Source organism: Leptolyngbya sp. PCC 6406, assembly GCF_000332095.2.
Lineage (GTDB): Bacteria > Cyanobacteriota > Cyanobacteriia > Phormidesmidales > Phormidesmidaceae > PCC-6406.
Genome location: NZ_KI913949.1, coordinates 4,499,328 through 4,556,998, shown reverse-complemented (window position 1 = coordinate 4,556,998; position 57,671 = coordinate 4,499,328). Strand labels below are relative to the sequence as shown.

51 protein-coding genes and 1 pseudogene are annotated in these 57,671 nt (G+C 55.7%); 26 read left to right on the top strand and 26 right to left on the bottom strand.

The features are described from left to right. Window positions 1-438: 438 nt before the first annotated feature. Window positions 439-1,086, bottom strand: coding sequence for a DUF3386 domain-containing protein (locus LEP6406_RS0220255; RefSeq protein ID WP_008308152.1), 648 nt, complete (start codon window positions 1,084-1,086; stop codon window positions 439-441). 229 nt (window positions 1,087-1,315) lie between these two features. Then, a complete protein-coding gene (locus tag LEP6406_RS0220250) occupies window positions 1,316-1,576 on the bottom strand; it encodes a hypothetical protein (RefSeq protein ID WP_008308154.1) in 261 nt (86 codons plus the stop codon). A 394-nt stretch (window positions 1,577-1,970) separates the two neighbouring features. Between LEP6406_RS0220250 and LEP6406_RS0220240 the strand changes: the two genes are divergently transcribed. The 6 genes from LEP6406_RS0220240 (at window position 1,971) to LEP6406_RS0220215 (ending at window position 9,321) form a co-directional block, all read left to right on the top strand. Next, window positions 1,971-3,008 carry a FecCD family ABC transporter permease gene (locus tag LEP6406_RS0220240; protein ID WP_008308156.1) on the top strand — a complete coding sequence of 346 codons (1,038 nt, stop codon included), beginning with the start codon at window positions 1,971-1,973 and terminating at the stop codon, window positions 3,006-3,008. 2 nt (window positions 3,009-3,010) lie between these two features. Next, window positions 3,011-3,823, top strand: a complete 813-nt coding sequence (locus LEP6406_RS0220235; protein ID WP_008308158.1) for an ABC transporter ATP-binding protein — start codon at window positions 3,011-3,013, stop codon at window positions 3,821-3,823. Between the two features lie 56 nt (window positions 3,824-3,879). Next, entirely contained in the window at window positions 3,880-6,606 is a 2,727-nt protein-coding gene (locus LEP6406_RS29035) for a TonB-dependent hemoglobin/transferrin/lactoferrin family receptor (RefSeq protein WP_051463801.1), read from the top strand. 193 nt (window positions 6,607-6,799) lie between these two features. Then, window positions 6,800-7,684, top strand: coding sequence for an ABC transporter substrate-binding protein (locus LEP6406_RS0220225; protein ID WP_225886587.1), 885 nt, complete (start codon window positions 6,800-6,802; stop codon window positions 7,682-7,684). Between the two features lie 83 nt (window positions 7,685-7,767). Further along, window positions 7,768-8,673 carry an ABC transporter substrate-binding protein gene (locus LEP6406_RS0220220; RefSeq protein WP_008308163.1) on the top strand — a complete coding sequence of 302 codons (906 nt, stop codon included), beginning with the start codon at window positions 7,768-7,770 and terminating at the stop codon, window positions 8,671-8,673. A gap of 3 nt (window positions 8,674-8,676) precedes the next feature. Continuing rightward, window positions 8,677-9,321 (top strand): TVP38/TMEM64 family protein, encoded by a 645-nt coding sequence (locus tag LEP6406_RS0220215; protein ID WP_008308164.1) that lies wholly within the window; start codon window positions 8,677-8,679, stop codon window positions 9,319-9,321. A 488-nt stretch (window positions 9,322-9,809) separates the two neighbouring features. Here LEP6406_RS0220215 and LEP6406_RS31510 read toward each other — a convergent pair whose 3' ends face one another. The 5 genes from LEP6406_RS31510 to LEP6406_RS0220190 all read right to left on the bottom strand — a co-directional run bounded on the left by LEP6406_RS31510 (window position 9,810) and on the right by LEP6406_RS0220190 (window position 12,755). Continuing rightward, complete coding sequence (locus LEP6406_RS31510; protein WP_027268884.1) at window positions 9,810-10,754, bottom strand: IS630 family transposase; 945 nt, start codon at window positions 10,752-10,754, stop codon at window positions 9,810-9,812. Window positions 10,755-10,779: 25 nt separating this feature from the next. After that, complete coding sequence (locus tag LEP6406_RS0220205) at window positions 10,780-11,118, bottom strand: DUF5615 family PIN-like protein (RefSeq protein ID WP_008311997.1); 339 nt, start codon at window positions 11,116-11,118, stop codon at window positions 10,780-10,782. Beyond that, window positions 11,115-11,603, bottom strand: a complete 489-nt coding sequence (locus tag LEP6406_RS35520; RefSeq protein WP_263971202.1) for a DUF433 domain-containing protein — start codon at window positions 11,601-11,603, stop codon at window positions 11,115-11,117. Before LEP6406_RS35520 ends, LEP6406_RS0220205 begins: the two co-directional genes overlap by 4 nt. 21 nt (window positions 11,604-11,624) lie before the next feature. Then, entirely contained in the window at window positions 11,625-12,401 is a 777-nt protein-coding gene (locus tag LEP6406_RS0220195) for a cysteine hydrolase family protein (RefSeq protein ID WP_008311994.1), read from the bottom strand. A 96-nt stretch (window positions 12,402-12,497) separates the two neighbouring features. Then, on the bottom strand, window positions 12,498-12,755 hold the full coding sequence (locus LEP6406_RS0220190; protein WP_027269299.1) for a DUF6439 family protein: 258 nt from the start codon (window positions 12,753-12,755) through the stop codon (window positions 12,498-12,500). Window positions 12,756-12,852: 97 nt separating this feature from the next. Between LEP6406_RS0220190 and LEP6406_RS0220185 the strand changes: the two genes are divergently transcribed. From LEP6406_RS0220185 to LEP6406_RS0220145, 9 genes are all read left to right on the top strand, one after another. Next, window positions 12,853-13,293 (top strand): sll0565 family protein, encoded by a 441-nt coding sequence (locus LEP6406_RS0220185; RefSeq protein ID WP_008311990.1) that lies wholly within the window; start codon window positions 12,853-12,855, stop codon window positions 13,291-13,293. Between the two features lie 216 nt (window positions 13,294-13,509). Further along, entirely contained in the window at window positions 13,510-14,898 is a 1,389-nt protein-coding gene (asnS, locus tag LEP6406_RS0220180) for an asparagine--tRNA ligase (RefSeq protein WP_008311987.1), read from the top strand. Window positions 14,899-14,902: 4 nt separating this feature from the next. Next, window positions 14,903-15,718, top strand: a complete 816-nt coding sequence (locus tag LEP6406_RS0220175; protein WP_008311984.1) for a creatininase family protein — start codon at window positions 14,903-14,905, stop codon at window positions 15,716-15,718. 679 nt (window positions 15,719-16,397) lie between these two features. Then, complete coding sequence (gene minC / locus LEP6406_RS0220170) at window positions 16,398-17,219, top strand: septum site-determining protein MinC (RefSeq protein WP_008311982.1); 822 nt, start codon at window positions 16,398-16,400, stop codon at window positions 17,217-17,219. Between the two features lie 195 nt (window positions 17,220-17,414). Next, on the top strand, window positions 17,415-18,215 hold the full coding sequence (gene minD, locus LEP6406_RS0220165; RefSeq protein ID WP_008311979.1) for a septum site-determining protein MinD: 801 nt from the start codon (window positions 17,415-17,417) through the stop codon (window positions 18,213-18,215). Window positions 18,216-18,221: 6 nt separating this feature from the next. Next, entirely contained in the window at window positions 18,222-18,560 is a 339-nt protein-coding gene (gene minE / locus LEP6406_RS0220160) for a cell division topological specificity factor MinE (protein ID WP_263971201.1), read from the top strand. A gap of 6 nt (window positions 18,561-18,566) precedes the next feature. Next, window positions 18,567-18,968, top strand: a complete 402-nt coding sequence (locus tag LEP6406_RS0220155) for a (2Fe-2S) ferredoxin domain-containing protein (protein WP_008311976.1) — start codon at window positions 18,567-18,569, stop codon at window positions 18,966-18,968. A 182-nt stretch (window positions 18,969-19,150) separates the two neighbouring features. Further along, on the top strand, window positions 19,151-19,378 hold the full coding sequence (locus LEP6406_RS0220150; protein ID WP_008311975.1) for a hypothetical protein: 228 nt from the start codon (window positions 19,151-19,153) through the stop codon (window positions 19,376-19,378). After that, window positions 19,378-21,450 carry an ATP-binding protein gene (locus LEP6406_RS0220145; RefSeq protein ID WP_008311973.1) on the top strand — a complete coding sequence of 691 codons (2,073 nt, stop codon included), beginning with the start codon at window positions 19,378-19,380 and terminating at the stop codon, window positions 21,448-21,450. The genes LEP6406_RS0220150 and LEP6406_RS0220145 overlap by 1 nt, the downstream gene beginning before the upstream one ends. 121 nt (window positions 21,451-21,571) lie before the next feature. On the opposite strand, the pseudogene LEP6406_RS34460 reads toward LEP6406_RS0220145, so the two are convergent. Next, window positions 21,572-21,900 (bottom strand): annotated as a pseudogene (locus LEP6406_RS34460) (hypothetical protein); the annotation flags it as partial. A gap of 377 nt (window positions 21,901-22,277) precedes the next feature. Between LEP6406_RS34460 and LEP6406_RS0220130 the strand changes: the two are divergent. Together LEP6406_RS0220130 and LEP6406_RS0220120 are read left to right on the top strand one after the other, a co-directional pair. Continuing rightward, window positions 22,278-22,475 (top strand): hypothetical protein, encoded by a 198-nt coding sequence (locus LEP6406_RS0220130; protein WP_008311967.1) that lies wholly within the window; start codon window positions 22,278-22,280, stop codon window positions 22,473-22,475. 100 nt (window positions 22,476-22,575) lie between these two features. After that, window positions 22,576-23,190, top strand: coding sequence for a Uma2 family endonuclease (locus LEP6406_RS0220120; protein ID WP_008311963.1), 615 nt, complete (start codon window positions 22,576-22,578; stop codon window positions 23,188-23,190). 142 nt (window positions 23,191-23,332) lie between these two features. Here the strand turns inward: LEP6406_RS0220120 and LEP6406_RS0220115 are convergent, their stop codons facing one another. Further along, a complete protein-coding gene (locus tag LEP6406_RS0220115; RefSeq protein ID WP_008311961.1) occupies window positions 23,333-24,169 on the bottom strand; it encodes a DUF6602 domain-containing protein in 837 nt (278 codons plus the stop codon). A 191-nt stretch (window positions 24,170-24,360) separates the two neighbouring features. After that, window positions 24,361-25,032: a DUF4145 domain-containing protein gene (locus LEP6406_RS0220110; RefSeq protein WP_008311958.1), complete on the bottom strand. Its 672-nt coding sequence runs from the start codon at window positions 25,030-25,032 to the stop codon at window positions 24,361-24,363. 428 nt (window positions 25,033-25,460) lie between these two features. On the opposite strand from LEP6406_RS0220110, the gene LEP6406_RS0220105 reads away from it, so the two are divergent. Continuing rightward, complete coding sequence (locus LEP6406_RS0220105) at window positions 25,461-25,805, top strand: nucleotidyltransferase family protein (protein ID WP_008311956.1); 345 nt, start codon at window positions 25,461-25,463, stop codon at window positions 25,803-25,805. A gap of 48 nt (window positions 25,806-25,853) precedes the next feature. Here the strand turns inward: LEP6406_RS0220105 and LEP6406_RS0220100 are convergent, their stop codons facing one another. Genes LEP6406_RS0220100 through LEP6406_RS0220090 form a run of 3 tightly spaced genes read right to left on the bottom strand, consistent with a single transcriptional unit; the run spans window position 25,854 to window position 29,321 of the window. After that, window positions 25,854-27,626 carry a vWA domain-containing protein gene (locus LEP6406_RS0220100; protein WP_225886586.1) on the bottom strand — a complete coding sequence of 591 codons (1,773 nt, stop codon included), beginning with the start codon at window positions 27,624-27,626 and terminating at the stop codon, window positions 25,854-25,856. Between the two features lie 4 nt (window positions 27,627-27,630). Continuing rightward, on the bottom strand, window positions 27,631-28,287 hold the full coding sequence (locus LEP6406_RS0220095) for a hypothetical protein (protein ID WP_008311953.1): 657 nt from the start codon (window positions 28,285-28,287) through the stop codon (window positions 27,631-27,633). A 44-nt stretch (window positions 28,288-28,331) separates the two neighbouring features. Next, complete coding sequence (locus tag LEP6406_RS0220090; protein WP_008311951.1) at window positions 28,332-29,321, bottom strand: sensor domain-containing diguanylate cyclase; 990 nt, start codon at window positions 29,319-29,321, stop codon at window positions 28,332-28,334. 248 nt (window positions 29,322-29,569) lie between these two features. Here LEP6406_RS0220090 and LEP6406_RS0220085 point away from each other — a divergent pair, with 248 nt between their 5' ends. Together LEP6406_RS0220085 and LEP6406_RS0220080 are read left to right on the top strand one after the other, a co-directional pair. Beyond that, window positions 29,570-30,490: an RluA family pseudouridine synthase gene (locus tag LEP6406_RS0220085; RefSeq protein WP_008311949.1), complete on the top strand. Its 921-nt coding sequence runs from the start codon at window positions 29,570-29,572 to the stop codon at window positions 30,488-30,490. Window positions 30,491-30,650: 160 nt separating this feature from the next. Beyond that, window positions 30,651-31,400, top strand: coding sequence for an amino acid ABC transporter ATP-binding protein (locus tag LEP6406_RS0220080; protein ID WP_036028626.1), 750 nt, complete (start codon window positions 30,651-30,653; stop codon window positions 31,398-31,400). Window positions 31,401-31,687: 287 nt separating this feature from the next. On the opposite strand, the gene LEP6406_RS0220075 is transcribed toward LEP6406_RS0220080, so the two are convergent. Then, window positions 31,688-32,074 (bottom strand): hypothetical protein, encoded by a 387-nt coding sequence (locus tag LEP6406_RS0220075; protein WP_008311945.1) that lies wholly within the window; start codon window positions 32,072-32,074, stop codon window positions 31,688-31,690. 175 nt (window positions 32,075-32,249) lie between these two features. On the opposite strand from LEP6406_RS0220075, the gene hslO reads away from it, so the two are divergent. Beyond that, on the top strand, window positions 32,250-33,161 hold the full coding sequence (hslO, locus tag LEP6406_RS0220070; RefSeq protein WP_008311942.1) for an Hsp33 family molecular chaperone HslO: 912 nt from the start codon (window positions 32,250-32,252) through the stop codon (window positions 33,159-33,161). Between the two features lie 165 nt (window positions 33,162-33,326). On the opposite strand, the gene LEP6406_RS0220065 is transcribed toward hslO, so the two are convergent. Beyond that, window positions 33,327-33,848, bottom strand: a complete 522-nt coding sequence (locus tag LEP6406_RS0220065; protein WP_008311939.1) for a HugZ family pyridoxamine 5'-phosphate oxidase — start codon at window positions 33,846-33,848, stop codon at window positions 33,327-33,329. Between the two features lie 50 nt (window positions 33,849-33,898). Here LEP6406_RS0220065 and LEP6406_RS30575 point away from each other — a divergent pair, with 50 nt between their 5' ends. Continuing rightward, window positions 33,899-34,480 (top strand): SRPBCC family protein, encoded by a 582-nt coding sequence (locus tag LEP6406_RS30575; protein WP_008311937.1) that lies wholly within the window; start codon window positions 33,899-33,901, stop codon window positions 34,478-34,480. 770 nt (window positions 34,481-35,250) lie between these two features. Here the strand turns inward: LEP6406_RS30575 and LEP6406_RS0220050 are convergent. Together LEP6406_RS0220050 and LEP6406_RS0220045 are read right to left on the bottom strand one after the other, a co-directional pair. Next, window positions 35,251-35,562, bottom strand: coding sequence for a sll1863 family stress response protein (locus tag LEP6406_RS0220050; protein WP_008315541.1), 312 nt, complete (start codon window positions 35,560-35,562; stop codon window positions 35,251-35,253). Between the two features lie 330 nt (window positions 35,563-35,892). Continuing rightward, window positions 35,893-36,387 carry a hypothetical protein gene (locus LEP6406_RS0220045; RefSeq protein ID WP_008315543.1) on the bottom strand — a complete coding sequence of 165 codons (495 nt, stop codon included), beginning with the start codon at window positions 36,385-36,387 and terminating at the stop codon, window positions 35,893-35,895. Window positions 36,388-38,004: 1,617 nt separating this feature from the next. On the opposite strand from LEP6406_RS0220045, the gene LEP6406_RS0220040 reads away from it, so the two are divergent. Further along, entirely contained in the window at window positions 38,005-38,754 is a 750-nt protein-coding gene (locus tag LEP6406_RS0220040) for a DUF4114 domain-containing protein (protein ID WP_008316879.1), read from the top strand. A 686-nt stretch (window positions 38,755-39,440) separates the two neighbouring features. Here the strand turns inward: LEP6406_RS0220040 and LEP6406_RS0220035 are convergent. From LEP6406_RS0220035 to LEP6406_RS0220025, 3 genes are read right to left on the bottom strand one after another with little or no spacing between them, the layout of a single operon-like run. Beyond that, complete coding sequence (locus tag LEP6406_RS0220035; RefSeq protein ID WP_008316881.1) at window positions 39,441-40,388, bottom strand: ABC transporter permease; 948 nt, start codon at window positions 40,386-40,388, stop codon at window positions 39,441-39,443. A gap of 12 nt (window positions 40,389-40,400) precedes the next feature. Then, the gene (locus tag LEP6406_RS0220030; protein ID WP_008316884.1) at window positions 40,401-41,489 is read right to left on the bottom strand and encodes an ABC transporter permease; all 1,089 of its coding nucleotides are present in this window, start codon (window positions 41,487-41,489) and stop codon (window positions 40,401-40,403) included. 35 nt (window positions 41,490-41,524) lie between these two features. After that, window positions 41,525-42,715 (bottom strand): BMP family ABC transporter substrate-binding protein, encoded by a 1,191-nt coding sequence (locus LEP6406_RS0220025; RefSeq protein ID WP_008316886.1) that lies wholly within the window; start codon window positions 42,713-42,715, stop codon window positions 41,525-41,527. Between the two features lie 876 nt (window positions 42,716-43,591). On the opposite strand from LEP6406_RS0220025, the gene LEP6406_RS0220015 reads away from it, so the two are divergent. Then, a complete protein-coding gene (locus tag LEP6406_RS0220015; protein WP_263971200.1) occupies window positions 43,592-44,467 on the top strand; it encodes an ABC transporter permease in 876 nt (291 codons plus the stop codon). Window positions 44,468-44,745: 278 nt separating this feature from the next. On the opposite strand, the gene LEP6406_RS0220010 is transcribed toward LEP6406_RS0220015, so the two are convergent. The 4 genes from LEP6406_RS0220010 to trpB all read right to left on the bottom strand — a co-directional run bounded on the left by LEP6406_RS0220010 (window position 44,746) and on the right by trpB (window position 49,213). Next, a complete protein-coding gene (locus LEP6406_RS0220010) occupies window positions 44,746-46,653 on the bottom strand; it encodes an SLC13 family permease (protein ID WP_008312310.1) in 1,908 nt (635 codons plus the stop codon). A 181-nt stretch (window positions 46,654-46,834) separates the two neighbouring features. Continuing rightward, complete coding sequence (locus LEP6406_RS0220005; RefSeq protein ID WP_008312311.1) at window positions 46,835-47,275, bottom strand: SRPBCC family protein; 441 nt, start codon at window positions 47,273-47,275, stop codon at window positions 46,835-46,837. A 13-nt stretch (window positions 47,276-47,288) separates the two neighbouring features. After that, complete coding sequence (locus tag LEP6406_RS0220000) at window positions 47,289-47,999, bottom strand: ribonuclease D (RefSeq protein ID WP_008312312.1); 711 nt, start codon at window positions 47,997-47,999, stop codon at window positions 47,289-47,291. Then, window positions 47,996-49,213 carry a tryptophan synthase subunit beta gene (gene trpB, locus LEP6406_RS0219995; RefSeq protein WP_081748164.1) on the bottom strand — a complete coding sequence of 406 codons (1,218 nt, stop codon included), beginning with the start codon at window positions 49,211-49,213 and terminating at the stop codon, window positions 47,996-47,998. Before trpB ends, LEP6406_RS0220000 begins: the two co-directional genes overlap by 4 nt. Window positions 49,214-49,371: 158 nt before the next feature. Between trpB and LEP6406_RS0219990 the strand changes: the two genes are divergently transcribed. Together LEP6406_RS0219990 and LEP6406_RS0219985 are read left to right on the top strand one after the other, a co-directional pair. Next, window positions 49,372-52,206, top strand: a complete 2,835-nt coding sequence (locus tag LEP6406_RS0219990) for a cation-translocating P-type ATPase (protein ID WP_008312314.1) — start codon at window positions 49,372-49,374, stop codon at window positions 52,204-52,206. Window positions 52,207-52,239: 33 nt separating this feature from the next. Then, complete coding sequence (locus LEP6406_RS0219985) at window positions 52,240-52,716, top strand: nucleoside deaminase (protein WP_008312315.1); 477 nt, start codon at window positions 52,240-52,242, stop codon at window positions 52,714-52,716. Window positions 52,717-52,973: 257 nt separating this feature from the next. Here LEP6406_RS0219985 and LEP6406_RS30570 read toward each other — a convergent pair whose 3' ends face one another. Next, entirely contained in the window at window positions 52,974-56,396 is a 3,423-nt protein-coding gene (locus LEP6406_RS30570) for a sensor domain-containing protein (protein ID WP_225886585.1), read from the bottom strand. Window positions 56,397-56,766: 370 nt separating this feature from the next. After that, a complete protein-coding gene (locus tag LEP6406_RS0219975; protein WP_225886705.1) occupies window positions 56,767-57,558 on the bottom strand; it encodes a phosphate ABC transporter ATP-binding protein in 792 nt (263 codons plus the stop codon). Window positions 57,559-57,671 lie beyond the last annotated feature (113 nt).

The following is a 57,671-nucleotide window of genomic DNA, read 5'->3' as shown; positions in this document are numbered from 1 at the left end:
CTAAACCCGCCCCTACGGGATTTACCCCCACACGGGTCACCGGGCAACAAGGGCAACCATCCTATGCCCTCTGGGCAGGCTCCGCCCTAGCGTTAGCCTTAGCGTAGCCATGCCGGAGGCTATTGCCCGAAGGGCTATACGGCTTCGTTGCTCCTCCGGAGCCGCTACGCGAACAGGACAGGCAAGGGATTGCCCCTACGGGAAATTGAATTCAAAATTCAAAATTCAAAATTCAAAATTCAAAATTCAAAATTCAAAATTCAAAATTCAAAATTCAAATCTACCACCTGTCACCTCCTGCATTGGGCGCGGAAACCGCGCCCCTACCTCCATGACCCTGACGGCGACGCAGCCAATAGCCCAGCCCCGCAACTCCTGGTAGGGGGCTGACTGGAATGCCGTCAGCCTATACCCCTACTTTGCCTGACCTGATGGTCTCTAGGGTCTTGGCAGTAAGCTCAGGTTAGAGAATAGCAGCGTCGTTATTTTGGGCTGACCCGCCTCCTCGGTGCGGATACAGCGGCGAGTCAGCAGATAGTATCCCCCCACCTGTTCAAAGGTATCTTCAAAGATGGTTTCTGCACCTTTTGTCAGGCCGGTTTCTGGATCTAGGTAAAGGGAACGGTAGCCCGTAGATAGGTAACCCGCCTCGGTTTCTAGGGTGTCGAAGGTGTGAATATTGACGATCACATCCCGAATGGCACGATGGACAAAACAGACGGTATTGTCTCGAACCTTATAGCGGTTGCCCATGGCGGCTCCTCCCACCAAGATTTCCACGGCTCCCGTGTCATCGGTCTTGCCAATTTCAAAGGTATTGTCACCATGGGTTTCTTCAAAGCTATGGCGAACCCGATGAATTGTAATTTCCCAGATCTGGCTTTTGATCATGCGCTGGGCTGTTGGATCTTCAACATTAAACACCTCAAACTTGAGGTCTGGAGCAACCTGAATTTGGCCCCTGTGGATACTGTGGTCATCCTCAAGTGTGACATCGGCCCGATAGCCAGGGAATTGAGCATCCCAGGTGTAGCGGTTTTCGTAGGCGGCGCGAAATAGATCCTGGGCGGTCAAGGTTTGAGGCATGGTGTTGCTCCAGTAGAGGTGAAAACAAGAGGGGATAGAAAGATCGGCTCAATAGGGAAATTGAGCTGGATAGGATCCGCCTCTGGACAAGATCACGGGACAAAAACGCGATCGCACTATGGCTGTCAAAGGTGGGTGCGATGGGATTGCCATAGTCCCCAGGCTGAAACAGCGATCGCACAGACAATGACCATCCAGTGATCCCAGCGAGACGGATCAAACGTTGAACTCATGGTGATTTCTGGAGATGGTTTCCGGAGAGAGACAGGCTTGCCAACGGCTCAGCGGCAGGATTTACCTCTGGGGAGAGCACCATGAGCTGAATGCGATCGCAACTGGTGACATCCGGCATCTGAGCTGAAGTCCAGCCCATGATTGGCATCAGGCCCAGGTGCAGTCCGGTCACGCCCAAAACGCCAAAAATGGCCCAACGCTGGGTGAGTACCTGTCCCCGAAGGTGCTGTTGTAGACAATCGCGAGAAAGCGCCATGGCAAAGCTCTTTCTAAATGAAGATGAATGCCATCTTTGATGACTTATTTTCTCATCAGACTCTAGATTGATTTCGCCAAAAGATCAAGCGTAAGGGTGCCAAGCCTGAGTGTTGACATGAGTTGTGTCCTAGGGAATTCTTCGAAGAATCCAGTTTTGCCCGAAAGCGACAACGAGATTGCAAGGGTTTTAGCCTGTGAAGAGAGATGAAAAATGTCCCGATTGAGACCCTTGTTAAGGATGCGTGGAATCGCCAAGGTACAGGACTTGGCCATGCTGTTCCCCTTGCCCTGAGAGCTGAAGCTAAATTTTGGCAAATCCTACAACCCTGTTAACTTGACATTGGTTTGCAATAAGCGTACCTTCAGCCATTATGGCTCCTTGAGTGACGACTATGACGACAATGATCGCCCCCTCACCGCAACCCTTGCGCCCCTCCCAATCCCGCCACCAGCGGGTGTTGTTGGCCGCCGTCCTGCTGCTGGGGAGCTTGGGGATCATTCTCTTTCTGTCCTTAACCCAGGGTTCCGTTGCCTTGACCTGGGGGGAGCTAGCAGCGGCGGCGCTGCGCCGGGGAGATACCCTGTCTCAAACCATTTTTTGGGACTTGCGCTTGCCCAGGGTACTAGCGGCCCTGTTAGTGGGGGCCGCGTTGGGGTTGGCGGGAGCCCTGTTGCAGGGGATGCTGCGGAATGGCTTGGCCAGCCCCTTTCTGTTGGGAATTTCCGCCGGAGCGGGCTTGATGGTGGTGCTCACGGTGGGGGTGGGATTGGTGCAGATCTGGGTGCCCCTAGGGGCGTGGCTAGGGGCCGTAGTGACCACCTTCTTGGTGTACCTCTTGGCCCGCACCGGAACCACCCTTTCCATCGAGCGCTTAATTCTGGGGGGAGTGGCCTTTAGCTCCTTTTTTGGGGCGATTCAGTCCCTTTTGCTACTGCTCTCCCCCGATGGTCAAATCCAGGCGGCTCTGAACTGGCTGATTGGCAGTCTCAATGGTCGGGGCTGGACGGAGGTGAGGCTGGTGGGGCCGCTGATAGTGGTGGCGCTGGTGGCGGGCTGCTTGCTGGCGCGCCAGGTGAACCTACTCAGTTTGGGGGATGACCTGGCGACCGGACTGGGGACTTCCCTGGGGCGATCGCGGATCTTAATTGGCACGGTGGCCACGCTGCTGGCGGCGGGGGCGGTGAGCGTGGCTGGGCTGGTGGGGTTCGTTGGGTTGATTGTGCCCCATGGCGTCAGGCTCTTGGTGGGCACAGATTATCGCCTCGTGTTGCCCTTCTCGGTGCTGGGGGGAGCGCTGGTGCTGGCGGGGGCGGATCTGATCGCCCGCACGGGGCCAGTGGAACTGCCCGTTGGCGTAGTGACCGCCATGCTGGGGGCTCCGGTGTTTATCTGGCTGCTGCATCAACGGCGTACCGCAGGAGGAGTCTAGCCATGCCCTTGGAATCACGCCAACTCTCGGGGGGCTACGGCGATCGCCCAATTGTAGACGGGGTCAACTTAACCCTGGAGACGGGGGAATGGCTGAGTCTGGTGGGGGCCAACGGCTCCGGCAAGTCCACCCTATTGCGGCTGATGAGTCGGATTTTGCAACCCCAGGGGGGCACCGTGTTCCTATCGGGACGGGACATTCACACCCTCTCCCCAACGGCCTTGGCCCGCCGTCTAGCGCTATTGCCCCAGCAACAGGTGCTCCCGCCAGGGTTGACGGTGTACCAACTGGTGAGCCTGGGGCGATCTCCCCATCAGCCTTGGTGGCAGTGGGAGTTAGATGCTGAGGGACGGCATCAGGTGGAACGGGCACTGGATTGGGCCGAGTTGGGGCATTATCGCGATCGCGCTGTCACTGAACTGTCCGGTGGTGAACGGCAGCGGGCCTTCCTGGCCCTGGCCCTCGCCCAAGATCCCCAGGTGTTGCTCCTAGATGAACCCACCACCTTCCTGGATATCCATTACCAGTTGCAACTGCTGGAATTGCTGAAGCGGCTCAATCGTCAGCAGGGGCTCTCCATTATCACGGTGCTCCATGACATTAATCTGGCCGCTCGCTACAGCGATCGCCTTGCCCTGCTGCGCCAGGGTCACCTCTGGGCCGTCGGCCCGGTACCCCAGGTACTCACCCCCGATCTACTGCGCCAGGTCTTCGAGGTGGATGTCGCCCTAGTGCAAACCCCCGTGGGTCTGCAAATTTGTCCCCTAGCGGCAACCAGTAGCCCCAATCCCACCCTGGTTCCAGCTCCTACGTAGGTGAGGTATGGGTGTGTGTTGGCGGAGCCTGCCCGGAGGGCTTGGGTGTGAGCACAATGCCTGGATTGGTGGGCGATGCCCACCCTACGGTGCTGTCTGTCACCCCATCACCCCATCACCCCCCCACCCCATCACCCCATCACCCCATCACCCCATCACCCCCCCACCCCATCACCCCATCACCCTTCCCCTGTCCCCTAAAACCCACCCACAAGTTGAGTCTTGCCATGAACCGTGCCTTCTTAATGCGATTAATTCTTGTCAGTAGCCTGCCTTTGATGATGACGACATGGGCGATCGCTGCCCAGGCAGAGCCCAGTATCCTCCTCGACTCCATTCCCTCTGAGCTAGAAAAGCTTGATGATGAGGAGTCTTTAGTCCAATTGCCTCTATCCCCTCTCGGGAGAGAGGTAAGCGGCTTCAGGCAAGAGTTAATTCCCGCTGCTGAAGCAAATGAGAGCAGTTCCCAACCAGATAGTGTCCTTGATTCCGGGGGCTACGTCACCACTGCCGAAGGGTTACTGGGGGGGAATGGGGACGCGATGGTCCCTAATATCGAGTCGCCCATAGCTCAGGCGAATCCTGACCCTGCGGCTGAGGAAGAAGTCCCCGCTAGCGAGGCTGACCCCGTTGATGTGCAATTCACGGGAGATACCCTGCGGTTGACGATCACTGGCACTCGGAACGCCCTGCCGGTGGATCGCCTACCGGCTACGGTGACCGTCTTTGAGTTAGAGGATTTTCAGTTCTATCAAGTCAACTCCCTGCAAGAGCTGCTGCGCTATGAACCCGGTGTTTCCGTGCGAGACAATAACCGCTACGGTGCTCAGGATGTAAACATTCGCGGCATTGAGGGTAACCGGATTCTGTTTCAGGTGGATGGTGTTCGCTTGCCAGAACGGTTCCTGTTTGGTCCCTTCAACATTGGTCGGGGGGAATATGTGGACTTTTCCGCTCTGCAAGCGATAGAAGTGCTGCGCGGCCCCGCCTCTACCCTCTACGGCAGCGATGCCCTGGGGGGGGTGATCACCTACCGCTCCCTGCGGCCTACGGATCTACTGGGGCCGGATGACACCTTTGCGGGCAATATCTCCACCACCTACCGCAGTGCCACGGGTGGATTGGATAACGTGGTGCGGGCAGCTCTGCGGGATGGCCCCATCGCTGGGGTGCTGGTGCTGAGTCGCCAAGACGGTCGAGAGCTGAGCAACTTTGGCCCTGCCCAATTTACCGACAGCATCGATCGCGGTAATACGAACCTCTATGGCAGCATCGTCTATGACCTAGACGACACCAGTCGTCTGACCTTTACGGCAGAGGATGTCAACCAGCGCACTAACTATGTCGTTGCCCCTGGGAATTTACTCACGGGTGCCCCGGCTACAGCGAACCTCCGACATACCGGGGAAAATCGGATTGACCGCACCCGTGTCAGTGTGGCCTATGAATTTGAGAATGCTGAAGGAGAGTCCTTCCTTCAGTTTGCTCGGGCCCAGCTTTTCTACCAGGTGTCAAACACCACAGAAATTGACCAACAGTTCCGCGCTTCTGGGGTGGGGGGTGGCTTTGCTGGATCTCCGGTGCGGCGAGACAGCAATAACCAGTTCATCGCCAATAGCTATGGCGGCGATCTCCAACTCCGCAGTGACTTTTCTACGGGCAATCTGGATCACCGCCTCACCTACGGGTTAGACATTTCCCGCACCTTTAATTCTCGGCTCCGCGATCGCACCCAAACCAACCTACTGACCGGAGCCGTGAGCAACACCTTTGGGCCAGGGGATACCTTTCCGATCAAAGACTTTGCCGATGGTAATACCCTGCGCCTGGGAGCTTACCTCCAGGACGAGATTGCCATCGGCCCCTTTAGTATCATTGCGGGCCTCCGGTTCGATCATTACGACCTGCAAACCACTGATGATGATGCCTTCAATGGACAGCCCGTGAGCCTGACGGCCTCAGCGGTTTCTCCCCGCATCGCAGTTCGCTATGAAGCCACACCGGAAATCTCCTTTTATGGCCAATACGCCCGAGGCTTTCGGGCTCCCCTCTACAGCGAGATCACCAGTGGGTTCACCAACCTGGCGGGAGCCTTCTTTAAATACGAAACCATTTCCTCCCCCAATTTGCAGCCAGAGAGCAGTGACAGCTTTGAAATTGGGGTGCGGGGCAATTTTCCCCAACTCGATTTCCGCCTGACCGGGTTTTACAACACCTACAACAACTTCATTGCCACTGCCCAACAGGTGGGCACCCGTTGCCTGATTGCGGCTCCCGTTTGCCCGCCTAATCAAGTGGTCAATCAGTTTCAAGCGATTAACATTGGCCGCGCCCGCATCTACGGCGTAGAGTTTGGCGGTGAATACCGCTTTAGCCCTGGGCCAGAGGGCTTTAGCCTCTTGGCCAGTCTGGCTTGGACTCAGGGAGACGACATTGAAACCAATCGTCCCCTGACAACCATTGATCCCTTTACGGCGGTGGCGGGTATCCGATACCGCGCTCCAGGAGATCAGTGGCGGGCCGAGTTGATTAGCACCTTTGCAGGGCGAGCACGGGTACCAGAAGGAACCACTACCTTTGTGCCCGATGCCTATGCCGTGGTGGATTTTATTGGTAGCTACAACCTGACTTCCAATCTGGGCCTGAGTTTGGGTGTGTACAACCTGTTGAACAGGCAGTACTACAACTACTCGGAGGTGCGCGGTCGCGAGAATGTCCCCGCCATTAGCCAGTTCAGCCAAGCGGGTACCAATGTGCGTTTAGGGGTGAACTTCACTTTCTAAATCGGGGGAATCCATCCCCCGATTCAGGGGGTGTTGATGGACATCCCCTGAAAGTGTTGCCCCAGAATTATTCCTCCAGTCGTTAGTAAACAGGATGGGAGTTATGCCATTTTTTGCCAGAATGCTTTTCGCTAAAAATAGCTACGGGCAATCAAGTTGGCCGTGGAACGCAATGGCTCTAAGGTGTCGGTCTTTGAGCATCGTATTTTTAGTGGGCGCGATCGCGGCCTGCTCCGGTTCCCCAGCGCCCAACCTCACCCAAGGAGAGACCCCTAGCACGGATGAAACCGCCGACACCCCCAGCCCAACTGCTGCAACAGCAGAGCGTGTCGTCACCCTCACCTCCCTCACCGCAGATCTGGTCCAAACCCTTGATGGTGAGACCCTTGTGGGCATTCCCGGCAGCCCCTTGACCCAGCAAGATCCGCGATTTTCGGATATAGACATTGTGAGTGAGGGCCGTGTCGAACCGGATCTAGAGAAAATCATCGCCCTTGAGCCCGATCTGGTCATCGGAGCAGCAGGCTTCCACGATAAGGTGCTGGATCGCCTGCAAGAACTGGGCATTGATGTTCTTGCCACAGAAGTAGACAGTTGGGATGCCCTGGAAACCCTCACCGAGGAACTAGCCCAGCGCCTTGATGCTAGTCCCGATGTTCTCTTGGCTCGCTACGATGCCTGTTTGGCCCAAGCCCCTGAGTCTGCTCCCTCAACCTTGGTGTTGGTCAGTCGTCAGCCCCTACTGTCCCCCAACAAAAGCAGTTGGGCCGGGGATTTTCTGAACCAGTTCAACCTGCCCAACCTGACTGCTGATATGCAAGAAGACAGTTCCTTTGGCGGCTACGTCACCCTTTCAGAAGAAAAGGTACTCCAAGCCAACCCCGAACAACTGTTGGTTGTCGATACCGGGGATAACCTACTGGATCAACTCAAAGGAGATGCCTTCTGGAGCCAACTCGCCGCCACCCAAAATGATGCTGTTTACACGTTTGACTATTTTGGTTTGATCAACCCCGGTAGCCTTGCCAGCATCGAAGCCACCTGCCAACAACTGGCCAATTTAGCCCCTGAGGATTAGCGGAATAGATTGCAGCAGGCCAACAGTTTAGTTTCTGGGGTGGATGTCCTCCCTGGCGATGATTTGCAATAGAGACGGGAGTCATGGGTATTTTGCTCACTGGGGGAAATCCCCCGCTGCATCCGTTATCCCCACCAGCTCAGCGCATCGTCTGTCTGAGTGCATCGGGTTTAGATGCATTGATGGAGTTGGGCCTAGAGCCGATCGCTGGGCTCCAAACTGGGGTGGCAGTACAACCAGAGTTCTATGGCGATCGTGTCAACACCTGGGTCAATGCGGGGTCTTGGCTGTGGCCTGACTTCAAAACTATTCGCCACCTTGCTCCCGACTTAATTCTGGGTTGGCGTTTTCCGCATCGCTTTTATCAACGTCCATTGAGAGCCATTGCTCCCCTGTATTTGATGGCAGGGAGTGGCTACGAAGCGGCCCTACTGCGGTTACGGTATATTGCCCAGTGGACCGATCGCGGCCCTGAAGCGGAAGCTGCGATCGCAGCTCTGGATGCTCAAATCCAGCGATACCAACAGCACATCTCGCCCCACCACTTCAAAACTGTGATTATGATGGGGGGCTCTAGGTTCAACATTCGCCTCAACCGCTACCCCGTTGAAGCTGATACGGGCACTCTGGGGAGCTTGCTGAGTCGATTTACTCATTTTCCCTGGACAAAGCCTGTGCAACATCAGGGAGAAGCTGGTTTGGTGTACCTGTCCCTGGAGCGAATTGCTGCGGTTAATCCAGAGATTATTTTTGTTCAGTCTTACGGAGCAACTTCTGGATCTTCCCCTCGATTGCTGTCCCAAGCCCTATCCCATCACCCCCTTTGGCAAGGTCTGCGTGCTGTTCAATCGGATCAAGTCTATGAGGTGGATCAATTTTGGCATTGGGGCAATGGTACCCGCTTGCTGAAGCTCATGCTGGGTCGCTTACTACCCCTGATATATCCCCACAGTTTCCCGGTATCGATGAATGCTCAATTTCCAACTTAAAAAATGACTCGCTTACGTTGGTGGAAAGGACTCAAGCTGCTGGCCTTGGGGGTGGGTCTGACGATCTCTGTGGGCTTAGTGAGTCACTATGGCATTGCTCCCATTCGCGATCGCGTTGCCGACTGGGGGCCATGGGTTCCTTTAGGTATTTTCTGCCTGCGCTTTACCAGCGTGGTAATCCCGGCATTGCCAGGGACAGCCTATTCCATCTTGGCGGGCAGTTTGTTGGGGTTTGGCCCAGGGTTAGCGGTCATCTGCGGAGCTGATGTGCTCTCATGCTCCCTCAGCTTTTTTCTGTCGCGGCGCTATGGCCGCAAGCTGGTAGAGCGCCTCGTGGGGGCTCGATTTATGCACCGCATCGACACCTTGAGTCAGCGCCACCTAGAGCGCAACTTTTTTCTCATGACCGGCTTTTTGATGACGGGGCTGTTTGACTTTGTTGCCTATGGGGTGGGGTTGACCCAAGCCCCTGCCCTTAAATTCTTCGCTGCCCTTGTGATCAGCATCGCCCTTTCCAACCCGCCCATTGTGGCTCTCGGTGCTGGCATTCTAGAGGGGGGCCGACTCCTATTGGGGGTGGCCTTGTTGGGTGCCTTTGGTCTGGCTATGGTGACAGGCTGGGTCAACCGCACCCGTCCCCTGCACTAACCGGGTATCCACTCAAAGCGGGACAAATTTCTTGGGGAGGAGTTAGGCATTAGGAGCCAGAATCTAGGAGAGTACTGGATTCTGACTCCTGACTCCTGAATTCCTCGAAACCAATATGGTCTCGGCTTACGTTGATGCCCTAGCCCTAAGGCCCTGGCTATCTGTCGGGCTTCTTTTTCGTCGAGCAAAATTTTGTCGGCAGACAGTTCGACAGCCAGGGCAATGGCTTCAGATTCGCCTTGATGCAGGTCTCGCCGGAGAAGACTCACGAATGCTGTGTTTTACACGGTTTGGGGAATTAGCCACCCCTCATTGAGAGCTGCTTGTAGGGCACGAGAGCCGGGGAGATCTTCGTTGGCTTTTAACTCTGTGACAACTGCTTAGGGAATGTAAATCTGCCCGAACTGTTGTTGGCTCATAGATCTGTTTGGGACTGTCGGATTAATGCTTCAATACGATCTAAATAAACATTATAGCGGATTTCATAATTATGCGGCACAATAGCAGCAATGGGTGAACCAGCTTTTAATGTCCGCTTCAGAGATGTCCTCAAAGGCTATTTCAAGGGCTTCTGATAGCGCTTGATAAGTCCGTGCCCCCAGTGCCCTGAGAATTGACTTTAGCTTTGACCAAAAGTTCTCAATCGGCGAGAAGTCCGGCGAATAGGGCGGCAGATATACCAGACGTGCCCCTGCGGCCTCAATCAACTCCCGAATCATGTCGTCCTTATGAATGGAACAGTTGTCCATCACGACACAGGCCCCTGGCCAAAGGTTGGGCACCAGGCGAGTGGCCACAAATGCCTCAAAACTCAAGCCGTCAAAGGCTCCTAAAATCACCGCCGAAGCCACTACCCCAGCCAAGCTTAACCCTGCCACCAGGGACACATTCTTCCCCCGCTTGGGCTGTTCTCCATAGGCTCGTCGGCCTTGCAGCGCCCAGGCAAACAACCGAATCAACCCCAGATTAATCCCCGACTCATCGATAAACACCAAGTCTTCAACTCGGATGTCTCGAATCTCATCCCAGTACTCCCCTCGCAACCGCTGTACCCGATCACTCACCTTGTCACTGGGGTGAAGGGCTTTTTTTTTACGGGTGAACTGAAGCCGCTTCATCACCCGACACATCGTGGATCGACTCACCGTCACCCCATACTGTTGAGCCACTTCGGCGCGAAGCTCATCTAAGGTCAGATCAGGGTTCGCTTCAACGAAGGCTTGAACCCCCTGCATCTGCGCCTCATCCAGTTCCCTCGGTCGCCCAGGACTGGTCTTGGGGGCAAGCTCACCCGTTTCCCGATACTGCTTCAGCAGTTTCACGATAAAACTTAGAGTCACTCGAAATCGCTGGGCTAACTGGCGCTGCGAAATGCGCTCGTTCTCATAGGTCTCAATAATCTTCTGTCGCAAATCGGTGCTGTAGGCCTTCATCGGCTCCTCGCGCTTTTTCTACCCGCTATTCGTACCACATCTTTGTGAAATCCGCTATAATGAGCTTATAATTAGCGATCAAAGCCTCAATTTGCGGCCAAACACTGGCTAAAAACTGATGAAACTCACGTTTCCGCATATTCCCAAAACGGAGATGAACCACGGTGGGTGGAGCCGGATCAAGCATCAATCGGTCTGAAAAGTCAGCGTCTTTTGTCACCAGGACTAAATTTCTGTCTTTTGCATATTGCCAAATTTCAGTATCCGTTGGGCTGATTCCTAAAACAGAAACGTGAGTAATGGGTGATGATGGTATGAATTGAATTCTTGCAGGTAAGTTCTCATCAAACAAGAAGCCATTCATGCAATTTTTCTGACTTCATAGTAATTAGCCATCAACCTTGCTGCAAACTGCATACAAGCATAAATATCTTCTCGTTTCAGAGAAGGATATTCTTCTAAAACTTCTTCAATGGAGTCCCCCGCCCCTAAAAACTCTATCACCGTTTTCACCAAAATACGAGTACCCGTAATTACAGGTCTTCCATTGCAAATATCTGGATTAATGCTGATTCGGTTATTCATGATTTTGTTGCCTCCATGAAATATTGTGCAAATATCTATATCAAACCTTTTCGCCAATCCAATAGACACTTCTGATTCGTTAATTCGTCTGTGGCAACTCCAGAATTTCTCTTTCCAGTTGTTTGATTCTTGCCTCAATCTCCTCCAACGGCTCCGGCGGTTCATACTTGTAAAAATAGCGACTAAAATTAATCGTGTAGTCCACAATGCCCGTTTGTTGATCCTGCTCATCCTTATAAGCCTCATAAATCCAGGCATCGCCATTAGGATTTTAGCTTCCTGGCCTTAGCCGATCGCCTGACAGGCCGCCATCAGGGTGGGAGAATCTGCCACGAACCCAAAACACTGGTTCACGTTGTAGACCGTAGCTTGCATACAGTATTCCGGTGATGTGGTGGCGGTGCAGTCCCGCAGCAAAATGCAGTCATAGCCCAGAAAATTCCCATCTTGCAATGTGCAGAGCACGCACTGATCCGCATTGACCCCAGCAAACAGCAGGGTGGTCTTGCCCAGATTCCGCAGGATGCTGTCGAGGGGGGTATCCCAGAAGCCACTCATCCGGTACTTGTCTACCCAGATATCCCCCGACTCCCCCGGCAACTCATCTACTACCGCTGCTGCCCAACTCCCTTTGGTCAACACCGGAGCCCCGTTGCTGGGCAGGGGATCCCCCAGCCCTACCCCTGTTCCGGTGGGATTGTAGACATGGCGTAGGGCGGGACTAATGTTGAGCAGATCCGGTCGATTGCCCCAGTTCACCCATAGAATCGGTACCCCCACCTGTCGCAGTACCGGCAGTAGACGTTGCAAGGGAGCAATGGGGGTACGGGCTGGGGTTACATCCACCCCGATGGAGGCTAGCCAGCCATCAGGGTGGCAGAAGTCATTCTGCATATCCACCACCAGACAGGCAGTTTTATTCAGGTCCAGACTAATGTCCTTGGTGTCGGTGGCTAGGGTGATGGCGCGCAGGGGGACGGGCGGGCGGGTCAGATCTGCCGTTTCCGCAGTTACAGACCAGCAATTGGGGGCTAGGCCCAGGGGATAAACGTCAGGTTTCATTACGGCGTCGTAAAGGAGTGCATTGCGGCGCGTTTCATTGTCGGGGGAGCGGTTGTTGGCATCGGTTTCCAGATTTGAAGATTTCTAGAGCCGGGATTATTGGCGCGACCCGTGGCTGGGACAGGGGGGCGCGGTTAGGGTTTTGTCGAGCCAGCCCACTGCTTGCTGGAGACGCACGAGGGCTTCTTCGGGCTCATCCTTGAGCAGGTAAACGAGGGCGGCAGCGGCTTGCTCTTGGGCGCGAACTTTGCGATCGCGATTGAGACGATGCCAGTCCTTGGGTGCGATCGCGAGTTGTGCCGCCAGGGTTTGGGCCAGCGTGAGGGAATCGGTGCCAGTAGGGGAATTAACCATTGGGGGAACCATGGGCAAGAGCCAGTAGAAAAGGATTCGGTATGATGGGCGCTGTTGGGTTTTGTTCCATCCCCATTGTGGGCATAAATTGTCGGATATGAACCGCCGCCCTTTGCGATCGCGCCATTCCCCCACCCGCCGCTGGTTCCCCTTTGCCACCCGTCGGAGAATGGGTTGCCGGACCTGGCCCCACCCCCGAATCCAGGGTGCACTGCAACCCGATGCCACCTGGGATCGCGATCGCATTGACGCCGACCTCACCGCCCTAGAGCAGGGGATCGCCGCTCTGCGCCAGCGCTACGAAGAGATCCGGGCCAACTACCAACAGCAGGCCACCCTGCGGGAGCAGATCCAGGCAGAAGGGCTCTCTGGTGCTGAAATCCAGGCGCTCCAACACCAGCTTGAGGACTTGGAGGCCACCCTCGCCAGTTCCTTTCTGTCGTGGGGAGCTTTGGCAGAACCCTTCTGGCAAGCGGTTCGGTTTGGGGGGGTGGGGATGATCCTGGGCTGGATTCTCAAGGCCGTTGCCGACAGCTAATTATGCTGTCTGGTTAATGGCGCACAATTCTGGAAAGGGCGAAAAGCCTTAAAGCCTTCGGCATGGCTACGCTAACGCCCCTACCCGTGAAATGAAAGTTGTGTGGTCATTCACACGTCCCAGTGACACAACGGGGGATGGGGTCTCAAGGATAGGAACTCAACGATATGATCAGGACTGATGATTCCTTGACTCCATCCCCACGGTTCACCCGCCATGACGATGCCAACGATCAAAACTCTTCTTGCTAGCGGCCACCCAGGGGACACCGTCACGATCCAGGGTTGGGTCCGCACTAAGCGCGAGCAGAAGACCTTTAGCTTCATCAACATCAACGATGGATCGACCCTGGGGGGAATCCAGGTGGTGGCCGATGAGCAAACAGCGGATTACGAAGCCGTGCTGAAGCGGATCAATACGGGGGCTTCTGTGGCGGTGACCGGGGTACTGGCGGAGTCTCCGGCAAAGGGTCAGCGCCTAGAGCTCAAAGCCCAAACCCTTGAAGTCTTTGGGGAGGCGGATGACACCTATCCCCTACAAAAAAAGCGCCATTCCTTTGAATTTTTGCGGACATTGGGGCATTTGCGATCGCGCACCAACACCCTAGGGGCGGTGTTTCGGGTCCGCAATGCCTGTGCCCAGGCTATCCACCAGTTTTTCCACGAGCGGGGCTTTTTGTGGATCCATACGCCCATCCTTACCAGTAGCGACTGTGAAGGTGCCGGGGAACTGTTCACCGTCACCAGCTTGGATCTAAATCACCCGCCCCAGACCGCCGAGCACACCGTAGACTTTAGCCAAGATTTCTTTGGTAAGCCCGCCTACCTCACCGTCAGCGGTCAGCTAGAGGCGGAGATCATGGCCATGGCCTTCACCAATGTCTATACCTTTGGCCCCACCTTCCGCGCCGAAAACTCCAACACCTCCCGCCACCTCGCGGAGTTTTGGATGGTGGAACCGGAGATGGCCTTCTGCAACCTAGGCGGCAACATGGACCTAGCGGAAGCCTTTTTGAAATACGTCTTTCGCTATGTGCTGGACCACTGCGAGGAGGATATGGCCTTCTTTAACCAGCGCATCGACGATACGGTGCTAGCCACGGCAGATGCGATCGCAAATAGCGAATTTGCCCGCATCACCTACACCGAAGCCGTGACACAACTGCAAAAATCCGGCCAGTCCTTTGAATTTCCGGTGGAGTGGGGGATTGATCTTCAGTCAGAACACGAGCGTTATCTTGCAGAGGAGGTCTTCAAACGCCCCCTGATCGTCACCGACTATCCCGCCGCCATCAAAGCCTTCTATATGCGCCTCAATGACGATGGCAAGACCGTCGCCGCCATGGATGTTCTTGCGCCCAAGGTGGGGGAAATTATCGGCGGCTCCCAACGGGAAGAACGCTTAGATATCCTAGAGCGACGTATTGATGCCGCCGGACTGCCCCGCGATGCCTATTGGTGGTATCTGGATCTGCGCCGCTACGGCACTGTGCCCCATGCGGGCTTTGGTCTGGGCTTTGAGCGGTTGGTGCAATTTATAACCGGCATGGGCAACATCCGAGACGTGATCCCCTTCCCCCGCACCCCCGAGAATATCGAGTTTTAGCGTTATGATGCATGGCTGGATTCCGCCGGAACGATTTTTTCCCTACCTCACCTGGCCCCAGGTAGAGGCTATGGTGGATAAGCCTAATGTGGTGCTGGTGCAACCTCTGGGGGCAATCGAGCAGCATGGCCCCCATCTGCCCTTGGTGGTGGATGCCGCGATCGCACTTTCAGTCCTAGGCAAAACCTTGGCTGCGTTGGATCCTGACCTCCCCGCCTACGGACTGCCACCCCTGTACTACGGCAAATCCAACGAGCATTGGCACTTCCCCGGCACCATCACCCTGTCGGCCCAGACCCTGCGGCAGGTGTTGATGGAGTCGGCGGAGAGTCTGTATCGAGCCGGATTTCGCAAGCTGGTGTGGATGAATGCCCACGGCGGTCAGCCCCAGGTCCTGGACATGGCGGCGCGGGATCTGCACCAGCAATACCCGGACCTGATGGTGTTTCCCCTCTTCACTTGGCGAGTGCCGAACATTGCCGCCGAGGTGATTACGCCCAAGGAATTGGAATTGGGAATTCACGCAGGGGATGCGGAAACCAGTCTGCTGCTGTCGATCCTGCCGGATCAGGTGCAGATGGAAAAGGCCGTGTGTGAATATCCCCCCGAGCTATCTCCAGAAAGTCTGCTCAGTATGGAGGGAGCCCTGCCCTTTGCCTGGGTCACCCGTGACCTCAGCCGCAGCGGTGTGCTAGGGGATGCCACCGTGGCCACGCGAGAAAAGGGGGATCGCCTCCTGGCCTCCTTGGTGGAGGGGTGGGTGAAATTGATCCAAGATGTCTATCACTTTCAGCAGCCCGCCGTTTGGCGACAGCCCTAGTGCCCAGTCAATATGCACCCTACGGAACCCTGAAAATCAAACCTGATGATGCACCAGCCCAACATTTTCCGGTCCCCTCTCCCCTTGGGAGAGGGCTAGGGTGAGGGGCCGAGGTGCACCGCGATAGAACGGTTAGGGTATTTACGCTGCCCAGCACTAGTGCTCTGTCAGCCCTGATTTTGTGGGTATGACTGTTCTTGGCATGACATCCTTACGGTGCATTGCTTCGCGTGGGCGAAGCCACGCCTTAGCGTTATGCACTCTACGGCACTCACAAAGGTAAAGTTGACAGACCAGTAGTGGTTTGACACAGCTAAAACTGTGCTTTAGAAATTCCAGCGAATTTCTTGTTAGTGGGCAAAGCCCACCCTAAGTAATGCACTACTTTAGCTGTGTCGTACCAGTAGGATGCATTAGGTGAAACCGTAACGCATCGTAGCGTGTTCAACTCGGATTGATGCGTTACGCTGCCGCTCTAGCGCAGCCATGCCGCAGGCCATACACATCCTACGGGATAGCTAGTGGGTCATTTGCTTTGAAGGCTGTTTAGTCCCGCAATCTCACCCTTTAACCCCTGTCGCCCATAAAATTACCGGGCATGCCCATAAAATTAACGGGATCCTGGTCTAAGATGTCAGGACTAAATGACCTGTAAATGCGCCCATTGGTGCAGTCCCCCATGAATTCGGAGTCTCCATCCCCCCAGGCCGTTTCAGAACTGCCCGCCCCTGAGATTAACCCCGATACCCAGGTGCGCTTCAAAAGTCAGAATGGACGCCTATTGCTGCTGTTGCCCCCTGATCCTGAGGGGGAGCTAGCTCCCCTGCCCTGGACAGACCTCTGGGAACAGTTGCAGCAGCGATTGGTCTCCGGCGACCGCTTTTGGCAACCCCGGACCACAGTCCATCTGCTGACCCGCGATCGCTTGCTAGATGCCCGCCAGCTCCAGGCCATTGAAGACACCCTGGCGAAGGTGGATCTACTGCTCAAGCGGGTTTACACCAGTCGTCGGCAAACGGCGGTGGCGGCGGCGACAGCGGGCTACTCCGTTGAGCAACATGCCCCCGTCGCCCACCTCAAACAATCTCCCATCGAACCAGGACGCCCCCTAGAGGATCCCCTCTATACCCAGGGCACGATTCGTTCCGGCGGTGAAGTCCGCCACCGGGGCACCGTGGTGGTGTTGGGGGATGTGAACCCCGGCGGTAGTGTGGTGGCGGATGGCGATATCCTCGTGTGGGGACGGCTGCGGGGATTGGCCCACGCCGGAGCCCAGGGCAATGCCCAATGCCGCATTATGGCCCTGCGGATGGAGCCGACCCAACTCCGTATTGCCGACAAGGTGGCCCGCCCGCCGGAGACCCCCCCGGCGGAATATTGGCCCGAGGTGGCCTATATCGGCAATGGCGCGATTCGTATTGCCTTGGCCCAGGAGTTTTCGCGTCTAGGGATTAAAACCTATTCTGCGTCCCCGACGGGAATCCCCTCGGGGCAACCCTGATGGGATTTCTATCCGTGTCTTAATTCATCAATAATCTCGTCAATATCCCATCAATATCCCGTCAATGGTAGGCAGCTTGGCAACCATAGGGCATGATTAGGAACTGACAGCGGGGCAAACATCCCATGCCTCCCAGCGCTGACCGCTGATCCACAGACCCAGCTAGATAGACCCAGCTAGACAGTATCGGAACCCATGACCCGCATTATCGTTGTCACCTCTGGTAAAGGTGGCGTTGGCAAGACCACTTGCAGCGCCAACCTGGGTATGGCCTTGGCCCAGCGCGATCGCCGCGTGGTGGTGGTGGATGCTGATTTTGGCCTGCGTAATCTAGATTTGTTGCTGGGCTTAGAAAATCGCATCGTCTACACTGCCCTGGACCTATTGGCGGGGGACTGCCGCATAGAGCAGGCTCTGGTGAAGGACAAGCGCCAGCCCAACCTTTCCCTACTGGCAGCGGCCCAAAATCGATCGAAGGAGTCCATTACGCCGGAGCAAACGGCGGATTTGGTCAGCCAAATCGTGGCCTATGGCTGTGACTACATTTTGATCGACAGTCCCGCTGGTATCGAAATGGGCTTCAAAAATGCGATCGCAGCCGCTAATGAAGCCATCGTCGTCACCACCCCAGAGATTTCCGCTGTCCGCGATGCCGACCGCGTCATTGGCCTGCTAGAGGCCAACGGGGTCAAGCAAATGCGGCTGATCGTCAATCGCCTCAAACCCGCCATGGTGCAGGAAGATCTGATGATGTCGGTGCAGGACGTGCAGGATATCCTGGCCATTCCCCTGCTGGGGGTGGTGCCGGATGATGAGCGGGTGATCATCTCCACCAACCGAGGAGAGCCCCTTGTGTTAGAAAAGAGCCTATCCCTAGCGGGGATCGCCTTTGCCAATGTGGCCCGACGCCTGGAAGGAGAAACGGTCCCCTTCCTCGATCTGTTTGCCTCCCACGATGATCTCTTTGCTCGTCTGCGTCGTTTCCTCCGTGGGTAACTGCCCTTGCCCGCTTCTCCTACCTTACCCATGCTCAGTGAACTGCTAGATCGCCTTTTTCACCGTAGTCCCCACGAAACCAGTCGGGCGGCGGTCAAGCGTCGCTTGCAATTTGTGCTGGCCCACGATCGCGCTGACCTGACACCAGAGACGGTGGAAAAAATGCGCCAGGAAATCCTAGAGGTGGTCTCCCGCTATGTGGAGATTGACACAGAGGGGCTGGAATTTGTCCTGGAAAATGATGAGCGGGTCACGGCCCTGATCGCCAACCTGCCCATTCGCCGGGTCCGTACTCGAGCCGCAGCAGTGACCGCTGACCCCACCCCCGATGCAGCGGAATCCTAAAGGCCCATGGTGAGTGACTCTATCTTGGCTACGGCAGTTGAAGCCTTGCATTTGGGTGCGATCGCACGCCACGTTTTCATCTGCGCCGATCAGACCAACCCCAAATGCTGCGACCGGGCTGCCAGCATCGTCGCCTGGGACTATCTCAAATCTCGCCTCAAGGCGCTGAATTTGGATCGCCCCACGGAAACCCAGCCCACCTGCATTTTTCGCACCAAGGCCAACTGTTTGCGAGTGTGCCAGCGGGGGCCAATCCTAGTCATCTACCCCGATGGAGTTTGGTACCACAGCGTTACCCCCGACGTGATTGAGCGCATCATACAAGAGCACCTGATCGGCAATCAGGTGGTAGAAGACTACGTCCTGCTCCGCCATCCCCTACCCGATCCCATGGCAAGCGCTCAGTAACTCCGATTGATGCGGCCTATTGCGGTCTGACTGGGCAAAAATCAGTTCAGGCGTACTCTAGCCAGGGGCGAGCTATCAGGCCATGCTAACCCTAGGTTGTCCTGACTGAATCCTCCTGCGCCAGCAAGCCTTACGGTTACGCAGGGCAGCATCGGCTCTAAATCTCTCCAGGCTTTATACCCATGTCGGAACCCAGCGAAAACCGCCTGAATCTAGAGATCGAAATGCTGAGTGTCAATCAGCTCAATGCCCTCGGTAATCAAGCGGTAAAAATGGGCCTGATCGCAGGCCATGGCTACCACAAAGGCCAGTACGAAATTTTACGCCAGGGCAAGGCTATCACCCTGCCTCCCCCGGAGGCATTGGACTATTTGCAACATCTGCTTGAGTCGGCATCGGAGGGAATGTGATGGGATTAGTGCCGTCATCCGTCTGGGGTGAGGCTAACCATACCTATCTAATTCAGTCGATCGACCAAGTGCGTCATCGCCTACTATCCCTGTTGGGGGAAACCAGCCCGCCGCCGCCGCCGCCGCCTGTACCCCATCCCCCACCAGCCTTGGAGCAACTGGTCCGGATTTTTGGGCTTTCGGACTTTGAGCGTACCCTGCTACTCCTGTGTGCTGGCGTGGAAATCAGTGATGGCATTGCCAGTCTCTGCGGCCAGATCCATCACAATCCTGGCCAGAACTACGCCACCTTTAGTTTGGCCCTGATGCTCAGCCCCACTCCCCACTGGTCAGCCCTGACTCCAGAGGCTCCCCTACGCCGCTGGCGACTACTAGAAGTGGGGGGAGGACCGGCCCTAACCACGAGTCTGGTGCGCTTAGATGAGCGCATTCTCCATTACCTGATGGGGATTCAGCATTTGGATGATCGCCTCGTAGGGCTCGTGGCGGTAAATCCCCTCGGCCCCAGCGGCCCCTTACCGCCTTCCTATGAGCGCATCTGCGATCGCGTCCGCGCCCTAGGCTGGCCCCAGGGGGGTCGCCATGCTCCGGTGCTGCTACTTTTAGGCAGTGACCCCAGTAGCAAACGGGCGATCGCCACCGCTCTGTGTCAGCGGACCGGGCTCGATCTCCTCACCTTAAAATCCACAACCTTGGCGGTAGATTCAGCCCAGGCCCGTCAAATCCAGCGCCTCTGCGAACGGGAAACCCGCCTTTCCCCCAGCGCCCTACTGCTGGACTGCGATGCCATGGCTACGATGGGGGAAGGGGGCGAAGGCAGCCGGACCTCAGCCCATCCCAGCCTCGACACCTTCATCGAAAATGTTGACGCCCCCCTGATCATCACCAGTCAGGAACGGCGTTCTACTCTAGGGCGCGAGATTATTCCCCTCGATATCCAGCCACCGCCCCCTGTAGAACAGCGGCACCTCTGGGCCATGCACCTCGGTCCCCTCGCCACTGATCTGAATGGTCAACTTGATCAACTAGTGGGGTATTTCAACCTGGGTCCCATCGCGATTCAAACCGCTAGTGCCCACACCAAACGACTCTTGGCTCACCACGCGGCTGAAAGCAACGCTAATGACGGCAAGATCGCAGCAACCAGCTCCAGGGCCGTGGGTGTAGACCCCCCTAGAACCTCAGATCCTCAGGATATTGCCCCCATTCTCTGGGAAGCTTGCCTGAGCCAAGCCCGCCCCCGCATGAGCGACCTAGCCCAGCCCATCGACGTCACCGCCCAGTGGGATGATTTGATTTTGCCGGAGAAAGAAAAATCCGTTCTCGCCACCATTGCTGCCCATGTGCGCCAGCGCATTAAAGTCTATGAAGAATGGGGCTTTGGTCGCAAGAGTCGGCGGGGACTGGGTATCAGCGCCCTGTTTTCCGGCGTTAGTGGCACCGGAAAAACCATGGCCGCTGAAGTTATCGCCCAGGAGCTAAACCTCGATCTCTATCGCATCGACATCAGTTCTGTCGTCAGCAAATACATTGGCGAAACGGAGAAAAACCTGCGACGCATCTTCGATGCCGCCGAAGCCGGGGGCGCAATTCTTCTCTTTGATGAAGCCGACTCTCTCTTTGGCAAGCGCTCCGAAGTCAAAGATTCCCACGACCGCTACGCCAATATGGAGGTTAGCTATCTGCTCCAGCGCATCGAGTCCTACGGCGGCCTCGCCATCCTCACCACCAACCTCAAGAGCGCCCTAGACCAAGCGTTTCTACGCCGGATTCGCTTCATCGTCCAGTTCCCCTTTCCCGATGTAGAACAGCGGGCAGAAATCTGGCGACGCATTTTTCCCCCTGATACCCCCACCCAGGATCTGGCCTACACCAAGCTGGCTCGCCTCAGTGTCGCAGGGGGCAACATTCGCAATATCGCCCTCAACGCCGCCTTCCTCGCCGCCGATGCCAATGAACCTGTGCAAATGCACCACATTCTCCAATCGGCCCAGAGTGAATACATCAAACTAGAGCGTCCCCTCACCGATGCTGAGATCAAGGGCTGGCTACCTAAGGAATCTGCGGGTTAATAGTGTACCCACTGGCCCGGTTTTCTCCCTCTGGGCTTACAGGGTGACACCCCCCCTAGAGAGCTTGCTGGATAAGGGATAGGGCGTGAAAACCTCGCTGAAAATAGCGGCGTTTATGGGGGAAGATATTTCGCCCTTTCCATTCCGTGCGGTCCATAGCCAGAACCCAATAGCCGTGTTTATGGTGTTTGAGCGTTCTCAGACGACGGCGTTGGGCACGGTTCAACCCCCGTCCCGTTTCCACTTGGCGGATCCAATATTTGAGCAGCGGAAACCACAGCACCTTGAGGGTAAGTTTGGGTAAGGCTAAAAAGCGTTCCATACCAAGTCCAGCTCGAAATCTAGAGTTTCCCCACCGGGAAAACTCCACTTCTGGACTTGGGCAAGGTTTAAGTTCCGTTTGCGACTTTGATACTGAATGGGTTGAGGAAAGAGGCTGGTTATAGCGGTTCCCTAATGGATGAGGGACAGCTCAACTTGATGGCAATTCGGGGAACAAGGGGCTTAAGCCCCTTGCCTGTACTTAACCCGAGTGAGAACCGCTATAAGACGGAGAGTTTGACCTGGCGATGCGCTCGTATTAATAACAACAGTAACTGGAAGGTCAAGTGCTGTTTCTCACTGAGATAGGTGAGAAGGGTAGTTTGGTAGAATGTAGGGAACATATTTGATTGGGGGAGCTGCACTGAGGCTCCCTTTTTTGTCCCCTCCGTTATCTCAAAACCCTGTACCGTATGACGTTGAGTGCCCTTGTCACCCGTTAAGGGTGGAAGAGGTTCAGGCAAAGCTGGAACCTCTTGTTTTGTAAGCATTCAAGGGAAGGAACCATGCCCATCATCAAAATCCTGAAGCATTATTTAATTGAGCAAAATGAGGAATTTATTACGGTGGATGTGCCATTTGCAGTAGTGTTGCCGTGGCAGCGAGATTATGCCAAGGTCGCCAGAGCTAAGGGGCTGCTGAAAGAAAAACGAGCCTCAATGCTGACCCATCTCAACACGATCCGTCAGGAGTGGGATCGATGAAGTATCTCTACGACTTTGGATTGGCGATTTCGGATTGTGGATTTTCGGAATCTATCAGCACCCTAAAACTAGCCCACCTCAGCTTTTGGAGGGCACCTTCATGATTGCCCAACCTCAGGTATCCCACCACTGCACCCCTGCAGAATATCTTGAGCAAGAACTGGCCGCCGACCTGCGCCATGAATACATCAACGGAGACATCGTGCCCATGACCGGCGGCACCCCCGACCACAATCAAATTTTGCTCAACTTGGCTGGGGCGCTGAACTTGAGATTGGCTGACCAGCCCTATCGCGTTTTTGCCGCTGACCAGCGACTCTGGATTCCCAGCGCCAAGATTTATACCTATCCCGACATCATGGTGGTGCAGGGAAAACTGGCCTATCAGACCGGGCGACGGGACACGATTACCAACCCAATGCTGATCGTGGAAGTGTTGTCTAATTCCACCAGCAACTATGACCGGGGTGGTAAATTCGCCGCCTATCGCAGCATTCCCAGCTTTGTGGAATACATCCTCGTAGATCAGTACAGCGCCCATGGGGAGCACCACGTTAAAACCGGCCCCAAGCAATGGCTCCTGCAAGAATACGACGGGCTAGACACCAGTCTCACCCTATCCAATCTGGAGTTTACGATTCTCCTGCGCGACCTTTATAACAAAGTGCAGTTGGAATCCGATGCCCCAGGGCTAGAGGCCGAGGATAAACCTTGAGGCACTGGTTTCTTAAAGGGTGACAAATCGCTGAAACACCTGTGTGACAAGTCCTCCAAACAAGTTTCGACAAAATCATGAAAATACTTGCTGCTCAAGGTTTTAGAGCTTTCATCACCCGTTAGAAGACCAGTGCCCAATTTCACCCTTTCTCTTTGTCATCTTCAGAGTCCCCAAGGGATGCCCAATACTCTGAAGCGATTAGCCCCGTCCAGTCAATTGGCAATAGACATTGCCAACCAATAGCTTGAAGAAGAGTAACGATGCCAATCCCAAAGGCTTTTCCTTTGACCTGTTCCGTCTGAAGCTTTGCAAAATGCCTCGGGTCATGGAAGAGAGATCCTTTAATTCCATCTGGACCTAGTCGAGCGTACTGAGTCATTACGCTGTCTGCACCTAGAATAACCAGATCTGGAGTATGGTCGTCGCTCACAACCTCCGATAGTTCACATCCATTCCATTCACGCGATAAAATCACGCCAAATGGCTGATTCCTGAGCCGAGGCCACACCCTTGGCCAATCCTGCACTTGTCCATTATAGATTGGCCCTTCCTTGGCATAATTAGGATTCCGCAGCGGTGTACGAGCTAGTACGAGAGATTTAACAGTCCTTACCTGTTCTACAGCCTTCTGGAAAGTGTCATCGCTTCGGATTGAATGTTTACACTCAATATATGCGTAGACAGCCTCCACTGGAATTTGGTCTTTACTCGCATAGCTAATCCCTTCATTCGACCGAAGGGTAGGGCATAGCAATCTATCGAATATTACTATGTCATCGCCAGCGATTGAGCCATCCTCAGAGACCACAAATCCTCGGCAGACACCAAATTTTGCTGGTAGTATTTCTGACAATACATGGCACATGGCCACTTCGAATTCGTCACCGAGATCGAAATTGTAGAGAGCCTCAATGCCGGTCAGACGGGCTAATACTCTCCTAGACAGCTTGTGGACGTAGCCGTTATAACCACTCATCAGCGTTTATATATGGGGGTTGCCGTATAACGCCTAAGTTCACTGGCGCGTCCCGCTTTAAGTGTGGGTTCGCTACGCGGTTTTCGTATGAAAACAGTACATTTTTCGCCAAGTTCACAAGGATCCGGCACAACGCTTTGGCCATCGGAAATGCGAAAATGGGCAGATAAGAAACAACAATTGCCATTTCCTTAAGAAAAATAGTTTTCCATGAATACTCGGACTTGCCTTAACATGTCATCGACATCGCTACTTGAAAATTCATTCCACTGACCATGAGCGGCTTTGTTCCTTAAGTCAGCTAATGCAGTTATTCGCTTCTGCACCAGTTTATTATAAACACCCGCCTTGGCAAGCTCAGAATTCATTACATCAAGTTTGGGCTTATCAGAAAGCAGAACTTTTGCCTGTGTACAAAGCTTCCGTAAACCGTCTTCAAGTACACTGCCAGCAATGACTGCTGATGCCTGGAAGTATCCAGATTCAAATAAGTGTTGAGCCTGTCCCAAAAAATCATCGAAAACTTCAGCCTCAATCAAGACTCTTGTATCAAACAACAAGTCATTTTGATATTCTTCTTTCGCTGATTTGAGAATGCCTAATGCTTTTTTTGTTGGCTGGAAGTCGTGAAACTTCACGAATAATTGGTCAAATTTGACATAATGATCACTGTTGGAACCAAGGACTCGCTTTAGGATATTGAGACAACTAACTCCCCATTGATGCGAAAGCTGTGAATCGACTGCAAAATCTCCCATATAGGAAACCGTTGCAGTAGACCGACTACGCCGTGTGGTTAAGACCTGCTCCCCCATTCTGATTAGCTCATCAAATCGGCTTAGAATCTTTTCGTCGATTTGCACGCAACAACCTCCGTAATAATGGCTGTAACGCTGTACGTTTTATCGTGGATCATTCTACCATTAGTCAATATCTCGAACCCGACTCCAACGACAAACAACCCAGAGGCCGGTTCCCTGTCGCTGCCGCCCAAATCTGGGGCCAACGATAGAAGCCCCCGGCCCCTAGCGCCCGAGAAAGTTCGGCACATGCTCTACGACAGCTTAGCCGGGATAGATCGCACCATCAGGCACTGGTCTCTTAAAGGGTGACAAATCGCTGGAAAGCCTGTGCAACAAGTGCTTCAAGCAATTCTGGCAAAATCATGGAAAGCCTTGAGAAGCAAGGCTTTGGAGCTTTCATCACCCGTTAAAAACCAGTACCCACCTTGAAACCCATCCTGATCCCAAACCCTTCTCCCCAGGGAGAAGGGCTTAAAGGCAGAAAACCTATGGATATTGAAACCCTCTATCACCGCCTAGGCATTACCCCCGCCCAACTCGCCGAGTTTTGCCAAATCGCTCAAATCACCGAACTCGCCCTCTTTGGCTCCATCCTACGCGACGACTTTTGCCCCGATAGCGACATCGATATCCTCGTCACCTTCACCCCCGACTGCAAAATCGACCTGATGGGTTTTGTCCGATTGGAGTACGACCTGGAAGACTGGCTGCACCGCGACGTTGATCTTGTTGAAAAGGAAACCGTAGAAAGCGACTTCAACTGGATTCGTCGCAAAGAAATCTTAGACAACTCCCAGGTGATTTATGAATTGCAATCAGTCCTATCTCATTGACATCCATAAATTTGGACAAGAAGCCATGGCGTTTGTTCAAGACATTGACTACAGGTTAGTTTGGAAGATGCCCTTGAGAAGATCCTGCACATTGCCGGGGGTGCCAGTTTTCACTGTGGATTCCCGCAACTGGGCAATTTCTGCTAGCTCCGCCTCATTCACATCTCCGTAGGCAATGGGATAGATGCGAATATCGCTGTAGGTCATCAGATTCTTCACATCCCGGAAGCCGTAGCCCCGGTTGGCGATCCCATCCGTCAGCAGCAATAGGTAAAAGCGACCCTCTGGATCACTCTGACGACGTTTCATTAGCTCCGCTAGACCCACCACAGTGGCGTCGTACATAGCAGTAGCTCCGTCGGCTCTGAGGGTATCGATAGCGGCTAGAAAGCGCTGATGTTGGAGCTGATCAAAGGGGGCTAGGGGGACACGATAAACCGTGTTGTCGGCAAAGGTAATGAGCCCTACCTGGTTACCGGCATTGATGGTGGAACTGGCGATCTTAAGTCCTTCTTTAACCGCCGCCATGGGTTCCCCGTCCATAGAACCGCTGGTGTCTACAACGGCCATGAGATAGACGGTGCGGTCGCCATCCTTGCGGGCTTTCCAGTAGGACTGGGCCGCCGTTAGTACTTCCCCCGTGGGAATTGGGGGCAGATCGGTACGCTGAAGATAGTCCGTGGGCTCAAAGCCCTGCTGGCGGGCTAAATCCTGGATTTCGGAGGTGCTGGCAAAGGCTCCAAACTGGGCCAGGGCATCCGCCGCCTCTGGGCTATTCCAGTCGAAGCCCACGAGGGGATTGTTGTGGGGGATGCCGAAGGGGACAAACTGCACCTCTTCGAAGCCGGGAAGCTGAATCAGGCTCTGGTAGTTCTGGTATTCCAGGGGAAATGCTTGAAGTTTGTCGGGGTCGCGAATGAAAATCTCTTGCAAGTCCAGGGTGGTGGTGGTGGTGATCAACACCTGCTCTTGGAAGGCGGCAAAGACCGAGTTCACCTCGGGGGATTCTAAATCTCCCTGAGTCAAAGGTTGTCCATCGGCCTGATGGCCTGCGGCCCGCCAGAACAGGTGATAGAGCAGATTCAGCGAGGTGGAACTGGTGTAGGGGTTGGGGTAGCCCGCCGTGAGCTGCCCAGAGATCATGGCATCTACCACTTGATCAAAGGTGACGGTGCTGCCCAATTGGTCATAGGCGGCTTTTTGCAGCACAAACCCGGCCACATTGGGCACTAGGCGCTCTACCACTGGGGTTGGATTCACCCCCTCACTTCGCAGCATTTCCACCCAGAGATCATTAGAGGGGGAGTAGCCAGTGGGTTGGATGGTTCCCGCCGCTAGCAGTCGTGCCGCCGTGCCAGAGGGGATCTGACGGATGCCTACCTGGATGGTTTGCCCGGAGGCGACGGTTTTGCCCTGGCGGTTGAAGGCGTCCGCTACTTCGATTAGCCAGCGTTCGTTTTGTTTGTCAATGTTGGCCTTTTCGGAGGAGCTGAGGATCTCGATATAGACCTGATTGGTATTGCCGCTGGGGGTGGCTCCATAGAGGGGAAAGTCTTCTAGGTTGGGCAGGGGTTCGCTGATACTGTCGGTGGCGTAACGGCTGGCGGCACCGTCATCAATGAAGTTCTCTTGCAGGGAAACTTTGGGTAGGAGGGTGTCAAACAAGACCTGTTCAGCGGTTTCTGGGGAGTCGATGGTGGGGACGCTGCTTCCTACACAGCCCCATAGGAGAGCAAGGCTTAGGCCCGCCGCTAGCCAGAGGCAAAAGCGGGTGGTGAGGCGGTGGATCCAGCGGTTTAGGGTTGGCATCAGACTAGACATGAGGCTAGGAACGATCATCGTTGGCGGCGTTGAGGGTGGTCTTGTTGGCATCAATCAGGAGTTGGAGGCGGGCGGGTAGGCTGGTGTCGGCAGCGGCTTCGGTGGTGAGTTGGGACAACAGGATTTGATCGCGCAATTTCTGAAGCTGATCGTGGGTTTCTTGCAGGCGATCGCTACTGGCCTGGAGATGTTGTTGGGTCAGGTCTTGGTATTGGGCGGTCTGTACCTGTTGGCGGGCGGCGGCACTGCCCGCAATCTGACGGGCAAGGGCTTCGACGGTGTAGAGGGTTTCCAGCAGATCGGAACTGAGGGGGGGGTCGGCTTGGGCGATCTGGGCGGCAGCGGCTTGGCTGGCCATGGCCCAGTTTTGGGCTTGGTGCCATTCAGGACAGGGGGAGGGTAGGGGAACGCGATCGCGGATTTCCGCCAAATGGGCAGCCATCGTGTCTGCATCCAACAGCGTTCCTGCCTCTGCGAGTTGCGCCTTGCGAAACTGGAGAAACCAGGCTATGAGCATGACCCCTGCGATCGCGCTACCCAGTAACAAGGCTAGGGGATTGAACCCGGCAATGACTAGAAATGCCCCATATCCTAGACCCGTTCCCACCAGTAAGAAGAGGGTTTGGGGATAGCGCCACGCCGTGCGCCAGCGGATGTCCATAGCTGAGCCTACCGATGATACCTACACGATCATACTGGGCTCGATCATACTGGCAAGCTGCCCGGTCTCATTATTCTCACCTCACCCTGCTGCTTGCGAGTCTGTTTTTGGGCATACATGGCAGCATCCGCCGCCTGCCAAGTTTCCTTCAAGCTTCCATAGGGCTGACATATAGCTAACCCTATGGAGGCAGGGACTGCCGCCCTATCTAGGGCCGTCTGGAGGCGATGCAGGAGGGCTTGGGCAGCCTGATGGTCAATTTCGATGCCCAACACTGCAAACTCATCCCCCCCCAACCGGGCCACCACATCCTGGCTGCGGGTTTCCCCCTGCAAAGTTTTAGCGGCCCGTTGCAGTAGGGCATCCCCGGCGGTATGGCCGAGGGTATCGTTAGTGTGCTTCAGATTATCGAGATCCACCACCATGACGCAGGCGGGGTGACCATATTGACGACAACACTCCTCCTCCGTGGCGAGGAGATAATCCCAACCCCGGCGATTGTAAGTCTGGGTCAGGCTATCGATTAAGGACTCTGCCTCCGCCCGCTCTGCTCGTCGGCGCTGATAGATGTTGCCCATTTCCGCCTCTAGGAGGCTGCACAGGAGCCGCGCCAGCATTTCAATCAGAGACTGCTGTTCTGCGATCGCGCTGTCCATCGGCTCAGGGTGAATGGCGCAGAGGGTACCGAAGAGTTTGCCATCGTCATGGCGCAACGGTACCCCAATATAGGCCCCAATGGGCAATTGCTGGGCAATGGGGGCCTTGGCATAGACCGGCACTTCGCTGACATCGGCAGCGACGCAAGGGCCTTGGCCCTGCACCATCCGCGCACAAAAGGAATCGCTCCAGCGAAACACATCCCCCGCCTGCACCCCATAACCATCCTCCCCATTCTCTGCCTGCAACACGATCCAGTCTTCGCCGATGGTACGGGTCATCATCCACAGGTCAAATCCAAGACGATCCCGCAAAAGGCTAAGCACCGCAGAGGATGCCACACTGAAGCTTTCGTAACTCTGGATAGTGTTGTCCATGGGGTAACCACCACAGCCTGAAAGGATGGGAGAAGCCTAGGAGCCTAACACCTTATGATATGGGGACCGATCAAGTCTTGACAGGCGTACTAATCCGGAGAAGACGCAGGCCAGAGCTGGAAATGCCTGTTCCACAACGGTTTCAGGATGGACAACAAGGGGCTGATAAATTAACACGATGAAATGAAAGGTCTGTTAAATTAACAGGATGTTGCATTGGAGTAATCCCCATCTCCGAACAGACCGTTATGCTTTCTGTGGAGACTCCAGAATCAGAACGCCTCGACCGCTGGCTCTCGGCCCACCTCCCCGATCTATCGCGAAATCGCCTCCAAAAGCTAATTGATGGGGAATACGTCACCCTCAACGGCCAGCTCTGTACTGATAAAAAGCGGCTGGTGCAGGCGGGGGATATCATCTGCCTCACCCTGCCAGAGGCCCAGCCCCTAGAGCTGACCCCCGAGTCGATTCCCCTCGACATTCTCTACGAAGACGACCACCTGATCATTGTCAATAAGCCAGCGGGGCTAGTGGTCCACCCCGCCCCCGGCAACAGGAGCGGCACCCTAGTCAATGCGCTGTTGGCCCATTGTGGCGAGGGGCTCTTGGGCATTGGCGGGGTGCAGCGACCGGGGATTGTCCATCGCCTGGATAAGGACACGACCGGGGCCATTGTGGTCGCAAAAACCGATTTGGCCCATCAAGATCTCCAGGCCCAGATGAAGGCCAAAACCGCCCGTCGGGAGTACCTGGGGGTGGTCTACGGGGCTCCCCGTGAACAGGGAGGCACTGTGGATGCCCCCCTGGGCCGTGACCCCAGCGATCGCAAAAGGCAAGCCATCGTTACCGTCGAAAAAGGCGGTCGTAATGCCGTCACCCACTGGCAGGTGCAAGAACGCATAGGCAACTTCACCGTCATGGCCTTTCGCCTAGAAACGGGGCGCACCCACCAGATTCGGGTCCATTGTGCCCATCTGGGCCACCCCATCGTCGGCGACCCGGTCTATGGGGCAGGGCGCTCGGTGGGGGTGAATCTGCCCGGTCAAGCCCTCCATGCCGCCCGCCTTACCCTGCGCCACCCCGCTACGGGAGAAACGGTTTGCGCGATCGCGCCCCTGCCGCCCCCCTTTGAAACCCTGCTCTCGGTGCTCCGCAACCGACAAAACTAATGTTCCAGACCTTCGTGTCCGTGTAGTAGTTGACAGTACGAATCCCCGACTCCTCTTAAGGTTGGGGGCACATATGGAGAAATTCCATCAGTAGAAAGTCATTTCGACTTATTATTTTGAGAACAAACCCATGACACAGTTTCAGACTGAAGTTGCTCCTATGGATACAGTTGGTGGCGAGTCCGTCATTGTCGCAAAGGACGTTGAAAAGTGGTACGACAATGGCTTCAACGTACTCAAGGGAGTTAGCCTAACGGTGTATCGAGGTGAGGTTCTTGTGGTCATGGGGCCGTCCGGTTCCGGCAAATCCACCTTCATCCGGACCTTCAATGCCCTAGAACCCTACCAAAAGGGATCCATTGAGGTGGATGGCATTCTCCTTTCCCACGATCTCAAAAATATTGAGGCCATTCGTCGGGAAGTGGGAATGGTATTCCAGCAGTTCAATCTGTTTCCCCACCTAACAGTGCTGCAAAACGTCACCCTTGCGCCGATTTGGGTCCGCCGCTGGCCCAAGGCTCGGGCAGAAGAGGTGGCGATGCAACTCCTAGATCGAGTCGGTATTTTGGAACAGGCTCACAAATTCCCTGGACAGCTTTCAGGGGGACAACAACAACGAGTTGCGATCGCACGGTCCCTCGCCATGCAACCCAAGGTCATGCTCTTTGACGAACCCACTTCCGCCCTCGACCCAGAGATGGTACGGGAAGTGCTAGATGCCATGCGCACCCTTGCCAAAGAAGGCATGACCATGGTCTGCGTCACCCACGAAGTCGGCTTTGCGCGGGAAGTAGCGGATCGGGTCGTACTGATGGACGGCGGTGTTCTCGTAGAAGAAAATACCCCCGACGCCTTCTTCAACAACCCCCAAGAAGAACGCACCCAGAAATTCCTATCTCAGATTTTGTAAAACCGTCCCTGGGCATATCTAGATGGATGGGGTTTCCAACCAGCGAGCCCCTTGACGGACAGGTTCTTGGCGGCAGTATCCCTGCCATCGTCGCGCAAGCGTCCTGCTTGCCGCAGCCTAAGCTTCGACAAGCTTAGGGACTCGCAGGTTCTCGTAGGGTGCATTAGCGAAGCAATGCACCGCAGGATAGCCGTGCTACCAATCAGGGGTAACCCTACGTTTGAGTCTTGACTAGGCTTCGACAAGCTCCGTCGAACGAACTCCGTCGAAGGAAGCCCGCGCTACGCTCACTCCAGCGTGGTAGCGAGAAAGTGCCGCAGTCGCCACAGATTAGTGGTTTGGGCCAAATTCAGAGGTAGGGGAGAAATACCCTCCAAGCGAGACTGCACCCAGCCCTCGCCCCAAGACCATTCATGGAAGCCATCAATACTCCCCGCCATCACCAGTCGTAGTCGCTGGGGGGTGCAGTCCGTCACCTGATGCTGGATCTGCACCGGACCCAACTGGCTCGAAAAAGCCAGCCCCGGTTGCAGCACATCCGGTAGCCCGTCGGAAAACTGCTGAGGCCAAAGCCACCGACGAAACTGGCGGGGCTCCAATAGACAGGCTCGAATATCCAACGCTGTTGCCGCTAGCTCAATACGGAGGGCGCTCTGCTGAAAAGTGCCAAGCATAGGGTTCTGGGGGATTCTAGAAAACTGCCGTGACGGAGAGACTATCCACCCCGCGCCTACCAGTATGCCAGGGGAAACGCTGAGGGTTAGACCATTTGGACCTAGGGCGGGCACAAGTAAACAAACCCCCTACAATAACAGTGACAAATAACGTTACGAAACTTTAGGCGGGGCTATGGCAGATCAACTCATTCGAGCAACCGCAGCCGCAGGGGGCATTCGTGTTGTTGGGGTGGTGACGACACGCTTAGTGCAAGAAGCCCGCCAACGCCACGGCCTTTCCTATGTGGCGACGGCAGCCCTGGGCCGAACCTTAAGCGCTGGCCTGCTGCTGGCTTCTAGTATGAAGCGGCCTGAATCTCGGGTGAATCTGCGCATCCGGGGAGATGGTCCCCTCGGGGGCGTACTGGTGGATGCGGGCTTGGATGGTACTGTTCGGGGCTATGTGGATCGCGGCTCCGTCGAAGTTCCCCTGACCCCTGAGGGGCAGTTGGATGTAGGCACGGCGATCGGGCGCAATGGATACTTGTACGTGGTGCGGGATGTCGGCTATGGCTACCCCTACTCCAGCACAGTGGAGTTGGTGTCGGGGGAAATCGGAGAAGACCTGACCTACTATCTAGCCATGTCAGAACAGACGCCATCGGCCTTGGTTCTGGGGGTCTTGGAGGGGCCAGATGGAGTCGCAGCGGCGGGAGGAATGTTGCTCCAGGTGATGCCTAAGGCGGCCCAGGACGAGTCGCTAATCACACTGTTGGAAACCCGAATGTCCTGCCTCTCAGGCTTTACCCCTCAGTTGCGGGAGAATAAAACCCTGCCCCAGATTTTTGAATCCCTGGTGGGAGATCTGGGCTTGGAAATTCTCCCCGGTAGTCAGATGCTGCGGTTCCACTGTCCCTGTTCCTCTAGTCGAATGCTAGGGGCGCTGAAGATGTTGGGGGTGGATGAACTCCAAGACATGATTGAGCAGGATGACGGAGCTGAGGCGACCTGTCATTTTTGTGGCGAGGTCTACAGGGCAACGGCGGAGGATCTATCTCAACTAATCTCGGCGCTCCGAATGGAGCGCTCTGGCGCGTCTTCTTGAGGCTGGCAGTCTAGAACTCTAGAACTCGCACCCAGGCTATACCTGGGCGACTCCCTAGCTGCTTTACCGCAAATTCGACAAATTCGACGGTCAGAGGCAGAGCCTCTGGAGAGGTTCCCACCCAGAGGCGGGAACGAAGCGGGGAACGAAGCGGAATGGCCGACCCTACTGTTCCAGTGGAATGAGGCGATCGCAATTGGTAGGGTCTACCGCGTAGGCAGCCCCAAAGCCGACCACAAAGCGGCCCGATTTCGGGGTCAACTGAAAGATCTGAAAGTCCGGGAGTTGTCGCAGCATAGTGACGAGGTTGCCAAAACGGGTTTGAAAATAGTCTGCCAAGCCGCCCCAGTTAGGATCGTGGCGCTCGATCAGCAAGGCTTCGCAGTCGTACATGAGGCGCTGACGGGCAAAGATTTGCTGAGTCTCAGCTTCGTCCTGAATCAGCAGGATGCCCGCGCGGGGGGTGTGCTTGAGGTTGGCGGTATGGTTTGAGAGGCCACTGACAAAAATGTAAAAACAGCGATGGCCAGAGGCTGGTCCGAAACCATCGCGCCCATTTTGCTTCAGCACAAAGGGGGCATAGCTGGCCTGGGGCCAGCCCTCGGGGGTGACGGTACTGAGCATCAAACTCTGGACCCGTTCTGGAAATTGGCGATAAGCCGCTTCTATCTCCGCAAACTCAGCCATGGCGCAATCATCCGTTACAGTACTGGTTAGCAGTGTAAGTCAATACTTCTATGACTCCCGCCTCCACTCTGGATCCCTACATCACAACCCTATCCGAGGCAAATCAGTTGCTCCTGCGGCAGGGGGAGGTCGTGCTCGTGAAGGAGCAGGAGGGTCAGTATCAAGTCTGGACTTTGGTGACAGCACCACCTCGTCAGGTGTGGTCGGTGCTGACAGACTATGAGCGATTCCCGGAGTTTTTGCCGGGGGTTTTGTCCTGTCGCGTACTGGAGCGGCAAGGGGGCCGTACTGTGGTAGAACGCCGCGATCGCCGTTGGATTGGCGTGATGCCCATTAAGGTCCGCATTGTCACGGAGAACTTTGCGACCCTAGAGGACTGTCGCGATGCTCCGGGACCAGATCAAGGAGGTCGTCGCATTGACTATCGCCTAGTCAAGGGGAGCTTGGACAGGATGGAGGGGGCTTGGCGGCTGGTTCCCTTGGAGCCAATTATGAATTCCCCAACCACTTTGCTGGTGCAATCTATTTACGCCAAAGCTAGTATGGGGCCGTTCCAGGGCTATTTTTTCAGCATCTTTGAGCAGGGATTACGGGATACCATGGCCGCCCTCCGCCAGGAAATGGAACGCTAGTGCTGTGCGGCGTAAATACTCTGACTGTTTCATCGTGGCACACCTCGGCCCCTCACCCCAGCCCTCTCCCCCTGGGCTACTGTGTATACATAACTCCTGAAACTCTTGCGGCCAGGGCTTTCCCTCATCCCCCAGCCCCTTCTCCCAGGAGGCTATTTTGCATACACAATCGATCTCTGGCTCGTTTTCTCAAAATCTTGATGCTCTAGAACCTTGATTTCTCGTTGCCAGTTCTCAATAGACTGGGTTTATTGAGAACTGACTGATGCCTGAAATAGGCACTAGGCAACGGTTTCAAGACTTGTGTGTACACAGTAGCCCCCTGGGAGAGGGGACCGGAACATGTTGAGCTGGCGCGGCAATAGTGGACTGATTCACGCCCTGCGAGTCCCCTAGGACATGTGGACAATTAACGAGAAAACCCTTGCAGGGAAAGAAACTTGCGCTGCAATGATCATGGGCACGATTTCCTCTAAGGGACCATTGCACTCATCCTCTCGGTTAAGGCAATAAACCGAACAGTCATCATCACCGACCTGTCGGTGCTCAACAAACTGGAATCCCAGCCGTTCATAAAAACGATGGTGAACTTAAGCCGAGCAGGGCTAGCCCTGCTCGGCTTAAGTTCACCTATCCCCGTTATTCCCGTTGTCATGGGAATCTATGTCGGGTGTGTCACGGCACAAATGACCCTGGCTTCCGGGTCTCCCCCTTCGGGACTCACCCGGAATGACGACGACGAAATGGGGGTAAAATTACGCCGCAGGGTCCTAGCTGTCAAACTGCTTGGTAGCCTTCTCTAGGGACTTAGCTAGTTCATTCCAAGCTGACTCAAAGCCCCCTTGAATTTCCTGCCAAGCGGTTTCCCCAGAACTTTGCAATTCCTCTAGCTTTGCCTGAACCGCATCGCGCTTAACCGTCAATTCCTCTAGGGTGCTGTGATAGGAAACCGCAGCATCCGACTTCATCTGATCGGCCTTGGCCCGATATTCATCAAGCTGGGCATTAATTTTATCAAGTTGGGCTTTGACTTTCTCTTGGTAAGCCTGTCGCGTATCGGTACTAGGAGTTTGAAGAGCCATAATTTCCTCTTGCTACATTTCAAAACACTTTTAACGGTAGCAACTGAACTTGGAGAATGCCTAGCCCCAGAATTCGATCTCGCCCTCAAGATAGAAATAAATCATGGATTTCCCTATCTTTTTGCCCATATCTTAAAGTGCTGTCTCTATCCATAGATAGACGATTATCTCTTCACCCATAAAATCTTTTACCCCTATCCATCGAGTCTATCGAATAGATTCGTGTGTGATATAGCGATCCTGCATGAGCTTTGAGCAAGTGTCTTCCTGGGTTACGCTTCGCTTTACCCACGCTACGAAGATCTTCAACAATTAAATGGGATTGCTATATTACTCTTCTTGGCGCGATCGCGCTCTCTGTTTAAAATGCTCAAAGTCAATCACCTGGGAGTGGCGGGCTGTTTCCCAGAGGTCGGCCACAATCTCAGCCATTTTGGGTAGGGTCAGCAGTTGTAGTTGCCCCACGTGGCGATTAGTCCGCCCCGCCACCCGTACTATTTCTTGACCTTGGGTGTTAGGCCCCTCATGCCGTACCCAGGTCACTTCCCCCTCAGTAATGATCAAGTGCTTGTTATGGAGCCAGGGATCATCCCCATGGGCGGCTAAAAATGCCAGGATTTTGCGAATGGTTTGGAGAGAAGTCTGCCGCCGCAAATGATTGATGGTACGCAGTTCTAAAATCTGGCCCCAGGAATAAAACACCTGGCTTCTACTGCCTTGCTCCAATCGATAGGGGATAACAATGCCCGTCTTGGCTAGGTAGGCCAAGCGACTGGCACTGGTGCGGGTCAAAATCATCGCTTCGCGCCGGGTAAATCGTTCCATCCACAGCCTCGCCAGCGGAAAGATTGGGCTAGGGAGCCAGCTCTAATCTAAGCGACCTTCCCCGGTAATTCATAGGTATGGATGTTCGCCCTGGTTGGGTCAAAAGACCGATCATCAGCGGCTGTCTAAAAGCTAGTACTGGGCGGCGAAAATACCCTGGCTGTTCTATAGTGGCACACTCGGCCCCTCACCCTAGCCCTCTCCCAGGGGGCTACAGTGTACACATATAGCGCTTCTCACTCGGGTTAAGTACAGGCAAGGGACTTAAGCCCCTTGTTCCCCGAATTGCCATCAAGTTGAGCTGTACCTCATCCATTAGGGAACCGCTATAAGTCACTATTTGATGTGCACCCTGGCCTGACCCACTCTAACTCCCCCTTGTAAAGAGGGAGGACTAGAGTTTCCCCCCTTTAGGGACTCGCAGGAAAATAAGGTACCCATTGCCACCTTGCCTATTGGTGCATTGCTGCGCGTGGGCGAAGCCGCGCCTTAGCGCTATGCACCCTACAGTGATCAACGCTTCCGGTACTTTATTTAGACGCAAGTCCCTTACAAGGGGGGATTAAGGGGGGAGTGCCAGGGGCATCAGCACCCTTCAGAAATATGTGTATACAAGCAGCCCAGGGGGCGAGGGGACTGGAAAAGGTTGGGCTGGTGCGACAATAGTGGACTGATTTACGCCCTGCGGTACTAGGGGCTGTGGACAAGCAAATACTGGCATGGACATTCCCGACTCAGTGCAGCCACGCCTCTCTGATCCTTGCTTCACAACTAAACCTGTAGGGGGCGGCACGGGCATAGGGCTGTCCCCTACTGTGCATGTCCCCTTAGTCTCCCCTTTCCAAGGGCTACCGTGTCTGTAGCGATTTTGCATGAGCTTTGAGTACGCCTCTTCGTGGGTGAAGCGAAGCGTAACCCACGCCACGTAGGTCTTCAGAAATCAAATGGGGAATTGCTATACCCATCTCGGTTGCTGCCTCAAAATGCTGCATTGGCCCCCTTGCTTCCCCCAATTTTGGGGAGGGATAACTCCTCTTATACTGGGTACTTAAGAGGACAGATTCTCTCTCAATTTTTTCCTGGATTCTACGGAAAAGAGTATTTCAGATATCCGAAAAAACAACGATTAATCCCAAGGGCGTCTTCCGTATATTTCCTTATGGAGTCATGGAGAAAGTTATTGACTCCTTCACCTAACCCAATCAAAACCTATTTTTCGGTAAGGGCAATCCCCAAAATCATGGGTTGCTGACCCTCCTTCAGAGTAAGCTTATTTCACCCTAAACCGTTGCAGAACAAGGGATTTATCCCATGGGAGCAAGTATTTTCTCATTACTTCCGATCCCTTACTGATGAAAGCCCTGTCCCTAGATACTAGGGAATTACCCTGAAGGAGTAGTGTTTTTATCAGGGCCTCATAAAAATCCTGAATAATTCAAACTTTAGATGAATTCCTCTTCTTTTCTCGACTAACCTCTATCTCTAGCACTAGATTGGATTCAGCGGGGAAGGTGGTACATCCATTAATATTTAAGCTTTTTCTATCTGTAAAGCTACATCTATTATTCCTACCCCTCTATTCTGTTCATCCAACTTTTGCAAGGTAAATTAGTGGCCATGAAATTCTCGACTATCTCCTGCCTGAAAGGATTAGCAGCTACCACTGCATTGCTGGCGGCGACCCTTTCTGCGTCAGCAGCCCAGGCCATTTCCCTGACTACGGAGCAGTGGAGTTTCTTCAATTCCTTTGTCCAAACGGAGCGCCAAGCCTTCACCGCACTTGACCTGCAATCCGCCCGGCCAGACCAAATGATGTGGTCTGGGGCGGCGGATGCTCTGGAGGTGTACTTCATTAACGAAGGGGCAGGGTATCGCAACCAATTACTCTTCAGTGCCAATGGTGGCCCCTTGGAGATGGTGTTCAACGATGTGTCTTCCCCCAACAGCATTCTGCGCAATGCCGATGGGCCTCTAGCTCTTGGGGAAGGCCGCAACCTGGGGGGATTCTCCCGAGGGACGAACATTCAGTTCTTTGTTAACTCCAATGGCTACAGCCGAGGAGAAAACGAAACCAATGCCACACGGCTGCTGGGGCCAGATCCCTTTGCCGCTAACACTCGCAACAATGGTCTGCAACATATCGTGGCCTATGATCTGGAAGCCTTTGGATCCAACTGGCTGTTGTTTGGCTTCGAAGATATTATCGGCGGGGGCGATCTCGACTATAACGATGTGGTCTTCGTGGTGCGCGGTCTCACTGCCAACGGGGCAACGGTGCCGGAACCTGGGGCGGTGTTGGGTTTTGCGGTCCTAGGGGCTGTGGGTCTAGTATCTCGGCGCGGCAAGGATCAGTCTGAAGAAGCTTAACCAAAAGGGGGGTGGGGAGCTTGGTCTGCCTAATCCTTCGGTAACGCCTAGGGCTGGGCTATGGATGATCAATCCACTTCGGGTGGGGAGCTTGGTCTGCCTAATCCTTCGGTAACGTTCCCTTGGGGGGCCGATCTCGATCGGCCCCCTTATTTGCAAATGAGGGTAGGGATAGCCATTGAGATGTCCCTGATCTACTCTCCATCAGGACTCCGGAGTAGTTGGCCCAGCGATTGCGGGAGCTGGGCTAACTGCTCCGCCCGTGTCAATAGGTAATGTAATGGGGCAACTTGAGATAGCGCTCATACACCATGAACTTATCCGGGGGCTGAGCGGTCACACTCCCTGGAGACTCCGATATTGGCCCTGGGTAAAACGACCTAAATCCGCTGCTTCAGTACTGAGGGATAACAGCTCGATGCCTGTCTGAAAGACTTACAACTTCGCTCAGCCCTCGATCACTGAAGGTTGAGCGAAGTCGTTCGTTTACGTCTCCCGGAGGGAGAAAACCTGGCCACTGGTTACACTAGTAACCCGCAGATCCCTAGCTGGGGCTGCAAATCATGAAATAGGTCTCGCGACGGGCTAGCGCCAACATCGGGCAACCCAGGCTCCTCCGGGAACTTGCTGGGCAAATCATACATGGTGGGCAACGTTTCCCGAGGGGAGCGGGGCGGGTCACTCTATCAATCCGCCTTACCCAGGGCTCCGGGGGCACCGATCAGGGTGCGCTGGGGGGAGCAGGTGATGACCATGATCAGCAGGGTCAGGATGTAGGGGGCGGCGTTGAACAGGTAATAGTAGGAGTTGATGCCGACGGACTGAAAGGCGGGGCCAATGGCCTGGGCTCCACCGAACAGTAGCGAGGCCCAGAGGCACTGCACAGGCCGCCAGCGGGCAAAGATCACCAAGGCGACCGCCATCAAACCTTGGCCGCTGGAAATCCGCTCCGTCCAAACACCGGGGTAGTAAAGGGACAGGCAAGCGCCACCGATGCCTGCCAGAAAACTGCCCGCCATGATGCTGAGGAATCGAACCTTGAAGATGGAAATGCCCATGGCCCGCGCAGCATCGGGGCTATCCCCAACGGCGCGGATGTAGAGCCCCCAGCGGGTAGCCCGGAAAAACCACTGCATCAAAGGCGCGATCGCAACGCCGATCAAAAACAGTGGGCTCACCTTCAACGCCGACTGCATCGCTGGGTTCGTACTCCACGCGCCCCAGTCAAAGGTAAAAAGTTGGGGAGCCTGGGGCTGAATAAAGGGCTTGCCCAGGAAAAAGGCCAGACCACTGCCAAAAATGATCATGGCGATGCCCACCGCCACATCATTGACACGGGGCTGCTGGGCCAACCAGCCATGGAGCGCCCCCAAGGTCATCCCCGCTACCCCCGCCGCCAATACCCCCAGCCAGGGAGCCCAAAAGCTTCCCACCACCCCTTGAGTTAGGTAAGCAATGCCGTAGGCGCTCATGGCCCCCATCAGCAGCGTCCCCTCTAGGCCCAGGTTGATTTTGCCGCTTTTCTCCGTCAGGCATTCCCCGAGGCTAACAAACAGAAACGGGGCGCTACCCCGTAGCGTACCAGCGAGAATGCCCAACGGCACCCCCCACCAGCCCAATGCTTCACTTGCCATGGTGGTGATCTCCTATGAGGATGCTTTTTCTTGAAACCAGGGGAAACGACCGTAGAGGGAGTCGCTGAACAGAACGCACAGAAAGACGATGCCCTGGAATACCAGCACCGTGGCATCTGGGAGGTTATGGGAGCGTTGTAAGATGCCCCCGCTAGCCAAAATGCCCCCAAGCAAAATCGCCACCAGTACCGTTGCCAGCGGATTATGGCGGGAGACAAAGGCTACGAGAATCCCGGCGTAGCCGTAGTTCGACACCAGGGACTCATTGATGCGTTTTTGCACCGCCGCCACCTCTACCATGCCCGCCAATCCGGCACAGGAGCCCCCTAGAAAGCACACCGCCAGGGTGAGCTTACCTACCGGCAGGCCCGCAATTCGCGCCGCCCGGACATTGCCCCCGGCGGTCCGCGCTGCAAAGCCAAAGGTGGTGCGCTGGATCAGCACATAGGCAATGACACAGACGATCAAACCGTAGAGAAGACCGTAATGGATGCGGCTTCCCGGTAGGTTGCCGATCCACAGGGAGGGGTCTAGCTCCGCTGAGGAGGGTTTGGTGACAAACCCGGAGTCCCGCATCGGGCCTTCAACCATGTGGTTCAAAAGTGCGATCGCAATATAGTTCAGCAGCAAACTGCTAATGGTCTCATTCACACCCCGGTAGTGGCGCAACGCCCCCGCCAGCATGATCCATAGCCCCCCAGCCCCCAAAGCTGCGATCGCCATCATTCCCTGAGCCATCGGGGAGGGTAGACCCGTGCCAATACTGAGCCCGGTAATCGTTGCCGCCAAGCCCCCAATCACCAAAGCCCCTTCATTACCAATGATCACCAGCCCCAAACGGGCGGGGAGAGCCGTACACAGAGCCGTCAACATGAGCGGAGAGGCTCGGATCAGCGTATTTTGCCAAGCACTCCAGTTGCCAAAGGCCGCCCTGTAGATAGAGCCATACACGGCAAAGGGATTTGCACCCTGGAGGGCGCAGAATACCCCAAAAATAACCAGTGCCCCCAAGAGCGCCCCGATGGGTAACGCCACCGCCTCCAAGGGTTTTCGCCAACGATCAAACCAAGGGGCTGATCCGCCTGCCTGTGCGATCGCCATAGTTTTATATTCAGCGTTAGGTTTCCGCGTTAGGTTCAGCCTTCAACTTTGCCTTGGACACCTTCAATCAGGTAATCCATTTGTTCTAGCTCAACATTGGTCTGCTCATAGGCTGACCCCTCAGGCAGCAAGACTTTACCCGTGTTGTCCTTCAGCTCACCCTGGTAGATGATCAATTCCTCCTTCAAGAGCTGATCCTGGGCCGACGCCACCGCTGCCTTGGCCTCCTCAGAAACCGCCGGACCAAAGGGCGATAGCTTACAGAACTTGCCCGCAAGCCCCCCCCGGAGAATGTGCTCAATATCCCCATTCATCAAGGTTTTACCCTCGACAAACTGCTCGCCCAAACTGGTGTAAATGCTAGACCAATCCCACTCGGCCCCGGTTAGGTAGCCGTTGGGGGCTAGGGGTGACTGATCGGCATGGTAACCCGTACAGTAAATACCCCGCTTTTCAGCAGTTTCAATCACCACCTTAGGGCTGTCCACGTGGCAGGTGACCACATCAATCCCCTGGTCCGCCATGCTGTTAGTAGCCTCCGCCTCCTTCACCGGCAATGCCCAATCCCCAGTGAAAATGACCTGAGTTGTGATGTCGGGGTTGACCGTCTTGGCCCCCAGGGTATAGCTGTTGATGTTACGGAGCACCTGGGGAATCGGCTTGGCGGCGATAAAGCCCAGTCGGCCCGACTTAGAGGCATGGGCCGCCACAATTCCCGCCAAATATTGGGCCTCGTCAATATAGCCAAAGTAGCTGCCCACGTTATCCGGGTGTACCCCCTCTTGGTACATGCCCCCAGCGTGAAAGAACTGCACCTCTGGAAATTCCGATGCCAGATCCAGAATGTAGGGGTCAAAGTAGCCGAAAGAGGTGGGAAAAAGCACCTTAGCCCCATCAATTTCGATCATGCTGCGCATGGCCTCAGCTACCGAACTGGTCTCCGGCACGCTGGCTTCCTCCACCAGGGTAATTCCCGGCACATTGGCAGCCATTGCTGCCGCCCCCAAGGCATGGGCCTGGTTATAGCCGAAGTCATCCTTAGGGCCAACGTAGATAAAGCCCACCACTAGGTTGTCTCCCCCACCGTCGCCGCCAGCACTGGCTCCATCCCCTGGAGCGGGGCTACAGGCGGTGCCGAACTTGGTCACCATACCAAAGGCGGTGGTGGCCATAAGACCCCGCACCACTTGTCGCCGAGAAAACCGAGGCCGCCTGGGATATGTCATAACTGGAATCCTTTACCCACAAGAACACAATTGAATTAAACTGGCCGGACTGCTAGTACCCCAACCCTACCGAATGGTCCTAGGGGACTTGAGGAGAGAGGAGATCCCCTGATGGGGGGAAGCTAGATGCAATGCCTAAACCATAGGATTCAGTAAATATAAGCTTTGTTTTTGTATCAAAAGCTGCTTTCTGATACCAACCACGGCAAATTGGTCAGTTCTGGATGGGTTCAGGTAATACACCGGGGCTTTTCCGAATCTCCACCCCAAACTCCGCAAGATTTATTAATATTTCATGGGGCTCTCCCTTGATTTCTCCAGCCATACTGGCTTCAGCGGCACGGGCTGAGGACTCCAACACCGAATTGCACCGGGGTTGCAGCAACAGAGCAAGGCGGGGGTTGGACCCAATCCCAAATTCCCACCACCGCGCAGGACGGGTTTGGAGGAGCCACAGTCCATTCTGGATTCCCCACGACAGAGCAGGGCGGGTTTGGAGCCTTTCCCAATCAATACGAGCCAAACCTGTCCCTACGGGGTTTACCCCAACACCCCCATACGGGTCACTCGGCAACAAGGGCAACCATCCTATGCCCTCTGGGCATAGCTAACGCTGGGGCGGAGCCTGCCCGGAGGGCATAGGACAGGCAAGGATTGCCCCTACGGATTCAGATCAATATCGGTCACCCGGAAACTGGGCAGGGCGGGTTTTGAGCCTCCCATTTGGGATTTCCCAGTGGACACGAGCTAAACCCGCCCCTACGGCGACATCCTGCATTGGGCGCGGAAACCGTGCCCCTACCTCCACCCCCGATCACGGGTCACGTCAATCCTGGATTACCCGGCACTGGGTAGGGTGGGTTTTGAGCCTCCCATTTGGGATTTCCCAATGGACACGAGCTAAACCCGCCCCTACGGAATTTACCCCATCACCCCATCACCCCATCACCCCATCACCCCATCACCCCATCACCCCCCATGCTCCCCCTCCTCATTGCCGAACTCAAACGCACCTGGATTCAATTCATCCGCTACCCAGCGGAGGTGATCGCGGGACTGGTGATCATTACCTCCGTGTTCTATGGCTTGTTCCTGAGTGCCCAGTACATGACCGGGCCAGGGTTTAACTTTGGCGATCGATTGGATGCGGTGGTTGTGGGCTATGTGCTATGGACCCTGGTGCTCTACATCATCAATGACATCGCCATTGGTCTCCAGTCAGAAGCTCAGACCGGGACCCTGGAGCAGGTATTTTTGTCCCCATTTGGAGCCCCTCGGGTATTTCTAGCGCGGGCGGTGGCCAGTCTGGCTTTGCGACTGACGCTGATTGTGGGCATTGTCCTGATCCTGATGGGGATTACGGGCAGCCGTTTGTCCTTTCCCCTCACTTTGATCTTTCCCCTCTTCAGCCTGGTGATGGCGGGCTATGGACTGGCCTTCATCATGGGTGCCTGTGCTCTGGTGTTTAAGCGGGTACAGCAGGTGCTGGGGGTGTTTCAATTCGTACTGCTGTTTCTCCTAGCGGCTCCGGTGGAGGAATGGGAGGGCACAATGGCGTGGTTGCGCTACCTGCTACCGATGCTGCCCAGTACGGGGCTCTTGCGGGATCTGATGGCGCGGAATGTAGGTCTGGATTGGGCTACCCTGGGGCTGGCGATGGTGAATGGCTTTGGCTATCTGGGGCTGGGGCTCTTGCTGTTTCGCTGGGCGGAGAATACGGCTAAGCGGCGCGGTACCCTGGGGGGCTACTGAGGGCGCGATCGCACTTTAGGGACTCGCAGGAAAATAGCGCCCCATCCGTAGGGGTGTGTGTGAGGGTGTGAGGAATTTTGAGTTTTGAGTTTTGAATTGATCCCGTAGGGGCAATCCCTTGTGGTTGCCCTTGTTGCTGGGTGATCGGTGTTGGGGTAAATTCCGTAGGGGCGGGTTTAGCTCGTGTCCACTGGGAAATCCCAAATGGGAGGCTCAAAACCCGCCCTGCCCAGTGCCGGGTAATCCTACCCAGATCCAGGGCAGGGAGCTGGAACCCTCTAGAAGGGATAGACCAGGGGCGCGATCGCAATCGTAATCGCCCAGAACAGGAGATTCAGGGGAATGCCGACCCGCATGAAATCCGTGAAGCGGTAGCCGCCAGGACCATAGACCATCAGGTTCGTCTGGTAGCCGATGGGGGTTGAAAAGCTGGCGGAGGCCCCCACCATGATGGAAATGACAAAGGGCATAAAACTGACCCCTAGGGTTTGGGCCAGGGCCAAGGCAATGGGAAACATCAGGGCAGCGGCGGCATTGTTGGTTACCACTTCCGTAAGCAGGGTGGTGATGCCGTAGACCATCGCTAGGGCCAGCCACGGGTTTTCTCCAGCAAAGCCCAGTAGGGTGGTTGCGATCGCACCTGCTGCCCCCGTCACCTCCAGAGCCTTGCCGATGCCCAGGGCAGCCCCAATCACCAATAGAACCGACCATTCCACATTGCGGAGGGCACGACTGGGGGAACAGCAGCCCGTCGCCAGTAGCACTATGGCGGCGATGATGGCCGCCTGCAACATGCTCAACCAGCCCAAGGTTGCCACCACCACCATAGCCGTGAGGACCACGAGGGCCATAGGAGCCTTTTCATGGCGCAGGGGTTCCGAGTCGGGGATGCCACTGACCAGATAAAAATCGCGGGAGGATCGCTGCCGCTCTAAAAAGGCAGGGTTGGTTTCCAGTAGCAACGTGTCACCAGGACGTAGACGGATATCGCCAATTTTGCCCTGGAGCCGTGCCCCATTGCGGGCCACTGCCAGCACCACAGCACTGTAACGACTGCGAAACTGCCCTTCGCGAATCGTGCGGCCCACCAGGGGACAACTGTCGGAGACGACGGCCTCGATCAGGCAGCGATCGCTGCGGCGTCCGTCTAGTTTGAATACTTGGTCGGTAGCGGGGGCCAACCCCGGCAGACGATGGAGATCCACAATCGAATCCACCAGCCCCACAAAAACCAGTTGATCATCGGCCCGCAGCAGTTCCTTTGGACTAACGGCGGGAAGGACCACAGGCCCCCGAACAATTTCGGCCAAGTATAGGCTAGGCAGTTGGCGGAGGCCCGCCTGTTCTACTGTTTTACCTACTAAAGGCCCCTCGGGGGCGATCACCATCTCTACGGTGTACTGGCGGACATCCTCCGCATCTCCCATGACGGGCTTGCGTTCGGGTAGCAACCATCTCTGGGTCAAGAACAAAAAGGTTGTACCTGCGATCGCACAGGGCACTCCCACCCAAGTGATGTCCAGAAATTGCAGGCTGGAGTAGTCCGTTTCTGCAATGAGCAAGCCATTCACCACGAGGTTGGTACTGGTGCCGATTAGGGTGCAGGTGCCGCCAAAGATCGCAGCATAGCTGAGGGGAATCATCAGCTTAGAGGGACTGATGCGGAGCTTGCGGCACCAGGTATTCACCACCGGGATAAACAGGGCCACCACTGGGGTATTGTTCAAAACCGCACTCAGGCCCATGATCGGCAGCATCAGCCGCAATAACGCCCGAGATGGGGTCCGGGGCAGCCCCAGTACCTTCTGAGAGATCCAGCCCAACGCTCCGGTTTGCTGAATTCCGGTGACGACGATATACAACACCCCCACGGTGACCATGCCGCTATTACTAAACCCTGCCAGAGCCGAGGCTTCATCCAGAATGCCACTGACAAACAGAACCCCCAATCCCCCGAGGAAAATAATTTCGGCGGGCAAGCTGGTGGCGGCATTGAGGCCAAAGGTGAGCAGGACCACCGCCAAGGTCGCCCATCCAGTCCAGTCCAGATGGGTGAGGGGTGAGTCGGTTCCTAGGGCATAGCCCAACGCGATCGCGCCCCCCACCCCCAGCAGGGCCGCAAATCTCCAGCGTCGGGATAGCCCAGTCCAACGCCGGGTTTTCGCCAATCCTGCTTTTAGGTGCATCGCCCAGGCTCCACAGAATACTGCTCTAGTTAATCCCGGTTTTATGTGAAATGCAACTGAAATTTATCTAGACTTCATAGAGATTGCACTTGAAATTCAAAATCCCCTGGTAACTGGCTCCTGCCTCCTACCGTCTGAGCGTTGCCCCGGTAAGGATTCCAGCAGTTGCAGAAGGGCAGATCTACAGCCGCTCGGCGACCTGCTTCAGCCGCTTCAGTTGGGCCGTCATGTCCCGTTGGGTCCACTGGGCGGCAAAGGTATTGAAGCCGTAGGCTACGAGGGGATTGGGGATCTTGAACTCAAAGCGGTTCAGGAGATGGGTGCCTGCTGCTGTGGGGATGCATTCCCAGCGATCGCAGCCCTGGAAAAACCCCTCAAACCCCCATACCACCAGTCCGGGCTGGCGCTCTATCACCGTGCTGAGCAAGCTGGGTCGCAGCAGGGGCACCTGGATCACAAAGCGAGTCTGTCCCCCCAGATTCGTATTCCAGCGATCGCCGATGGGTTCACAGCGCAGGGCGGGATTTAGCCATTGATGCATGAGGTCTCGGTCGGTGACACAGCGTTCCACGGTGCTGGCACTAGCCAGAATATCGATGGCCTGTTCAAAGACTTGGGGCATGGGTTAGGGCAGACTAATGCTCAAAGATATTGCCGTACTGCATCAGGTCTAAGGAGACAAAGGTGGGGATGCAGGCGAAGCAGTCCTGGGCTAGTTCCCAGCGGCCCTCCCGCTTCAGCATGGTGGTGAGGATGTCGCGTACCTGGTGCAGGTAGCGCACATCGTTAGCGGCATAGCCCAGTTGCTCTGCCGATAGGTTCATAGCATCGCCCCAGTCAGAACTTTGGGCAGTCTTGTCCAGTTCCACCCCCGTCAGCTCCCGCACCAGTTCCTTCAAACCGTGTTTGGGGCTGTAGGTGCGAATCAGTTTGCTGGCGATCTTGGTGCAAAAAATGGGGGTGACGGTGATGTCCAGGTGGTAGCTGAGGGTGGCGAGGTCAAACCGGGCAAAGTGGAAAATCTTTTGTACTGAGGTCGCCTCTAGCAGGGCCTTAAGATTAGGAGCTTCCTGTTGGCCGCGCTCAATCCGCACGACGCTGCCGTAGCCATCGGCCCCGGCCAATTGCACTAGGCAAAGGCGATCGCGCTGGGGCAGCAAACCCATGGTTTCGGTATCAATGGCGATGGCATCCTCATTGAGGTAGCGGCTGAGGAGTTCGTTGGACAGATCGCGATCGCAGATCTCAAAGTCGTTCCCGGCGGAATTCCCAGCAGCATTCGTGGAATCTTCTGGGGGAGACGCCTCCGTAGACGCCTCTGTAGCGGTAGTCCTATCCTGGCTCACAGCAAATTCCCCAACACCTTGGCTACCGTCTGCACATCCTTATCCCCCCGCCCCGAACAGTTAATCACAAGCCGGGGACTGCCGGGTTGGGCATTGAGCTGAGGACAGAGAATTTCCAAATAGGCAAAGGCATGGGCCGTCTCCAGGGCGGGGATGATCCCCTCCTGTTCCGACACCAGACGAAAGGCTGCCAGAGCCTGAGCATCGGTGATGCTGTAGTACTCTGCCCGTCCCGTTTCCTTCAAAAAGCTGTGCTCTGGCCCCACACCGGGATAGTCCAGACCAGCGCTGATAGAGTGGGCCTCAATCACCTGACCCTGGGCATCCTGAAGCAGGTAGCTCATAGCCCCGTGGAGCACCCCCACCCGTCCCTGGGTCAAGGTAGCAGCGTGCTTACCCGAGAGTACCCCTTCCCCCTCCGCCTCAACACCGATGAGGCGCACAGAAGGAATGTCAATGAATTCATGGAATAGGCCCATAGCATTAGAGCCGCCCCCCACACAGGCCATCAAGATATCCGGGAGTCCGCCCCATTTCTCCTGACACTGACTGCGGGTTTCTTGGCCAATGACGGCGTGGAAATCCCGCACCATCATGGGATAAGGATGGGGACCGGCCACGGAGCCCAGAATATAGTGGGTGGTCTCCACGTTGGTGACCCAGTCGCGAATCGCCTCCGAAGTGGCGTCCTTGAGGGTACCCGTACCCGCCGTTACTGGCCGCACCTCCGCCCCCATTAGGCGCATCCGAAATACGTTGAGTGCCTGCCGTTCCATATCGTGCTCACCCATGTAGATGACGCACTGGATGCCGAAGCGGGCGCAGACCGTGGCGGTGGCCACCCCATGTTGCCCCGCCCCCGTCTCGGCAATCACCCGCTGCTTGCCCATGCGCTTGGCTAAGAGCACCTGCCCCAAGGCGTTGTTGATCTTGTGGGCTCCCGTATGATTCAGGTCTTCTCGCTTGAGGTAGATCTGGGGACCGCTACCGTCGGGGCGGCGGTAGTGGGTTGTGAGGCGTTCCGCAAAATAGAGCGGGGTGGCCCGCCCGACATAGTCCTTGAGTAATCCCTCTAGCTCCGCTTTGAAATCCGCTTCATCCCGATATTGGTAATAGGCGTGCTCTAGCTCCGCCAAGGCGGGCATCAGAGTTTCCGGGACATACTTGCCGCCGAACTGGCCAAAGCGGCCCAGGGCATCGGGGCGGGGAGCCATCCCTAGGGACTGGGGGGCGACGGGGGCGCGGGGGGTAAGGGGCGTCTGAGTCACAGAGCTGGGCCGAATGAAGGACGTTGCGTGAGTCTCATTATACGGAATCCATAGCAGCGCTATAACATGAAGGCATTGTGACAAGGGTATTCGGACTGACGGCGATGGCAGATACATGGCTCAATCCCCCTTCCGATGGCTGGCATACCCTAGATCCACATCAAGCCCTAGAGCTGCTCCAGAGCGATCGCCAAACAGGTCTCTCTACTCAGGCTGCCAACGATCGGCGGGCTGTGGTGGGGGCTAATGTTTTAGAGGAAGTCAAAGGTCGCCCATCCTGGCGCATTTTTCTAGACCAGTTCACCAACATTATGTTGCTGATGCTGGTGGCGGTGGCCTTAGTGTCGGGAACCCTGTCCCTGCGAAACCAGGAGACGCCTCGGGATGCGATCGCAATTTTTGCCATCGTGATTTTGAATGGGGTCCTAGGCTACCTTCAGGAAAGCCGTGCTGAGAAGGCCCTAGCCGCCCTGAGAAAAATGTCCTCCCCTCTGGTCCGAGTGACACGAGAAGGACACCTGCTGGAGGTCCCCGCTCCAAACCTCGTCCCTGGAGACGTGATGCACCTAGAAGCGGGGAGCCAAGTGTCGGCGGACGGTCGCCTGCTAGAAGCCTCCAATTTCCAGGTGCGGGAGTCGGCTCTAACCGGGGAAGCCCATCCCGTGATGAAGCAGGCTCAGGATGGGTTGACAGCGGATACGGGCCTCGCCGATCGCACCAATCTCGTCTTCCAGGGTACAGAGGTGACTAATGGACGGGCCGTCGTTCTCGTTACCGGCACAGGGATGCAGACGGAACTGGGGCGCATCGCCACGCTGTTGCAAGGGGTTAAGAACGAACCCACCCCCCTCCAGATCCGGATGGATCAGTTGGGCAATACCCTAGTGACGGGTTCCCTAATCCTCGTGGCTATTGTCGTTGTCGGCGGCGTGATCCAAGCGGGGTGGGAAGCCTTTGAATCCCTACTGGAAGTCTCCCTCAGCATGGCGGTAGCCGTGGTACCCGAAGGGCTGCCCGCCGTCATGACCGTCACCCTGGCCATCGGCACCCAGCGTATGGTGCGCCGCAATGCCCTAATTCGCCGTCTGCCGGCGGTGGAAACCCTAGGCTCCGTCACCACCATCTGCTCCGATAAAACCGGCACCCTCACCCAAAACAAAATGGTGGCCCAGCAGGTCCGCACTGCCTCCTGCCAATACCAAGTGAGCGGCAGTGACTACGCCCCCCTCGGCACCTTTGACGCCATCGGTGACGCCGTCGGTGGAGCGACCCCCCATGATCTCGCCCAAAATCAGCCCGCCCAAAACCAACCAGAGCTATACCGATTACTCCTCTGTGGCCTGATGTGCAATGACGCAGTGCTGCAAAAAGAACGGGGAGAATGGGCCATCCTCGGCGACCCTACGGAAGGCTGTTTAGTCGTGTTAGCGGGGAAAGCAAAGCTGAACCAAGGGGCCTTGATGGAGGCGCTGCCTCGGGTGGCGGAATATCCCTTTTCCTCAGAACGGAAGCGCATGAGTGTGGTGGTGGCCCCCAAAGGCAATGTTTCCCCCTGGCTGGCGGAGGCAGACTACTGGTTGCTGGCGAAGGGTTCCCCAGAGCTCCTGTTGGAGTGTTGCCAGCGGGTCCAAGTCCAGACGGGGCAGGAGCCCCTGGCAACCGCCAATCGCCAGACCATTCTGGCGATGAATGAATCCCTGGCCAGTCAGGGGTTACGGGTCTTAGGGTTGGCCTATCGCCCCCTAGATCAGAAACCCGCTGAGAACGCCACTGAGGAGACGTTGGAACAGGATCTAATCTGGCTCGGACTGGTGGGCATGATGGATGCCCCCCGCCCTGAGGCGCGGGAGGCGGTGCGGCGCTGCCGTCAGGCGGGTATCGTGCCCATGATGATCACTGGGGATCATCAGCTCACAGCCCAGGCCATCGCTCAAGATATGGGCATTGCCGCCAAGGGTGATCGCGTCCTCAATGGCCGTGAGTTGGAAAAGATGAGCCAGTCGGAGCTAGAGACAGCGGTGGCGGATGTACGGGTTTTTGCCCGTGTCTCTCCGGAACATAAGCTCCGCATTGTGCAGGCTCTCCAGACCCTGCACCACGTTGTCGCCATGACCGGGGATGGGGTGAATGACGCCCCCGCCCTAAAACAGGCGGATATCGGCATCGCCATGGGGATCACGGGTACCGATGTCAGCAAGGAGGCGAGTGACATGGTGCTGCTGGACGATAACTTTGCCACCATTGTCGCTGCCACCGAGGAGGGGCGGGTGGTCTATACCAACATCCGCCGCTTTGTGAAATACGTCCTGGGCTCCAATATCGGTGAGGTGCTTACCATTGCCGCCTCTCCCCTGCTGCTGCCTATTTTGGATGTACCCCTCACGCCCCTGCAAATTCTGTGGATGAATTTGGTCACCGATGGCTTTCCAGCGCTAGCCCTAGCGGTGGAGCCCGCTGAGCCCGATGTCATGAACCGTCCCCCCCATGACCCTCAGGAGAGTATCTTTGACCGAGGGCTAGGGGCCTACATGATCCGCATTGGGGTCGTCTTTGCGGTGATCTCTGTGACGCTGATGTATTGGGCCTATCACCATGCCCAAAATCCGGCCTACCCTGGTGATCCCGAACGGTGGAAGACAATGGTCTTTACCACCCTCTGTCTGGCTCAAATGGGCCACGCGATCGCAGTACGGTCCAGCACCCAATTCACGTACAAGATGTCTCCCGCCACCAACCCCTTTGTATTGTTTGCGGTGGTGATTACCACGGTGTTGCAGTGGATGCTAATCTACGTCGAGCCCTTCCGAAATTTCTTTGGCACCCAACTGCTAAGTCCAATGGAACTGGCGATATGCTTTGGCTTCAGCACGTTGCTGTTTGTCTGGGTAGAACTGGAAAAACTGGTGAAGCGCTGGATTAAGCGAACGGATTTAGAGTAGAGCGCGACAGCTATAGGCACAGTTAGGTTAGGTATGGACAACGACTCAGAACAACTTATGCAGGTAGCGATTGATCTGTCCTTTGAGGCCATGCGATCGCAGCGCGGCGGCCCCTATGGCGCGATCGTAGTCCGGGATGGGGAAATCATTGGCCGGGGGATGAATGAAGTCACCTCTCGCCATGACCCCACTGCCCATGCCGAAATGACCGCCATTCGCCAAGCCTGCGCCCATCTCCAGAGTTGGCACCTAGAGGGTTGTGAACTGTACACCAGTTGCGAACCCTGCCCCATGTGCATGGCCGCTACCTACTGGGCACGCATTGACCGGGTCTACTATGGCAACAGCAAAGAAGTCGCCGCCCGCTATGGATTCAACAGCCAGATCTTCTACGACGAGCTAGCGCTCCCCCTCTCCCAACGCCAGATCACCATGATTCCCTACATGGAAACCGAGGCCGAAGCAGCCTTTGAGGAATGGGACGCCAAGGCGGACAAAGCGGATTACTAGGGATTGGCAGGGGTGATGGGGTGGGGGTATTGGGGTATTGGGGTATTGGGGTATTGGGGTATTGGGGTAGGGGCGGGTTTGGCTCGTGTTGGCCGGGAAATCCAGAATGGGAACCTCCAAACCCGCCCTCCGACTCACAAACCCCCGATTCGAAACAGATACCTGGTAGGGGCATTGCACTGCAATGCCCCTACGAATCGGGGTTGTACAGACAGGATTTGATATTAAGCCCCTTGTCTGCTTGATGGAATCAGAATTCAATCAGAGAGCCAGGTGGGTTGGCTGGTGAGCAACTCTGCGGCTTCTCGGGCACTGAGGGCACAGGAGAAGAAAAAGCCCTGGGCACTTTCACAGCCCAGATCCTTCAGGATTTGCAACTGCTGGGCCGTTTCTACCCCCTCTGCGATCGCTTCCATTTCCAGGCTGTGGGCCAGGGCCAGGATCGTTTTCACCATGGCCACACCGCGATGGTCTTCCTCCAGTCGATTGACAAAGGAGCGATCGATCTTGAGCACCTGTACCGGGTATTGATGCACCATGCTCAGAGAGGAATAGCCCGTGCCAAAGTCATCGATGCACAGCTCAATCCCCTGCCCCCGCAGATTACTGAGAATCACTGCGGCCATGGCCGGGTTATCAATGAGGGCACTTTCGGTAATTTCCAACCGTAGGTGATGGCCCGCTAATCCCGTTTCTCGCAGGGTTTCTTGAATGCGATCCAGCAGGCGCAGACTGGAAAACTGCTTTACCGATAGGTTCACACTCATGGTCAAGTGCTGGGCTTGGGGCAGGGCTTGCTGCCACTGCCGTAGTTGGGCGCAGGCTCGGTGACGAATCCAGCGGCCAATCAACAAAATTGCCCCGGTTTCCTCCGCTAGGGGAATGAACTGGCTGGGCTGAATCGGACCAAAGTGGGGATGGTTCCACCGGGCTAGGGCTTCAAAACCAGAGATGCGCCCCGTATCGAGTCGCACAATGGGCTGATACACCACCTGAAGCTCATCTCGCTCAATTGCCCGCTGGAGGTCCGTTTCCAAAATGAGCCGGGTGGTATTTTCCACATGCATGGCGGGGTTAAACACTACACAGCGGTTACGGCCCCGTTCCTTAGCTTGGAACATGGCAATGTCTGCATCCCGCAAGCAGTCCACCGGGTCGATAGAGCCATTCAAGCTAGAGGCAATGCCGATGCTGGCGCTGACAAACAGTTCCCGGCCATCGATCAAAAAGGGATCTCGCAGGGCTGTTTGTAGATGTTCTGCTATGGTGATGGCCCAGTTGAGGTCAGGGACATTGTCGAGGAGCAGAGCAAACTCGTCCCCGCTCAGTCGGGCAAACACATCGCAGTCACGGGCAACGGTGGCAAGGCGTTGAGTGCAGGCCATGAGTAGGCGATCCCCTGTCAGGTGACCGAGACTATCGTTAATCACCTTGAAGCGATCGAGATCGATGAATAGCACCGCAAAGGCGTAGCTATCGGGGGCCATCTGGGCCTGTTTGCTGGATGCCTGGAGGTATTCCATAAAGAAGGCGCGGTTAGGAGCCCCGGTGAGGGGATCGTGGTACGCCTCGTAGGCGAGTTGATCCTCAAATTGACGCCGCTCGGTAATGTCCATCAGGGTGCCAAAGATTCGCACCACTTGCCCTTCGGGGTTACATTCCGCATCCCCCAGTAGAGACACATAGCGAGGGGGCTCTCCCATCGGACAAAGGCGACAGTCGAGTTGAAAGGATTGCCCTGTGAACTGGGCAAGAGTCAGGATCTCTTGCCACAGAGCCCGATCGTCGGGGTGGATGTAGGTGATCTGTTCTGCCAAGGAGGGGGGCGTGGCCGCGATGGGGAGCCCAAAGAGGCGAAAGACCTGATCGGACCAGAGCCATTTTTGGGTGGAGACCATCAGTTCCCAGTTACCAAGGCGCGCCAGTTTCTGAGCTTCCCGTAACCGCTCCTCTGCCCGCTGGCGCTCTGCCAGTTCTTGCTGGGCCTGTTCGTAGACTTGGGCCTGCTGAATTGCGATCGCGATTTGACTGGCGATGGTACGGGCTAGGGTAATTTCCTCCGGCTGCCACACCGAGCGATCGCCATTACAGGGGCGACTGAGGGTGAGGTTTCCCCAAATCTCCGGGTGTCCGGCCAACTGAAAGGGGACCAGCAGCCAAGACTCTGCCCGATCCGCCGCCAAGGGCGTGTTAATTGCATCGATCATCTGGCGCGTGTCGGTAATGGCAATGACCTCCCCCGCTCGCAATTTCTCCCCAATCCCATTGTCTTGATCGGAAATATCACTGCCCACGGGCAAGGGCGGCTCTGCCTCCCCACTATAGGAAGCCATGATCCGCCAGCAGTTGGGTTCGGGTAAATACTGCAAGATGGAGACCCAACTGTTGCCCAGTAAGGGAGCCACCGCCTCCACAACGGTGGAAAACACCGTATCTAGATCCAGGGATTGATGGATGACCTGGATCACCTGATTGAGGGCCTGTTCTCGCTGCACCTGATAGGCCAGTTGGTCGTAGGCTGTCTTGCGGATGGTGATGTCTTTGAAATACACCGCAAGTCCTGTGGGAATGGGATAGGCATGGACCTCATACCAGACTTGAAACGGGGGATAAAATGCCTCGAAGGTCTGGGTTATGTTTTCCCGCAGCACTATTTCGTAGGCCGTCTGAAAAACGGTGCTTATGGCTGAGGGAAATATCTCCCAAATCTGGTGTTCGAGCAGTTGGTCCCGGTGATGGTGCAGCAATTCCTCAGCGCGCTGGTTGACATAGGTGAAGCAGAGCTGTTCATCCAGGGCAAAAAAGCCATCGGTCATGCTCTCTAAAATATCGACGATGTGCCGTTGCGAGTCCTGCAACGCAATTTCCGCTTCCTTGCGATCGCGGATATCCTCCACGACTCCCAAGGTGGCATAGACCTCCCCCAAGGCATCCTCTAAACGGCAGACTGTAATACTGACCCAGCAAGGCTCTCCCCCCTTGCTAAGGTAGCGTTTCTCTAGGGTGAAAATATCTCGCTCCCGTTGTAAGAGGGCGTGATACAGCTTCAGATCCCGCTCTAAATCATCTCCATAGGTGAGGGCTTGAAATGTGCGCCCCACTAGATCCGGTATCGTGTACCCCAAGAGATTCGCAAAGCAGGGGTTGACCCATTGAATCACCCCATCGGCATCCGCTTGGCAGATGCCGATGGGAGCCTGGTTAAAAATGCTGCGGAAACTCTGTTCTTCAGGCTGAACTGGGCGCGGCACCAGGGCCAGTAGGGTGCCCTCAGCATCAACTTGGGGCAGGCAGGGCAGATCACAGTGCTGAAACTTGAGCCACACCTGGGCTGGGGATAGATTCTCTGTCAAGAACGGCACCGACTGTACCACGTCCGCGACGGTCAAGGAATGAAGCATCGGTGCGATGATCTTCGATCGGTCTGCTGCCATGGCGCAATTGGGTCCAATGGCATCAGGGGCGAGCGGGTCAGACAGGGGGGCAACGGCAGAGGTCGTGTTCAGGGACTGAACCATGGCTCCTAACACCGCCTGGGCTGTTACCATGCCCACCACCCGCCCCCGTCGATCGACTACCGCTGCACAGCCCTGGGGCCTTAACGCCAGAAACTGACCTGCGGTCAAGAGGCTAGAGTCGGAATCTAGTGCAGGGCTGGCAGGGGCAGAAATAGGGGGCAAACCGGACCAATTGGGCTGCACTGGGAAAAATACCATCACCGATCAATCGTAGATAGTTTTCGGAGGCTCTCGGTTTCCAGGCGGGATGCCGCCTGAGCATGGCAAGCGCAAACCAATTCGCTCCGATATTCAAACCATCAACGAAATTTTGTCAACTTGCCTACCAAAAGAGTGCCCTCAGGGGGTTTCGCCCCTCAGATCCACCTCAGAAAAGTTACACAAACTGTAGTTTTGGGCTTCCCAAATCAGGGAAATCCCTTAGAGGAGACAATCAACGATCAAAAGTGTTATGGCTCAAAAAGTGCGATCGCACTTTTCTGGGGGATGTCTCTAAGTTTATCGATCATTATCCAACTTTCCCAAACGCAGTCTAGAAACTGGGACTCGCCAAGGCTCCCGACAGAGACGGCTTCGAAAGAGCCTGATAATACATATAGTCCCAGGTCGCTGCCTGACTAGGCTGAACAAAAATATCCGGCACCGGGCCAAACTCCACCAGCCGACCCACCTGTTCGCCATCGTAGGGAGCCATGTCAAAAAAAGCGACTTGATCTGACACCACCGCCGCTTGTTTCAGGTCATGGGTAACCATAACAATGGTGTAATGGCGCTTCAGGTCGTTCAGGAGATCGTTAATGATCCCCGTGGAAATCGGATCCAGGGAGGCGCAGGGCTCATCCATCAGCAACACCTCAGACCCCAGGGCCAGGGCCCGAGCCAGACATAGCCGCTGCTGCTGTCCTCCCGATAGGGTCAGGGCACTTTGGCGCAGTCGATCCTTCACATCCTCCCATAGCCCCACCTGGTGCAGAGCCACCTCTACCCGCTCATCTAGATCCCCTTGGTAGCCATTAATCCGCAGCCCCAGGGCAATGTTGTTATAGATCGATTTGGGAAACGGATTGGGCCGCTGAAAGACCATGCCAATCTGCCGCCGCAGCATCACCTGGGGAATTTGCCCCAGGGGCACTCCCTTGAAGGTAATGCGCCCCTTGATCCGAGCTGTAGGAACGAGATCATTCATGCGGTTAAAACAGCCTAGGAGGCTACTCTTACCGCAGCCAGAGGGACCGATGAAGGTCGTCAATTGCCGGGGCAAAATTTCCAGCGACACCTCCAACACAGCCGGACGATCCTTGTAATAGATAGACAGCCCTTCCATCTGCAAGATGGCATCTGGGACAGTGGACGTGGGGAGAGGGGAGGGTTGCATGGGTGGTGGGGTATTGGGGTGATGGGGTGGGGTGATGGGGTATTGGGGTGATGGGGTGGGGG

Coding starts and splice junctions, on each gene's coding strand:
- LEP6406_RS0219990 (WP_008312314.1), top strand. CDS start 49,372: ATGGCAGATACATGGCTCAATCCCCCTTCCGATGGCTGGCATACCCTA.
- minD (WP_008311979.1), top strand. CDS start 17,415: ATGACCCGCATTATCGTTGTCACCTCTGGTAAAGGTGGCGTTGGCAAG.
- minC (WP_008311982.1), top strand. CDS start 16,398: ATGAATTCGGAGTCTCCATCCCCCCAGGCCGTTTCAGAACTGCCCGCC.
- LEP6406_RS0220240 (WP_008308156.1), top strand. CDS start 1,971: ATGACGACAATGATCGCCCCCTCACCGCAACCCTTGCGCCCCTCCCAA.
- LEP6406_RS0219975 (WP_225886705.1), bottom strand. CDS start 57,558: ATGGAAGGGCTGTCTATCTATTACAAGGATCGTCCGGCTGTGTTGGAG.
- LEP6406_RS0220220 (WP_008308163.1), top strand. CDS start 7,768: ATGGGTATTTTGCTCACTGGGGGAAATCCCCCGCTGCATCCGTTATCC.
- LEP6406_RS0220050 (WP_008315541.1), bottom strand. CDS start 35,562: ATGGCTCTTCAAACTCCTAGTACCGATACGCGACAGGCTTACCAAGAG.
- hslO (WP_008311942.1), top strand. CDS start 32,250: ATGGCAGATCAACTCATTCGAGCAACCGCAGCCGCAGGGGGCATTCGT.
- LEP6406_RS0220250 (WP_008308154.1), bottom strand. CDS start 1,576: ATGGCGCTTTCTCGCGATTGTCTACAACAGCACCTTCGGGGACAGGTA.
- LEP6406_RS0220065 (WP_008311939.1), bottom strand. CDS start 33,848: ATGGCTGAGTTTGCGGAGATAGAAGCGGCTTATCGCCAATTTCCAGAA.
- LEP6406_RS0220105 (WP_008311956.1), top strand. CDS start 25,461: ATGGATATTGAAACCCTCTATCACCGCCTAGGCATTACCCCCGCCCAA.
- LEP6406_RS0220040 (WP_008316879.1), top strand. CDS start 38,005: ATGAAATTCTCGACTATCTCCTGCCTGAAAGGATTAGCAGCTACCACT.
- LEP6406_RS0220130 (WP_008311967.1), top strand. CDS start 22,278: ATGCCCATCATCAAAATCCTGAAGCATTATTTAATTGAGCAAAATGAG.
- LEP6406_RS0220195 (WP_008311994.1), bottom strand. CDS start 12,401: ATGAAACCTGACGTTTATCCCCTGGGCCTAGCCCCCAATTGCTGGTCT.
- LEP6406_RS0220100 (WP_225886586.1), bottom strand. CDS start 27,626: ATGTCTAGTCTGATGCCAACCCTAAACCGCTGGATCCACCGCCTCACC.
- LEP6406_RS0220190 (WP_027269299.1), bottom strand. CDS start 12,755: ATGGTTAATTCCCCTACTGGCACCGATTCCCTCACGCTGGCCCAAACC.
- LEP6406_RS0220175 (WP_008311984.1), top strand. CDS start 14,903: ATGATGCATGGCTGGATTCCGCCGGAACGATTTTTTCCCTACCTCACC.
- LEP6406_RS0220090 (WP_008311951.1), bottom strand. CDS start 29,321: ATGGACAACACTATCCAGAGTTACGAAAGCTTCAGTGTGGCATCCTCT.
- LEP6406_RS0220005 (WP_008312311.1), bottom strand. CDS start 47,275: ATGCCCCAAGTCTTTGAACAGGCCATCGATATTCTGGCTAGTGCCAGC.
- trpB (WP_081748164.1), bottom strand. CDS start 49,213: ATGGCTCCCCGCCCCGATGCCCTGGGCCGCTTTGGCCAGTTCGGCGGC.
- LEP6406_RS0220205 (WP_008311997.1), bottom strand. CDS start 11,118: ATGAATGGCTTCTTGTTTGATGAGAACTTACCTGCAAGAATTCAATTC.
- LEP6406_RS0220045 (WP_008315543.1), bottom strand. CDS start 36,387: ATGGAACGATTTACCCGGCGCGAAGCGATGATTTTGACCCGCACCAGT.
- asnS (WP_008311987.1), top strand. CDS start 13,510: ATGACGATGCCAACGATCAAAACTCTTCTTGCTAGCGGCCACCCAGGG.
- LEP6406_RS0220080 (WP_036028626.1), top strand. CDS start 30,651: ATGGATACAGTTGGTGGCGAGTCCGTCATTGTCGCAAAGGACGTTGAA.
- LEP6406_RS0220010 (WP_008312310.1), bottom strand. CDS start 46,653: ATGCACCTAAAAGCAGGATTGGCGAAAACCCGGCGTTGGACTGGGCTA.
- LEP6406_RS0220085 (WP_008311949.1), top strand. CDS start 29,570: ATGCTTTCTGTGGAGACTCCAGAATCAGAACGCCTCGACCGCTGGCTC.
- LEP6406_RS0220255 (WP_008308152.1), bottom strand. CDS start 1,086: ATGCCTCAAACCTTGACCGCCCAGGATCTATTTCGCGCCGCCTACGAA.
- LEP6406_RS0220215 (WP_008308164.1), top strand. CDS start 8,677: ATGACTCGCTTACGTTGGTGGAAAGGACTCAAGCTGCTGGCCTTGGGG.
- LEP6406_RS30575 (WP_008311937.1), top strand. CDS start 33,899: ATGACTCCCGCCTCCACTCTGGATCCCTACATCACAACCCTATCCGAG.
- LEP6406_RS0220095 (WP_008311953.1), bottom strand. CDS start 28,287: ATGGACATCCGCTGGCGCACGGCGTGGCGCTATCCCCAAACCCTCTTC.
- LEP6406_RS35520 (WP_263971202.1), bottom strand. CDS start 11,603: ATGGCGATGCCTGGATTTATGAGGCTTATAAGGATGAGCAGGATCAAC.
- LEP6406_RS0220120 (WP_008311963.1), top strand. CDS start 22,576: ATGATTGCCCAACCTCAGGTATCCCACCACTGCACCCCTGCAGAATAT.
- LEP6406_RS0220150 (WP_008311975.1), top strand. CDS start 19,151: ATGTCGGAACCCAGCGAAAACCGCCTGAATCTAGAGATCGAAATGCTG.
- LEP6406_RS0219985 (WP_008312315.1), top strand. CDS start 52,240: ATGGACAACGACTCAGAACAACTTATGCAGGTAGCGATTGATCTGTCC.
- LEP6406_RS0220075 (WP_008311945.1), bottom strand. CDS start 32,074: ATGCTTGGCACTTTTCAGCAGAGCGCCCTCCGTATTGAGCTAGCGGCA.
- LEP6406_RS0220115 (WP_008311961.1), bottom strand. CDS start 24,169: ATGAGTGGTTATAACGGCTACGTCCACAAGCTGTCTAGGAGAGTATTA.
- LEP6406_RS0220030 (WP_008316884.1), bottom strand. CDS start 41,489: ATGGCGATCGCACAGGCAGGCGGATCAGCCCCTTGGTTTGATCGTTGG.
- LEP6406_RS31510 (WP_027268884.1), bottom strand. CDS start 10,754: ATGAAGGCCTACAGCACCGATTTGCGACAGAAGATTATTGAGACCTAT.
- LEP6406_RS0220185 (WP_008311990.1), top strand. CDS start 12,853: ATGAACCGCCGCCCTTTGCGATCGCGCCATTCCCCCACCCGCCGCTGG.
- LEP6406_RS0220145 (WP_008311973.1), top strand. CDS start 19,378: ATGGGATTAGTGCCGTCATCCGTCTGGGGTGAGGCTAACCATACCTAT.
- LEP6406_RS0220155 (WP_008311976.1), top strand. CDS start 18,567: ATGGTGAGTGACTCTATCTTGGCTACGGCAGTTGAAGCCTTGCATTTG.
- LEP6406_RS0220035 (WP_008316881.1), bottom strand. CDS start 40,388: ATGGCAAGTGAAGCATTGGGCTGGTGGGGGGTGCCGTTGGGCATTCTC.
- LEP6406_RS0220025 (WP_008316886.1), bottom strand. CDS start 42,715: ATGACATATCCCAGGCGGCCTCGGTTTTCTCGGCGACAAGTGGTGCGG.
- LEP6406_RS0220235 (WP_008308158.1), top strand. CDS start 3,011: ATGCCCTTGGAATCACGCCAACTCTCGGGGGGCTACGGCGATCGCCCA.
- LEP6406_RS29035 (WP_051463801.1), top strand. CDS start 3,880: ATGCCTGGATTGGTGGGCGATGCCCACCCTACGGTGCTGTCTGTCACC.